The sequence below is a fragment of the Pedococcus aerophilus genome (genome assembly GCF_039532215.1).
Lineage (GTDB): Bacteria > Actinomycetota > Actinomycetes > Actinomycetales > Dermatophilaceae > Pedococcus > Pedococcus aerophilus.
In genome coordinates this window covers 614,274-671,338 of sequence record NZ_BAAARN010000001.1, presented here as the reverse complement: position 1 = coordinate 671,338, position 57,065 = coordinate 614,274, and the positions used below count along the sequence as shown (strand labels likewise).

The 57,065-nt window shown below is 71.3% G+C and carries 53 protein-coding genes (2 of these 53 cut by a window edge); 32 read left to right on the top strand and 21 right to left on the bottom strand.

The window, feature by feature from the left end:
* Positions 1-733, bottom strand: the 5' portion of a protein-coding gene (locus ABD286_RS03120; RefSeq protein WP_344190154.1) for an HAD-IIA family hydrolase. The gene continues 77 nt to the left of window position 1, outside the view; 733 of the gene's 810 nt are visible here — the first part of the coding sequence; it begins with the start codon at positions 731-733; its stop codon lies beyond the left edge, outside the window.
* Positions 734-828: 95 nt separating this feature from the next.
* Between ABD286_RS03120 and ABD286_RS03115 the strand changes: the two genes are divergently transcribed.
* Positions 829-1,218 (top strand): VOC family protein, encoded by a 390-nt coding sequence (locus ABD286_RS03115; RefSeq protein ID WP_425565350.1) that lies wholly within the window; start codon positions 829-831, stop codon positions 1,216-1,218.
* Between the two features lie 21 nt (positions 1,219-1,239).
* Here the strand turns inward: ABD286_RS03115 and ABD286_RS03110 are convergent, their stop codons facing one another.
* On the bottom strand, positions 1,240-1,923 hold the full coding sequence (locus tag ABD286_RS03110; protein ID WP_344190150.1) for a YbaK/EbsC family protein: 684 nt from the start codon (positions 1,921-1,923) through the stop codon (positions 1,240-1,242).
* A gap of 156 nt (positions 1,924-2,079) precedes the next feature.
* Between ABD286_RS03110 and ABD286_RS03105 the strand changes: the two genes are divergently transcribed.
* The 6 genes from ABD286_RS03105 (at position 2,080) to ABD286_RS03080 (ending at position 9,971) form a co-directional block, all read left to right on the top strand.
* Positions 2,080-2,622: a DUF6504 family protein gene (locus ABD286_RS03105; RefSeq protein ID WP_344190148.1), complete on the top strand. Its 543-nt coding sequence runs from the start codon at positions 2,080-2,082 to the stop codon at positions 2,620-2,622.
* A 1-nt stretch (position 2,623) separates the two neighbouring features.
* On the top strand, positions 2,624-3,088 hold the full coding sequence (locus tag ABD286_RS03100; RefSeq protein ID WP_344190146.1) for an SAV_6107 family HEPN domain-containing protein: 465 nt from the start codon (positions 2,624-2,626) through the stop codon (positions 3,086-3,088).
* Positions 3,085-7,239, top strand: coding sequence for a DNA polymerase III subunit alpha (locus ABD286_RS03095; protein WP_344190144.1), 4,155 nt, complete (start codon positions 3,085-3,087; stop codon positions 7,237-7,239). The genes ABD286_RS03100 and ABD286_RS03095 overlap by 4 nt, the downstream gene beginning before the upstream one ends.
* A 43-nt stretch (positions 7,240-7,282) precedes the next feature.
* A complete protein-coding gene (locus ABD286_RS03090) occupies positions 7,283-8,068 on the top strand; it encodes a methyltransferase domain-containing protein (protein ID WP_344190142.1) in 786 nt (261 codons plus the stop codon).
* Complete coding sequence (gene dinB / locus ABD286_RS03085) at positions 8,065-9,351, top strand: DNA polymerase IV (protein ID WP_344190140.1); 1,287 nt, start codon at positions 8,065-8,067, stop codon at positions 9,349-9,351. Before ABD286_RS03090 ends, dinB begins: the two co-directional genes overlap by 4 nt.
* Positions 9,352-9,542: 191 nt before the next feature.
* Complete coding sequence (locus tag ABD286_RS03080) at positions 9,543-9,971, top strand: DUF3040 domain-containing protein (RefSeq protein WP_344190137.1); 429 nt, start codon at positions 9,543-9,545, stop codon at positions 9,969-9,971.
* Positions 9,972-9,984: 13 nt separating this feature from the next.
* Here the strand turns inward: ABD286_RS03080 and ABD286_RS03075 are convergent, their stop codons facing one another.
* Positions 9,985-10,467, bottom strand: coding sequence for a DUF456 domain-containing protein (locus ABD286_RS03075; protein ID WP_344190135.1), 483 nt, complete (start codon positions 10,465-10,467; stop codon positions 9,985-9,987).
* A 22-nt stretch (positions 10,468-10,489) separates the two neighbouring features.
* Entirely contained in the window at positions 10,490-10,711 is a 222-nt protein-coding gene (locus ABD286_RS03070; RefSeq protein ID WP_344190133.1) for a DUF7455 domain-containing protein, read from the bottom strand.
* 347 nt (positions 10,712-11,058) lie between these two features.
* Here ABD286_RS03070 and ABD286_RS03065 point away from each other — a divergent pair, with 347 nt between their 5' ends.
* Positions 11,059-13,206: a DNA gyrase/topoisomerase IV subunit B gene (locus ABD286_RS03065; protein WP_344190131.1), complete on the top strand. Its 2,148-nt coding sequence runs from the start codon at positions 11,059-11,061 to the stop codon at positions 13,204-13,206.
* Positions 13,207-13,357: 151 nt separating this feature from the next.
* Complete coding sequence (locus ABD286_RS03060) at positions 13,358-14,797, top strand: APC family permease (protein ID WP_344190129.1); 1,440 nt, start codon at positions 13,358-13,360, stop codon at positions 14,795-14,797.
* Between the two features lie 22 nt (positions 14,798-14,819).
* Here ABD286_RS03060 and ABD286_RS03055 read toward each other — a convergent pair whose 3' ends face one another.
* The 8 genes from ABD286_RS03055 to ABD286_RS03020 form a co-directional block, all read right to left on the bottom strand.
* A complete protein-coding gene (locus ABD286_RS03055; protein ID WP_344190128.1) occupies positions 14,820-15,920 on the bottom strand; it encodes a LacI family DNA-binding transcriptional regulator in 1,101 nt (366 codons plus the stop codon).
* Between the two features lie 17 nt (positions 15,921-15,937).
* Positions 15,938-16,162 carry a hypothetical protein gene (locus ABD286_RS03050; protein WP_344190127.1) on the bottom strand — a complete coding sequence of 75 codons (225 nt, stop codon included), beginning with the start codon at positions 16,160-16,162 and terminating at the stop codon, positions 15,938-15,940.
* A gap of 25 nt (positions 16,163-16,187) precedes the next feature.
* Positions 16,188-17,093: a carbohydrate ABC transporter permease gene (locus tag ABD286_RS03045; protein ID WP_344190126.1), complete on the bottom strand. Its 906-nt coding sequence runs from the start codon at positions 17,091-17,093 to the stop codon at positions 16,188-16,190.
* A gap of 1 nt (position 17,094) precedes the next feature.
* Positions 17,095-18,168, bottom strand: coding sequence for a carbohydrate ABC transporter permease (locus ABD286_RS03040; protein ID WP_344190124.1), 1,074 nt, complete (start codon positions 18,166-18,168; stop codon positions 17,095-17,097).
* 204 nt (positions 18,169-18,372) lie between these two features.
* Positions 18,373-19,656 (bottom strand): ABC transporter substrate-binding protein, encoded by a 1,284-nt coding sequence (locus tag ABD286_RS03035; RefSeq protein ID WP_344190122.1) that lies wholly within the window; start codon positions 19,654-19,656, stop codon positions 18,373-18,375.
* Between the two features lie 163 nt (positions 19,657-19,819).
* Positions 19,820-20,830, bottom strand: coding sequence for a ferredoxin family protein (locus ABD286_RS03030; protein ID WP_344190120.1), 1,011 nt, complete (start codon positions 20,828-20,830; stop codon positions 19,820-19,822).
* An 8-nt stretch (positions 20,831-20,838) separates the two neighbouring features.
* Positions 20,839-23,283 carry a DNA gyrase/topoisomerase IV subunit A gene (locus ABD286_RS03025; protein WP_344190118.1) on the bottom strand — a complete coding sequence of 815 codons (2,445 nt, stop codon included), beginning with the start codon at positions 23,281-23,283 and terminating at the stop codon, positions 20,839-20,841.
* A gap of 65 nt (positions 23,284-23,348) precedes the next feature.
* Positions 23,349-23,996, bottom strand: a complete 648-nt coding sequence (locus tag ABD286_RS03020) for a nitroreductase family protein (RefSeq protein ID WP_344190116.1) — start codon at positions 23,994-23,996, stop codon at positions 23,349-23,351.
* A gap of 82 nt (positions 23,997-24,078) precedes the next feature.
* Here ABD286_RS03020 and ABD286_RS03015 point away from each other — a divergent pair, with 82 nt between their 5' ends.
* From ABD286_RS03015 to ABD286_RS02985, 7 genes are all read left to right on the top strand, one after another.
* Positions 24,079-24,618, top strand: a complete 540-nt coding sequence (locus ABD286_RS03015) for an RNA polymerase sigma factor (RefSeq protein ID WP_344190113.1) — start codon at positions 24,079-24,081, stop codon at positions 24,616-24,618.
* Entirely contained in the window at positions 24,615-26,060 is a 1,446-nt protein-coding gene (locus ABD286_RS03010; RefSeq protein ID WP_344190111.1) for a beta propeller repeat protein, read from the top strand. The genes ABD286_RS03015 and ABD286_RS03010 overlap by 4 nt, the downstream gene beginning before the upstream one ends.
* 68 nt (positions 26,061-26,128) lie before the next feature.
* A complete protein-coding gene (locus ABD286_RS03005) occupies positions 26,129-28,795 on the top strand; it encodes a bifunctional acetate--CoA ligase family protein/GNAT family N-acetyltransferase (protein ID WP_344190109.1) in 2,667 nt (888 codons plus the stop codon).
* A gap of 118 nt (positions 28,796-28,913) precedes the next feature.
* Positions 28,914-29,525: a DUF5998 family protein gene (locus ABD286_RS03000; RefSeq protein WP_425565307.1), complete on the top strand. Its 612-nt coding sequence runs from the start codon at positions 28,914-28,916 to the stop codon at positions 29,523-29,525.
* 83 nt (positions 29,526-29,608) lie between these two features.
* Positions 29,609-30,829 (top strand): alkaline phosphatase family protein, encoded by a 1,221-nt coding sequence (locus ABD286_RS02995; RefSeq protein WP_344190105.1) that lies wholly within the window; start codon positions 29,609-29,611, stop codon positions 30,827-30,829.
* Between the two features lie 11 nt (positions 30,830-30,840).
* Positions 30,841-31,515, top strand: a complete 675-nt coding sequence (locus tag ABD286_RS02990) for a thymidine kinase (protein WP_344190103.1) — start codon at positions 30,841-30,843, stop codon at positions 31,513-31,515.
* Positions 31,516-31,518: 3 nt separating this feature from the next.
* Complete coding sequence (locus tag ABD286_RS02985; protein WP_344190101.1) at positions 31,519-31,641, top strand: hypothetical protein; 123 nt, start codon at positions 31,519-31,521, stop codon at positions 31,639-31,641.
* Between the two features lie 36 nt (positions 31,642-31,677).
* Here the strand turns inward: ABD286_RS02985 and sepH are convergent, their stop codons facing one another.
* Entirely contained in the window at positions 31,678-33,075 is a 1,398-nt protein-coding gene (sepH, locus tag ABD286_RS02980) for a septation protein SepH (RefSeq protein ID WP_344190099.1), read from the bottom strand.
* A gap of 94 nt (positions 33,076-33,169) precedes the next feature.
* Here sepH and ABD286_RS02975 point away from each other — a divergent pair, with 94 nt between their 5' ends.
* From ABD286_RS02975 to ABD286_RS02965, 3 genes are read left to right on the top strand one after another with little or no spacing between them, the layout of a single operon-like run.
* Positions 33,170-33,805: a trimeric intracellular cation channel family protein gene (locus ABD286_RS02975; RefSeq protein WP_344190097.1), complete on the top strand. Its 636-nt coding sequence runs from the start codon at positions 33,170-33,172 to the stop codon at positions 33,803-33,805.
* On the top strand, positions 33,802-34,953 hold the full coding sequence (locus tag ABD286_RS02970) for a ferrochelatase (protein ID WP_344190095.1): 1,152 nt from the start codon (positions 33,802-33,804) through the stop codon (positions 34,951-34,953). The genes ABD286_RS02975 and ABD286_RS02970 overlap by 4 nt, the downstream gene beginning before the upstream one ends.
* A gap of 1 nt (position 34,954) precedes the next feature.
* Positions 34,955-35,815, top strand: a complete 861-nt coding sequence (locus ABD286_RS02965; protein WP_344190093.1) for an inositol monophosphatase family protein — start codon at positions 34,955-34,957, stop codon at positions 35,813-35,815.
* Positions 35,816-35,927: 112 nt separating this feature from the next.
* Here the strand turns inward: ABD286_RS02965 and ABD286_RS02960 are convergent, their stop codons facing one another.
* Complete coding sequence (locus ABD286_RS02960; protein ID WP_344190091.1) at positions 35,928-36,113, bottom strand: hypothetical protein; 186 nt, start codon at positions 36,111-36,113, stop codon at positions 35,928-35,930.
* Between the two features lie 369 nt (positions 36,114-36,482).
* Here ABD286_RS02960 and ABD286_RS02955 point away from each other — a divergent pair, with 369 nt between their 5' ends.
* Genes ABD286_RS02955 through ABD286_RS02935 form a run of 5 tightly spaced genes read left to right on the top strand, consistent with a single transcriptional unit; the run spans position 36,483 to position 39,447 of the window.
* The gene (locus ABD286_RS02955; RefSeq protein WP_056883993.1) at positions 36,483-36,782 is read left to right on the top strand and encodes a DUF4193 domain-containing protein; all 300 of its coding nucleotides are present in this window, start codon (positions 36,483-36,485) and stop codon (positions 36,780-36,782) included.
* 32 nt (positions 36,783-36,814) lie between these two features.
* Positions 36,815-37,294, top strand: a complete 480-nt coding sequence (gene dut, locus ABD286_RS02950; protein WP_344190087.1) for a dUTP diphosphatase — start codon at positions 36,815-36,817, stop codon at positions 37,292-37,294.
* An 8-nt stretch (positions 37,295-37,302) separates the two neighbouring features.
* The gene (locus ABD286_RS02945; protein ID WP_344190085.1) at positions 37,303-38,187 is read left to right on the top strand and encodes a DUF3710 domain-containing protein; all 885 of its coding nucleotides are present in this window, start codon (positions 37,303-37,305) and stop codon (positions 38,185-38,187) included.
* Positions 38,188-38,192: 5 nt separating this feature from the next.
* A complete protein-coding gene (locus ABD286_RS02940; RefSeq protein WP_425565306.1) occupies positions 38,193-38,621 on the top strand; it encodes an OB-fold nucleic acid binding domain-containing protein in 429 nt (142 codons plus the stop codon).
* Positions 38,611-39,447, top strand: coding sequence for a DUF3159 domain-containing protein (locus ABD286_RS02935; RefSeq protein ID WP_344190083.1), 837 nt, complete (start codon positions 38,611-38,613; stop codon positions 39,445-39,447). The genes ABD286_RS02940 and ABD286_RS02935 overlap by 11 nt, the downstream gene beginning before the upstream one ends.
* Positions 39,448-39,449: 2 nt before the next feature.
* Here ABD286_RS02935 and ABD286_RS02930 read toward each other — a convergent pair whose 3' ends face one another.
* Positions 39,450-40,133, bottom strand: a complete 684-nt coding sequence (locus tag ABD286_RS02930; RefSeq protein WP_344190081.1) for a potassium channel family protein — start codon at positions 40,131-40,133, stop codon at positions 39,450-39,452.
* Between the two features lie 14 nt (positions 40,134-40,147).
* Positions 40,148-40,816 carry a potassium channel family protein gene (locus ABD286_RS02925; RefSeq protein ID WP_344190078.1) on the bottom strand — a complete coding sequence of 223 codons (669 nt, stop codon included), beginning with the start codon at positions 40,814-40,816 and terminating at the stop codon, positions 40,148-40,150.
* A 103-nt stretch (positions 40,817-40,919) separates the two neighbouring features.
* Between ABD286_RS02925 and ABD286_RS02920 the strand changes: the two genes are divergently transcribed.
* From ABD286_RS02920 to acnA, 5 genes are all read left to right on the top strand, one after another.
* A complete protein-coding gene (locus ABD286_RS02920; protein WP_425565305.1) occupies positions 40,920-42,926 on the top strand; it encodes an APC family permease in 2,007 nt (668 codons plus the stop codon).
* Positions 42,923-44,218, top strand: coding sequence for a class I SAM-dependent RNA methyltransferase (locus ABD286_RS02915; RefSeq protein WP_344190076.1), 1,296 nt, complete (start codon positions 42,923-42,925; stop codon positions 44,216-44,218). Before ABD286_RS02920 ends, ABD286_RS02915 begins: the two co-directional genes overlap by 4 nt.
* Positions 44,215-45,384, top strand: coding sequence for an MFS transporter (locus tag ABD286_RS02910; RefSeq protein ID WP_344190074.1), 1,170 nt, complete (start codon positions 44,215-44,217; stop codon positions 45,382-45,384). Before ABD286_RS02915 ends, ABD286_RS02910 begins: the two co-directional genes overlap by 4 nt.
* A gap of 104 nt (positions 45,385-45,488) precedes the next feature.
* Positions 45,489-45,935 (top strand): acyl-CoA thioesterase, encoded by a 447-nt coding sequence (locus ABD286_RS02905; protein WP_344190072.1) that lies wholly within the window; start codon positions 45,489-45,491, stop codon positions 45,933-45,935.
* A gap of 96 nt (positions 45,936-46,031) precedes the next feature.
* Positions 46,032-48,824, top strand: coding sequence for an aconitate hydratase AcnA (gene acnA / locus ABD286_RS02900; RefSeq protein WP_344190070.1), 2,793 nt, complete (start codon positions 46,032-46,034; stop codon positions 48,822-48,824).
* Positions 48,825-48,983: 159 nt separating this feature from the next.
* Here acnA and ABD286_RS02895 read toward each other — a convergent pair whose 3' ends face one another.
* From ABD286_RS02895 to ABD286_RS02885, 3 genes are all read right to left on the bottom strand, one after another.
* A complete protein-coding gene (locus tag ABD286_RS02895; protein WP_344190068.1) occupies positions 48,984-50,369 on the bottom strand; it encodes an HNH endonuclease signature motif containing protein in 1,386 nt (461 codons plus the stop codon).
* Between the two features lie 129 nt (positions 50,370-50,498).
* The gene (locus ABD286_RS02890) at positions 50,499-51,065 is read right to left on the bottom strand and encodes a DinB family protein (RefSeq protein WP_344190066.1); all 567 of its coding nucleotides are present in this window, start codon (positions 51,063-51,065) and stop codon (positions 50,499-50,501) included.
* 25 nt (positions 51,066-51,090) lie between these two features.
* Complete coding sequence (locus ABD286_RS02885) at positions 51,091-51,435, bottom strand: nucleoside triphosphate pyrophosphohydrolase (RefSeq protein WP_344190064.1); 345 nt, start codon at positions 51,433-51,435, stop codon at positions 51,091-51,093.
* 62 nt (positions 51,436-51,497) lie between these two features.
* Between ABD286_RS02885 and ABD286_RS02880 the strand changes: the two genes are divergently transcribed.
* Positions 51,498-52,454: an SDR family NAD(P)-dependent oxidoreductase gene (locus ABD286_RS02880; RefSeq protein ID WP_344190062.1), complete on the top strand. Its 957-nt coding sequence runs from the start codon at positions 51,498-51,500 to the stop codon at positions 52,452-52,454.
* Positions 52,455-52,529: 75 nt separating this feature from the next.
* Here ABD286_RS02880 and ABD286_RS02875 read toward each other — a convergent pair whose 3' ends face one another.
* Positions 52,530-54,320, bottom strand: a complete 1,791-nt coding sequence (locus tag ABD286_RS02875) for an NAD(P)-binding domain-containing protein (protein ID WP_344190060.1) — start codon at positions 54,318-54,320, stop codon at positions 52,530-52,532.
* Positions 54,321-54,435: 115 nt separating this feature from the next.
* Between ABD286_RS02875 and ABD286_RS02870 the strand changes: the two genes are divergently transcribed.
* Together ABD286_RS02870 and ABD286_RS02865 are read left to right on the top strand one after the other, a co-directional pair.
* Entirely contained in the window at positions 54,436-55,674 is a 1,239-nt protein-coding gene (locus ABD286_RS02870) for a sigma-54-dependent transcriptional regulator family protein (protein WP_344190058.1), read from the top strand.
* Between the two features lie 263 nt (positions 55,675-55,937).
* The gene (locus ABD286_RS02865; RefSeq protein ID WP_344190056.1) at positions 55,938-56,333 is read left to right on the top strand and encodes a hypothetical protein; all 396 of its coding nucleotides are present in this window, start codon (positions 55,938-55,940) and stop codon (positions 56,331-56,333) included.
* Between the two features lie 236 nt (positions 56,334-56,569).
* Here ABD286_RS02865 and ABD286_RS02860 read toward each other — a convergent pair whose 3' ends face one another.
* Positions 56,570-57,065 carry the 3' portion of an Abi family protein gene (locus tag ABD286_RS02860; protein WP_344190054.1) on the bottom strand. The gene runs 491 nt beyond the window's last position, so only the last 496 of its 987 coding nucleotides appear in the window; its start codon lies off the right edge, out of view — the gene reads right to left on this strand; its stop codon occupies positions 56,570-56,572.

The following is a 57,065-nucleotide window of genomic DNA, read 5'->3' as shown; positions in this document are numbered from 1 at the left end:
GCTGGTAGGGGAACTGGTCGACCTGGTGCGGTCGCGTCGAGCCCGTCATCACGAGGATGGTGCGCAACCCCGCCTCGAGGCCGCTGATGACGTCGGTGTCCATGCGGTCGCCGACCATCACCGTCGACTCCGAGTGCGCGTCGATCCGGTTGAGGGCGCTGCGCATCATCAACGGGTTGGGCTTGCCGATGTAGTACGGCTGACGACCCGTCGCGGCGGTGATGAGTGCCGCGACCGAGCCCGTCGCGGGCAGGGTGCCCTGCTGGCTGGGGCCGCTGACGTCGGGGTTCGTGGCGATGAAGCGCGCCCCGGCCTCGATGAGCCGGATCGCCTTGGTGATCGCCTCGAAGGAGTAGGTGCGGGTCTCGCCGAGGACGACGTAGTCGGGGTCCCGCTCGGTCATCGTGTAGCCGACCTCGTACAGCGCCGTGGTCAGGCCGGACTCGCCCACGACGAACGCGCTGCCGCGGGGCCGCTGGTCGTCGAGGAACTGCGCGGTGGCCAGCGCCGAGGTCCAGATCGACTCCTCCGGCACGTCGATCCCGCTCGCCAGCAGGCGGGCGCGCAGGTCCCGCGGCGTGAAGATCGAGTTGTTCGTCAGGACGAGGAACCGCCGCCCGTGCTCGGTGAGGGCGGCGAGGAACTCGGCGGCCCCTGGGATCGCGCTCTCCTCGTGGACGAGCACGCCGTCCATGTCGGTGAGCCAGCACTCGACGGGCCTGGGTCTGGTCATGTCGCCCATTCTGGCGCAGAGCGATCACCACTTTGGTGGATCGCCAGGGCGCGGACGGGGAGGAGGCTGGAGGGTGCCTGAAGGAGGTGCTGGTGATGTCACTGGCCATGAGTGCAGTAGCGACGATGCTCCCCGTGACGGACATCGATCGCGCGAAGGAGTTCTACTCCGACCGGCTGGGCCTGCCGTTCCAGGGGACGAACGCCGAGGGCAGTCTGATGTACGAGCTCAGCGGCGGGACGGTCCTCATGCTGCTGCCGAGGGAGGGTGGTTCACAGAACCCGAGCACCGCCCTGACCTGGGAGGTGCCGGACGTCGCCGCCGAGATCACCGAGCTCGAGGGGCGGGGTGTGGTCTTCGAGGACTACGACCTGCCGGGGTTGCAGACCGAGGGCCACATCGCGGACCTCGCGGGGGAGCGGGCCGCGTGGTTCGTCGACCCCGACGGGAACGTCCTGTGCATCCACGAGGCGCACCGGACCTGAGTCTCCGTCCCGAGTGCGCGGTCAGGCCACTTCGATGGCGTGCCCGGCAGTGACGCGCAGGAGCTCTTCGTAGGTGGTGCGGTAGACGGTGTGGCTGTGGCCTGCCGCGGCCCAGACGTGGCGGTAGCGGCTCAGTGAGACGTCGACGATGGTCCGGATCGGCTCGGGGTGGCCGACAGGGGCGACCCCGCCGATGGCGAAGCCGGTGGCGGCCCTGACGAAGTCGGCGTCGGCCCGGTCGACGTGGTCGACACCGTCGAGGAGGTCGGCGATCTTGACGAGGTCGACCTGGTGGGCGCCGGAGGTGAGGACGAGCAGCGGGGTGATCGTGCCCTGCTCGTCGTGCGCGCGGAAGATCAGGGAGTTGGCGATCTCGGCCGGGGTCACCCCGATCGCCGCAGCGGCGGCGGCAGCGGTGCGGACGGCGTCGGGCAGGCTGAGGAGCTCTGGCTCCACGCTGTGCACGGCGAGGGTGGCCAGCACGCGCTGGACGGCGGGGTGCCCGGTGAGGTCGCGACCGGGGCCGGTGGCGGGTGTGGTCGCAGAGGTCGCCGCCGGGGGTGCAGAGGTCGAAGCCGGGGTGGTCGCGGGGATGCTCGCGGAGATGCTCGCGGGTGTGGTTGCTGGTGTCGTCTCGGGCGTGATCGCAGGCATGGTCGCGGGGGTGTCCGCGGGGGTGGGAGCCACCGGCTCGAGCGGGCTCATGTCCGGAGCCTAGGGCGGGTGGCCGACAGCCACCAGCGCTGCGCCCGGTGCCGACGCGCCCGGGTGCGCCGACGCGCCGATCGGCCTTGACGCGCTGTCCGAGGCCGGGTGTACGGTTCTTCTATTCGAACATCTGTTCGAAGGTTCCATCGAAGGGTGGGGCGCAGCAGGGCGGACGACTCCCGCCACCTGCAGCCCGCGCCAAGGACCACCGTGGGGCTCTGGCCCGCAGCGGGCGCCTCGACCCCGCCCCTGCAGGGCCAGAGCCACACCATCTCATCCTGCCGTGACGAAGGAGGCCTGCTCGTGGTGCGCCAGTACGAAGAACCCATCGAGGTCCGCCAACAGGCAGTCGGTGCCGTTGGCATCGCTGCCACCCCGGGCGGTCCCGTCCAGGGCGGTGCCACCGCGGGGGATCCCGGCCAGGGTGGTCCCGCCGTCCCCGAGCCCGAGGCCTTCGTGTGGCGCGGTCGGCTCTATGTCGTGCGGGCCGTCCTCGACCGCTGGCAGGAGCGCCGACCCTGGTGGCGCGAAGCACGTGAGCAGGGCAGCGGCGACGTCCTCGCCGCCGCCCGGGAGCGCCAGGTGTGGCGGGTGGAGGCCAGTGCCGGACGCTGCGCCGCCGTCGGGGTCTACGACCTCGGCGCCGACCACCAGGACCTCGGCCTGCGCTGGCGCCTGCTGCGGGTGGCGGACTGACATGACTGCCATGACGATCACGTCCGCGGTCGGCACCACGCGCAGCGCCGGAGCGAGCCTCGACCTGCTCGACCGGTCCCGGCACTCCCTGCTCGAGGCCTGCCAGACCCAGGAGGTGTCCCAGCGCTACCTGCAGGCCCAGCTCGGTGCGCTGCGTGCTGCCGCCGCCCTGGTGGCGGCTCGGGCCACCCCCGACGGCCACTGCGGTCCGCGCTCGCTGTGGGAGCTGCTGCCGACGGTCGCTCCCGAGCTCGCGGAGTGGGCCGAGTTCTTCGAGCTCGTCGCGGCCCGCCGCAGCCTGCCCCACAGCGCCCGTGAGGCCGACGACCTGATCCGCCAGGCCGAGGTGTTCCTCGACCTGGTCTGCCGCAGCCTCGGGCTGCCCGTGCACCCCGGTGGGCACGACGAGGTGCTCGTGCCCACCGCGCTCGCCGGTGGACCCGTCCCGACCCGCGCCGCGCCATGAGCGCCGTCCCCGGTGCGGCGACGGAGTTCGTGCACCTGCACGTCGCCTCGGGGTTCTCGATGCGTTACGGCACCTCCACCCCGGAGGCCCTCGTCGAGCGCGCCGCCCAGCACCGGCAGCCGATCCTCGCACTGACCGACCGCGACGGTCTCTACGGCGCGGTCCGCTTCGTCCAGGCGGCAAGCGCGGCCGGGATCGCCCCGGTCCTCGGGGTCGACCTCGCCGTGGGGCCGGACGCCCCCGGCGACGATGACGGTGGACCTCGAGGTGGCTCCGGTGCCGTCCGGTCGCCGCGGATCCCGGCCCGGGGCGGCGCGGACCGCGATCCCCGCCACCCGCGGGTCACGGTGCTGGCCCGGGGGCGGGCGGCCGGCGTGCCGGACGGAGTCGGCTGGGCGGCGTTGTGCCGCTTGGTGACCGAGACCCACCTGCGCGGGGAGCGGGGCGTCCCGGTGACCTCGGCCGCCGTCGTCGCCGCCGGGTGCTGGCGCGGTGGCGACCGCAGGTCCAGCCGTGACCACGCCAGCCCGCTGGTCGTCCTGCTCGGACCCGACTCCGACGTGGGCCGGGCCCTGCTGGCCAAGCGCGTCGACCGCGCGCGGGTCCTGCTCGACGCCTGGCGCCGACGGCTGCCCGAGGGCGCGGTCGTCCTCGAGGTGGTCTGCCACGGCGGGCCCGAGGGCACCCCGGCCTCGCGTGGGCACGCCCGTCGGATGCTCGGCCTGGCCGACGAGCAGGGGGTGCCCGCGGTGCTCACCGCCGCGGTGCGCCACGTCGACCCGGGGGAGTCGGCCGTGGTCGACCTGCTCGACGCGGCCCGCCGCCTCGTCGCCCTCGACACCCGTCACCTCGACCGGGTCACCGATGCCGCCCACCTCGCCGCCACCCCGACGATGTACTCCATCGCGCTCGACGTCACCGGCGGCGAGCGCGGTCGCGCCGACGAGCTGCTCCGGCGCACCCTGGCGCTGGGGTTGGGCTGCGCGCAGAACGCCCGGCACGACCTGGGCATCGGTTCGGTGCAGCTCCCGGAGCCGCACACGCTGGGGATCGGGCCCGGGGAGAGCCCGCAGGCGAGGTTGGAGGAGCGCTGCCGCGCGGCTGTCGCGACCCGCTACCCGGGAGTGGGGGAGAAGGAGTTCGCTGCGGTCGAGCGCCGGCTCACCGAGGAGCTCAAGGTCATCGCCGAGCTGGGCTACCCCACCTACTTCCTCACCGTCGCCGAGGTCGTCGACCTCATCCGCGGGATGGGGGTCCGCGTCGCCGCGCGCGGGTCCGGCGCAGGGTCGCTGGTCAACTACCTGCTCGGCATCAGCGGGGTCGACCCGATCCGCTACAACCTGCTCATGGAGCGGTTCTGCTCGCCGCTGCGGGCCGAGCTGCCCGACATCGACATCGACGTGGAGTCCGCCCGTCGCACCGAGGTCTACGAACGCATCCTCGACCGGTTCGGTGGGGAGCGCGTCACCTGCGTCTCGATGATGGACACCTACAAGGTGCGCCACGCGATCCGCGACGTGGGGGCAGCCCTCGGCCTGCCGCCGAGCGAGATCGACGAGATCGCCAAGGCCTTCCCGCACATCAGGGCCAGGGACGCCCGCAGCGCCATCGCCGAGCTGCCCGAGCTGCGCTCGCGTGGGCTGGACAGCCCCCGGATGCGGGTCCTGTTCGACCTCGTCGAGCGACTCGACGGACTCCCGCGCCACATCGCGCTGCACCCGTGCGGCGTGGTGCTCTCCAACGGCCGGCTGCTCGACCGCACCCCGGTGGAGGCGAGCTGGCTGGGGTTCCCGATGAGCCAGTTCGACAAGGACGACGTCGAGGCCCTCGGCCTGCTCAAGCTCGACGTGCTGGGCATCCGCATGCAGTCGGCGATGGCGCACGCGGTACAGGAGGTGCAGCGGGTCGACGGGGTGGAGGTCGACCTCGACGACCAGCGACAGGTGCCGCTCGACGACGAGGCGACGTTCCGGCTGATCCGCACGGCCCACACCCTCGGCTGCTTCCAGATCGAGAGCCCCGGCCAGCGCGAGCTGATCGGCAAGTTCGGCCCGGAGCGCTTCGAGGACCTCGTCATCGACATCTCGCTGTTCCGGCCCGGCCCGGTCAAGTCCGACATGATCACGCCCTTCCTCGAGGCCCGGCACGGCTGGAAGGAGGTCAGCTACCTGCACCCCACGCTCATCGAGGCGCTCCGGGAGACCGAGGGGGTCGTGGTCTTCCACGAGCAGGTGCTGATGATCGTCGCCGAGACGACCGGGGTCTCGCTGGCCCAGGCCGACGAGGTCCGCCGCACCCTCGGCACCCCTCGAGGTCAGGTGGAGATCGAGGCCTGGTGGCGACCTGCCGCGCTGGCACGTGGCTACAGCCCGGCCGACGTGGACCGGATCTGGGCGGTGCTCAAGGCCTTCGCGTCGTTCGGGTTCTGCAAGGCCCACGCTGCGGCCTTCGCCCTGCCGACCTACCACTCGGCGTGGCTGAAGACCCACCACCCGGCGGCATTCCTGTCCGGGGTGCTCACCCACGACCCGGGCATGTACCCCAAGCGGCTGATCCTCGACGACGCCCGCTCGCTCGGCATCGCGGTGCTCGGGCTGGACGTCAACGCCTCGACCGGCGCCTACCGTGTCGAGCGCCTCGACGACCTCGCCACGGACCCGCAGGTGCAGGACTTCGACGAGCCGTCGTGGGGCTGGTCCGTTCCCGAGCCGGCCCACCCCGACCTCCCCGACGCCCGGGGCTACGGCATCCGGCTGTCCCTGGCCGACGTGCGGGGGATCAGCGACGCCGAGGTGGCCCGGATCGTCGCGGGCCAGCCCTACGCCGGTCTCGCCGACTTCTGGCACCGGGCGCACGTCTCGCGGCCGGTCGCCGAGCGCCTCGTGCTCGCCGGCGGGTTCGACTCCCTCTACGGCATGGGGTCGCTGGGTGGTCCGGGGGGAGCCCCGCGACCCGGAGGCAGCGGCTGGGGCACCAGACCCGGGGCGAGGTCGGGCGATGACTCCGGCGATGACTCCGGCGACGGCTCAGGCGACGGCTCGAACCATGGCTCCGGCGACCGGTCAGGCTCGGGGTCCAGCACCGGCTCCACCTCAGGGGGAGGTGTCCTGGGCTCACGGGGGATGGGCAGTGGCGGCCTCGGGCGCCGCGGCCGCACCACCCGTCGTGACCTCCTGCTGCACGTCGCCGAGCTCGACCGCTACGGCCGGGCCCTGGACCGGTCGGCCAAGCGTGCAGCGCCCCGGCGCGGCAGGGGTGGGCGCGGCATACCCGTCGGCGGACGGTCCCCGGACGCCGGCGTGAGTGACGGGTCAGGGGTGCGGGCGCTCGCGGCAGGGCAGTCGCAGGCCGCGCTGCCGGTGACGGCGGCGTCGGAGCAGCCGACCCAGCTCACCCTCGACCTCGGCGACCGGCCCGAGCTCACCTCGGGCACCGGCCTGCCGGAGCTCACCGGTCCCGAACGCGTCCGGGCCGAGCTCGACATCCTCGGCCTTGACGCCAGCGCCCACGTCGTCGACTTCTACGCCCCGCTGCTCGAGGCGCTCGGGGTGACCCGCAGCCGTGACCTGCTGCGTTCGCGCAGCCGGTCCACGGTCTGGGTCTGCGGGGTCAAGGTGGCGACCCAGACCCCGCCGATCCGTTCGGGGCGACGAGTCGTCTTCCTCACCCTCGACGACTCCACCGGTCCGGTCGACGCGACCTTCTTCGAGGACGTCCAGGGGCCCTACGCCGCCACGGTCTTCCACTCCTGGATGATGCTCGTGCGCGGGGTGGTCCGTCGCACCGGACCGCGGGGGATCTCCCTGCGGGCCACCGGGGCGTGGGAGCTCACCCCGTTGTGGGAGGCGTGGACCCGCGGCGGGATCGAGGCCGTGCACGCCGCCATGGAGGACAGCGAGCGCAGCGCCACCGAGCAGGCCGAGGCGGCCGAGGAGGTCCAGCGCGCCGCAGGTCCGGGAGGGCGCAGGGTGCTGGTGCACGCCTCGGGCTTCAAGCAGTCGCCGTACGCCGACATCAAGCCCGCCGGCGGCGACGTGCGCGGGTCGCGGGCGCTGGCCCAGGGTGCCGAGGTGCCCGACGATAGCGGCATGGGTCGGCTCGCTGCCCCCCGCAAGCTGTGGCACTCCAGCCCCGGCAGCTCCGGCCACTAGGGTGAGAGCGACGATCCAGACGGCAGCACAGGAGGTGGCCCCGGTGGCCGACGAGCAGTGGCGGACCCGACGCGGTGGCGTCGAGACAGCCTTGCGGACGTCTGCGGTCTGGACCGCGGTGACGGGTCTGCTCGCCGACAAGCAGGCGGCCCGGCCGACCGGTGACGACCGCCCGCTGCGTGTCCTCGACCTCGGTGGTGGCACCGGCGGCCTGGCCGTCCCCCTCGCCGAGCTCGGCCACGAGGTCGTCGTCGTCGACCCCAGCCCCGACGCCTTGGCATCGCTGTCCCGGCGCAGCGCCGAGCGCGGGGTGGCCGAACGGGTCACCGCCGTGCAGGGTGACGCCGACTCGCTCGCCGCCATCGTCGGCGACCGCCTCGTCGACCTCGTCTGCTGCCACGGCACCCTCGAGGTGGTCGACGACCCGCAGGCCACGCTCGTCGCCCTGGCCGGTGTCGTCGCTCCGGGCGGGCACCTGAGCATCGTCGCCGCCCAGCGCCTGGCCGTCGTCCTGGCGCGGGTGCTGGCCGGCCAGTTCACCCAGGCCAAGCAGGCGCTGGTCAGCGACGACGGCCGGTGGGGGGCAGCCGACCCGCTGCCCCGACGCTTCGACGCCAGCGCCCTCCGGGCGATGGTCGAGCAGACCGGGCTGGTGGTCGAGGACGTCCACGGGGTCCGCCTGTTCAGCGACCTCGTGCCGTCGGCCCTCATCGACTCCGACGCCGACCGCACCGCGCTGCTCGAGCTCGAGGCCGCCGCCAGCAGGCACCCCGAGTTCGCCTTCCTCGGCCAGCTCGGCGCTGCGGTCCACGTCCTCGCCCGCACGTGAGTCGTCGCCAGTTCACCCTGCCGTCACGCAGCGCGGACCGGCCACCTGACGACACCGGTTGCACGGTGCTGCATGTCGACATGGACGCCTTCTACGCCTCGGCGTCGCTGCTGAGCCGTCCCGAGCTCGTCGGCACGCCCGTGATCATCGGCGGCGGCAACCGCGGGGTGGTGCTGTCGGCGACCTACGAGGCCAGGCGGTTTGGGGTCGCCTCGGCGATGCCGATGTCCCGGGCCCGCCGGTTGTGCCCGCAGGCCACCGTGATCGCGCCCGACCACGCCCTCTACAGCCAGATCTCTGCCGGGGTGATGGCCACCTTCGACACCATCACGCCGAAGGTCGAGCCGTTGTCCCTCGACGAGGCCTTCCTCGACGTCGCCGGCTCGGTCCGCCGCCTGGGCAACCCCGCCCGCATCGGCCAGCTGATCCGCGACACCATCCACGACGAGCAGGGCATCACCTGCTCGGTCGGTGTGGCCCCCACGAAGTTCGTGGCCAAGCTGGCCTCCGGGCTGGCCAAGCCCGACGGCCTGGTGGTCGTGCCCCGGGACGAGGTGGTGAGCTTCGTCCAGCAGCTCCCGGTCGGGGCTCTGTGGGGAGTGGGCGACAAGACCGAGGAGACGCTGCTGCGGCTGGGGCTGCGCACCGTCGCCGACATCGCGCACACCCCGCTCGACACCCTTCGCCGGGCGCTGGGAGAGTCCGCCGGTCCGCACCTGCACGACCTGTCGTGGGGCCGCGACCCCCGTGGTGTCGAGCCGGTGCGCCGTGAGCGCAGCATCGGCTCGGACGAGACGTTCGAGTTCGACCTCGACGACCCGGTCCAGATCCACCGCCACCTGCTCAAGCTCAGCGACCGGACCGCCGCACGGGTCCGTTCCGCGGGGATGCTCGGGCGCACCGTCACGATCCGGGTGCGCTTCGCCGACTTCACGACGATCACGCGGAGCAAGACGCTGCGCGACCCCACCGACGTGAGCCGCGAGATCTACGAGACCGCCCGCGGCCTGTATGACGCGCTGGGCCTCCAGCGCGCCCGGATCCGCCTCGTCGGGGTGCGGATGGAAGGGCTCGTCGACAGCGAGGGCGCCCCCATCCAGGGCCTGCTCGACGAACCGGACCACGGCTGGCGCGAGGCCGACCGTGCCGTCGACCGGGCCAGTGCCCGCTTCGGCGCCGGCAGCGTCCGCCCCGCTGCGCTCATCAGCGACAAGGACCGTCACCACCGCGAGCCGGGAGGCCGTGGTCGCGATCGCGACGAACGCCCTCCGCGCGACCGCTGAGCAGGGCTTTCGTCCGTCGTCCAGATCACGGTGACGGGCTCTGGCGAACGGATGGTGCAACACCGCCCGGCGACATATCCTGAGGGAGTCAGCGCTTCGCCACTGACCGGCAAAGATGCTCCTTCGCAGGCGCAACGATTCGGCGGCGCGGCGCGTTGGAGCACATGCACGCCGAATGCCAGGAGGTCACCGTGCCGCTCTCAGAGCACGAACAGCAGCTGCTCGAGCAGATGGAGCAGGCTCTGTATGCCGAGGACCCCAAGTTCGCCTCGCAGATGCAGGGGGCCGGCGCTCGCGCGGCCGCCCGCCGCAGGGTGGCGATCGGTGTCGTCGGCGTGGTCGTGGGCCTCGCCCTCGTGCTCGTCGGGGTCAACACGACCATGTGGATCGGCGCCATCGGCTTCGCGGTGATGGTCGCCGCGGTGGCCTTCGCCCTCACCCCGCCCCGCCGCGGTGGCAAGGCCTCGCTCGGCGCGGTCCAGGCGGACGGCACGGTGCGTCGCGCCGGGTCGCGTTCGAAGGCCGGTCAGGCCAAGGGTCCCAAGCAGCGCCGCACGTCCGGGTCCTTCATGGACCGCATGGAGGAGCGCTGGGACCGCCGCAAGGACAGCGGCTACTGACCGCGTCGGCCCCTCAGCGGGTCACGAGCACGGCCACGACCCAGGTGGTCGCGATGGCCAACCCGGCCAGCAGCTCGATCCCGATCGACAGGAAGACCGCACCGAGCGCGGCCCTGGTCGAGGTCCACGCGGCATACCGGTCACGGGAGTGGCCCAGCTCGACGAGGTAGATCCCGCCGACGAAGCCCACCGCGGCCCCCACCACGGGGATCACGAAGAACCCGACCACGGCGAGCAGGACGGCGAGCAGCAGGGTGGAGCGGCGCACCCCGGCGGCGCGCATCCGTCGACCTGGCACGGCGTACTGCAGGCCCATGCCGGTGACGTAGAGGAGCGCGCAGAGGCCGAAGACCCACCAACCGGCGGACGTGCTCGTGTCGAACGCCCAGATGAACACGGCGGCGAGCACGAGCAGCAGCCCGGGCAGCACAGGAACGACGATCCCCACCAGCCCGATCAGGATCAGGACGGCGGGGACCCACAGGGTGGACTCCACGGCGGAGGGTGGAGCGGTCTGCCTACCGTTCCTCGTCCGGGACGGTCGACGGCGTCTCGTGGAGACGGTCGCTCTCGTCCTGGATGTCGGCGTGCTCGCGCAGCTTCGGCAGGTGCTCGCGTCCGTGGTGGGCGCAGAACAGCAGTTCCCCACCAGCGTGAAGGCGAGCGCGCACGTAGGCCTGGGCGCCGCAGCGGTCGCAGCGGTCGGCCGCGTTCAGAGAGGGTGCCAGTGCAGTGGTCACGTCAGCCTTCCTTCATTCGTCTGTCTCCATGAGACGTCCTCCACTGGTCCGGGGTTGTCACAGGGGTGGGACAACTTGCGGGTCCAGTGCCGGTTAGAACAGTCAAGCACGCCGCGTTCTTCCCGGCGCGTATTGGGTCACCATGTGGGTCATGTCATGTCGCAATGGGTGATTCGTAGGTCAGGTGTCCGGTGGATGGGTCTGTGGCCCCACCCGTGCTCGCGAGGGGTCCAACGCGTGCCGGGTGCCGGACGTGCCGCGTGCCTGCGCAGCGGTGTCCGGGCAGCGGGTTACCCTGCGGAGACCGGTCAGCGACCTGGCCGCCAGAGCACCGAGAAGGGAACCCCGTGGCTGAAGCCACCACCGCGAAGAAGGCCGCGACGACGAAGTCCACGTCGGACTACAGCGCCCACCACCTGCAGGTCCTCGAGGGCCTCGAGGCCGTCCGCAAGCGACCCGGCATGTACATCGGGTCGACCGACGGCCGCGGCCTCATGCACTGCCTGTGGGAGATCATCGACAACGCCGTCGACGAGGCCCTCGGTGGCCACTGCGACCGCATCGAGGTGATCCTCTACCGCGACGGGTCGGTCGAGGTCCGCGACAACGGCCGCGGCATCCCGGTCGACATCGAGCCGCGCACCGGCCTGACCGGTGTCGAGGTGGTCTTCACCAAGCTGCACGCCGGCGGCAAGTTCGGCGGCGGGTCCTACACCGCCTCCGGTGGCCTGCACGGCGTCGGCGCCTCGGTCGTCAACGCGCTGTCCGCGCGCCTCGACGTCGAGGTCGACCGCGCGAGCAAGACGTACGCGATGAGCTTCCGCCGTGGCGAGCCCGGCTACTTCCCGGACGTCGCGACCGCCGACAAGGCCCCCGACCACGAGTTCACGCCGTATGAGCGCTCCAGCGAGCTCGCGGTCGTCGGCAAGGCCAAGCGCGGCGTGACGGGCACCCGGGTGCGCTACTGGGCCGACGAGCAGATCTTCCTCAAGGACGCGGCCTTCGACTACCCGAGCCTGGTCTCGCGCGCTCGGCAGACGTCGTTCCTGGTCCCCGGTCTCACGCTGGTCATCCGCGACGAGCGCGGCCTCCCGGGCACCCCCGGCGAGCAGGGCCCGCACGAGGAGACCTTCGTCCACGACGGCGGCATCTCCGAGTTCGCCGAGTTCCTCGCCCCCGACACCGCGGTCACCGACGTGTGGCGGCTCCAGGGCACGGGCACGTTCACCGAGACGGTGCCGGTCCTGGACAGCAAGGGCCACATGACCCCCATGGCCGTGGAGCGCGAGTGCGGCGTCGACATCGCGGTCCGGTGGGGCACCGGGTACGACGCCAAGGTCAGCTCCTTCGTCAACATCATCGCGACGCCCAAGGGCGGCACCCACATCGCCGGGTTCGAGCAGGCGATGCTCAAGGTGTTCCGCAAGCAGCTCGAGGTGAACAGCCGCCGCCTCAAGGTGGGCAGCGACAAGCCCGAGAAGGACGACGTCCTCGCCGGCCTGACCGCCGTCGTGACCGTGCGCCTCGCGGAGCCGCAGTTCGAGGGCCAGACCAAGGAGGTCCTCGGCACCAACGCCGTCCGCGCCATCGTGTCCAAGGTCGTCGAGCAGGAGCTCACCGCGGCCCTGACCTCGACCAAGCGCGGCGAGAAGGCCCAGGCCGCCCTGCTGCTCGAGAAGGTCGTCTCCGAGATGAAGTCGCGCATCAGTGCGCGTCTGCACAAGGAGACCCAGCGCCGGAAGAACGCCCTGGAGTCCTCGACCCTGCCGGCCAAGCTCGCCGACTGCCGGTCGTCCGAGGTCGAGCGGTCCGAGCTGTTCATCGTCGAGGGTGACAGCGCCCTCGGCACCGCCAAGCTCGCGCGCTCCAGCGACTACCAGGCGCTGCTCCCGATCCGGGGCAAGATCCTCAACGTCCAGAAGGCCTCGGTCTCGGACATGCTCAAGAACGCCGAGTGCGCCGCGATCATCCAGGTCATCGGTGCGGGGTCGGGACGCTCGTTCGACCTCGACACCGCCCGCTACGGCAAGGTCATCATCATGACCGACGCCGATGTCGACGGCGCCCACATCCGCACGCTGCTGCTGACCCTGTTCTTCCGCTACATGCGTCCGTTGGTGGAGGCCGGGAGGGTGTATGCCGCCGTGCCCCCGCTGCACCGCATCGAGGTCGTCAACAACGGCGCCAAGAAGAACGACCTCATCTACACCTACTCCGAGAAGGAGATGCGGACGACGGTCGCCTCCCTCGGCAAGCGCGGCAAGAACATCAAGCAGCCGCTGCAGCGCTACAAGGGCCTGGGGGAGATGGACGCCGACCAGCTCGCCGAGACGACGATGGACCCCCGGCACCGCACGCTGCGCCGGGTGACCCTCGCAGACGCGGAGATGGCCGAGCACGTCTTCGACCTGCTCATGGGCAACGACGTCGGTCCCCGCAAGGACTTCATCGTCGAGTCCGCGGCCGAGCTCGACCGGGAGCGGATCGACGCCTGAGGGCGGGAGCAACACCACGCAAACGGCACGACACACGCGGTATGGCTGTGCGCCATACCGCGTGTGTCGTTGCCGCCGGTGCCGTTCTGCGCCACTGTGGGGCAGTGCAGGGGCCGCGTAGGGCGGCCTCCGCGACTGGAGGAGGAACGGCATGAGTGCGACGACTAACGTCGACACCGGGGAAGAGCAGACCGAGCTCAAGCGGGTGATGGGGCCCAAGCTGCTGCTGCTGTTCATCGTCGGTGACATCCTCGGCACCGGGGTCTACGCGCTCACCGGAGAGGTGGCCGCCGAGGTCGGCGGTGCCGCCTGGGCGCCGTTCATCGTGGCCTTCGGCATCGCCATGATCACGGCCTTCTCCTACCTCGAGCTGGTGACGAAGTACCCGCAGGCGGCAGGCGCGGCGCTCTACACGCACAAGGCATTCGGGGTGCACTTCCTCACCTTCATCGTGGCCTTCACGGTGATGTGCTCCGGGATCACCAGTGCCTCCACGGCCTCGCGTGCCTTCGCCTCGAACCTGGCCAAGGGGTTCGGTCTCGACAGCGACAACTCGAACCTGATCTTGTTCATCGCACTGGCCTTCATGGCCGTCATCGCCTTGGTGAACTTCCGGGGCGTCGGCGAGAGCGTCCGGGCCAACATCGTGCTCACCCTCGTCGAGCTGTCCGGTCTGCTGCTCGTCATCATGTGCGGCTTCTACGCCGTCACCGCAGGGAAGACCGATTTCAGCCGCACGATGATCTTCGACAGCCCCAGCGACAAGAACGCCTTCCTCGCGGTCACGGCGGCGACGTCGTTGGCGTTCTTCGCCATGGTGGGCTTCGAGGACTCGGTCAACATGGCCGAGGAGACCAAGGACCCGGTCAAGAACTTCCCGAAGATGATGATCGCGGGCATCAGCATCACCGGGGTCATCTACGTGCTCGTGGCCCTGCTGTCCGTGGCGGTCGTGCCGGTGGGCGAGCTGGCCGGGTCCGACACGCCTCTGGTGACCGTCGTCGAGCGAGCCGCCCCCGACGTGCCGATCGACACGCTGCTGCCCTTCATCTCCATGTTCGCCGTGGCCAACTCGGCACTGATCAACATGCTCATGGCGAGCCGCCTGCTCTACGGCATGGCCCGCCAGGAGGTGCTCCCGCCGTTCCTGGGCAAGGTGCACAAGACCCGCCAGACGCCGTGGGCCGCGATCATCTTCACCACGGCCATCGCCTTCGGCCTCATCACCCTGGTGACCCTCAACTCCGACGGCGAAGTGATCGGGGCCCTCGGTGGAACGACCGCCCTGCTGCTGCTCGGTGTCTTCACCATCGTCAACGTCTGCGTGCTCGTCCTGCGCAAGGACACCATCAACCGCAAGCACTTCGTCGCCCCGACGGTTCTACCGATCCTCGGCGCGATCCTGTGTGCCTACTTCGTCACGCCGCTCACCGGCCGCAAGCCGATCCAGTACGAGATCGCTGGGTGGCTGCTCGTCCTCGGCGTGGTGCTGTGGGCGATCACGTGGTTCGCCAACCGGGCGCTGCGGGCGAAGAAGACCTACATCCGCGACCCCGAGGAGCTCGGGGAGCGCGAGGGCGGCATGAACTAGCGCGGCAGCATCACGCGACTGCTCACGCGGTCGCCTGGACGGCACCGGAGGCTGAGGCCTTCGGTGCCGTTCGCGTTCGCGTCGGGCGCCCGGTCGTCTGCGAGGGACGAGCCTGCTTCTTCGGGGGAGCGGTCGAGCCACGGACCACCAGCTCCACGCCAAGGACCTCGTCGTGGCTGCTGCTGACCTCGTGGCCGTGCAGCGCGGCCAGCATGAGCGAACCAGCGTGCCGGCCCTGCGCCTCGACGTCCTGGCGGACCGTCGTGAGGTCGTGGATGCGGGAGTGGACGTGGTCGTCGATCCCGATGACCGACACATCGCCCGGCACGTCCAGGCCGTGGCGCCTCGCGGCGCTCATGACACCGAAGGCCATCTCGTCGGAGGCTGCCACGACGCAGGTCGGGCGGTCGGAGCCCGCGAACAGGCGGTCGGCGTGCTCGGCCGCACCGTCGGCGGTCCAGTCGCACCGCAGCGTCCACTCCGGTCGGTTGCGGATGCCGTGCGCGGCGAGCACCTCGTCGAAGGCGTGACGACGGTCGAAGGGCGTCTGGAGGTGGGACACCGACGACGGGACGGTGCCCGCATACGCGATGTCGCGGTGGCCCAGCCCCACGACGTACTCGACGGCCATCGACATCGCGGCCCGGTCGTCGATGCGCACCGACGGCCACCCCGGCTGGCGGTTGCCCACGGTGACGACCGGCAGGCCCATCCGGTCGAGGAGGTCGCGTTCCTGGGCGTCGGGGGGGACGTTGAGGATGATCACGCCATCGACCCGCTTCCAGAGCATGCTCTGGGTGATCGGCAGGCGGGTGTCGAAGGTGTGGCTCTCGAGGTCGCAGAGCAGGACGTGGTGCCCGTCGTCGCGCAGCGCCTTCTCGATGCCGGTGACGACGGTGGCGAAGAACCACCGGTTGAAGTACGGCGTGATGACGCCGATGCCGCGCGTGCGTCCCGACACGAGCGAGGTGGCGGCGGGGGAGGCCACGTAGTGGAGCTCGGTGGCCGCAGCGAGGACCCGCTCGCGGGTGCGCGGGCTCACACGGTCCACTCCGCGCAGCGCGCGGGAGACCGTCGCCACGGACACTCCCGCAGCCTTGGCAACGTCGCCGATGGTGGTCATGACACCTGTCCTGGAGGTCAGACTCCGGTGTTGCGCCTGGCCCGCCAGACGACGTACAGGACGCCGAGGAGGACCGCGAGGAGCGCGGCGGATGTTCCCGCCGGCTCCCCGCGAACCTCCAGGACGACCGTCTGGATCACGGCCATGAACGTGAAGAACCCGATGATGCCGAGCAGCATGTCCAGCCGTTGGGCCCTGGCCCGTTGACCGCCTGTGCCACTTCCGGGGTTGAACAGTCCCATGGGTGCTGAGGGGGAAGGCCGGGGCCTAGCCCTTCACACCTCCAGCCGTGAGGCCGGAGACGATGGCCCGCTGGAAGATGAGCACCATGATGATCAGCGGCACGGTGACGATGGTGCCGGCCGCCATGACCGCGGTGTAGGGCTCCTGGCGGGGCTGGGCGCCGGTGAACTGCGCGATGGCGACGGTCACCGTCTGCGTCTGCGGCGTCGAGAACTGGGCGGCGAGCAGGAACTCGTTCCAGCTCGCGATGAACGCCAGGATGGCCGTGGTGAACAGGCCGGGCGCTGCGAGGGGGAGCATGATCTTGCGGAACGCCTGACCCGGCGTGCAGCCGTCGATCCGTGCCGACTCCTCGAGCTCCCAGGGCATCTCCGCCAGGAACGCCGTGAGCGTGTAGATCGTCAGGGGGAGGGCGAACGAGATGTTCGGGATGATCAGCGCCTGGTAGTTGGCTCCGGTGAGCCAGCCCCAGTTGGAGAACATCTGGAACAGCGGCGACACGAGGGCGACACCGGGGAACATCGATGCGCCGAGGATGACGCCGAGGACGGCGTACTTGCCCGGGAACTGCAGGCGGGCCAGGGCGTAGGACGCGAAGACGCCGACGAGCATCGCGACGATGGTCGTGATGATGCCGATGATGATGGAGTGCACGAGGGCGTCACCGAAGTGGTTGCCTCGGGCCGTCGAGAACGCCGTGCGGAAGTTGTCCAGCGTGACGTGGGTGGGCCACGGGGTGCTGTCGAAGGTGTAGCCCACGTCGCGGAACGCCGTCACGACCATCCAGTAGAACGGGGCCAGGCCCCAGATGATGATCGCGGCGAGGCCGAAGTACATCCGCAGCTTGGCGTTGCGGTCGCTCTTGAAGTGGATCTCCTGCGCCTCGGTGCGCCCCGAGCTGGGGGGAGCCGTGGTCGTCGTAGCAGTCATCTCAGGCTCCCGTGGTGACGTTGGCGGCGACCGGGTTACCGGTGTCGGCGGACTTGGTGGGCTTGTCGTCGTCCTTCTTCTTGGCCGACTTGGGCGGACGCTGCACGACGTCGGCCCCACCGAACTTGATGAAGAGGAAGGCGGTGAACGCGACGAGGGCGAACACGATCGTCGACAGCGCAGAGGCGCTGTGGAAGCCCTGTCTGATCTGGTTGATCACGAGCATCGACAACGAGGTCGTCCCGCCGGCTCCTTGGGTGAGGATCGCCGGCAGGTCGTAGATGCGCAGCACGTCGAGGGTGCGGAACAGCACCGCCACCATGAGCGGCACCTTGACCAGGGGCAGGGTGATGCGGATGAACGTCTGGAACTTCGAGGCACCGTCGATCTGGGCGGCCTCGTAGACGTCGCCCGGGATGAGCTGGAGACCGGCGAGGATGAGCAGCGCCATGAACGGCGTCGTCTTCCAGACGTCGGCGATGACGATGGCGAACTTGGCGGCCCACGGGTCGCTGGTCCACAGCTGCGGCGAGATCCCGAAGAAGCCGAGCAGGACGTTCGCGATGCCGTCGTAGGCGAAGATGAAGAACCAGAGCTTCGCGGTGACGGCGGTGGGGATGGCCCACGGGATGAGGATGGCGGCGCGGACCAGGCCGCGGCCCTTGAAGTCGCGGTTCATGATCATCGCGAACCACATGCCGAGCAGGACCTCGATGACGACGCTGACGACGGTGAAGAACAGCGTCACCCACAGCGCGTCGTAGAACTGGGCGCCGAGCGTGCCCGGGGGGCAGTCGATGTCGCCACAGCGCTGGAGCAGCCAGTGGGTGTAGTTGGAGATGCCGGCGTTGCCACCCTCGACGAACAGGCCGGTCGCGGGGTCGAGGCCCTCGTCCTTGCCGAACGAGAGCTGGATCGCCTTGAACAGCGGGTAGATGATGATGACGGTCAGGAACGCGATCGTGGGGGCCACGAGCAGCAGCCCCTGCCGACCCTGTCCGGCGTTCAGCCCTTTTTGCTTCTTGGGCGGCGTGTTCTTCGTCGACCGCCCTGTCGACTGCGCGACTGCGCTCATACCTGCTCCTTGCCCGGAGAACGTGGTGAGAAAGCCCGTGGGGAGGGCCGAGGAGTCCGAAGCGGCTCGTCGACCCCCGGTTCCTGCTTGGGGGTGGTGCCGCGCACGTCGGGGCGTGCGGGTGGTGCGTCGTGCTGCCGGTGAGGGGGTGCGCCGTGGCGCACCCCCCACACCGACGGGACCGTCGGGTCCCGGGTGGCTGGATCAGCCGCCCGTGGAGGCCTGCATGGCGGCCTGCATGTCCTTCACGGCCTGCTCCGGGGTCTTCTGACCCTGGATCGCCGCGTAGGAGTTGTCCTGGATCGCCTTGGTCACGGCCGGGTAGAACGGGGTGACCGGGCGGGCCACGGCGTTCTGGATCGACTCGAGCAGGGTCGGCAGGTACGGGTACTTCGCGACCAGGGCCTGGTCGGTGTAGATCGACTCGATGACCGGGGCGAGCGAGCCCTTCTCCATGTTGGTCTTCTGCTCCTCGGGGCTGGTGAGGAACTTCAGGAAGTCCAGGGCCGTGGCCTTGTACTTGGAGTAGGCGCTGATCGCGGCCATGTGACCACCGAGGGTGGAGGTGCCGGGGCCACTCACACCGGGGAGCGGGGCGACCTTGAACTTGTCCTTGACCTTAGACGAGGCGTCGGTCGAGGCCAGGTTGTAGACGTAGGGCCAGTTGCGCAGGAACAGCAGCTTGCCGTTCTGGAACGCAGCGCGGCTCTGCTCCTCCTGGTAGGTGATGCCCTGCTTGGGGATGTCACCGTTCTTGTAGTGCTCGGCGAGGGCCTTGAGGCCGGCAGCGGCCTCGGGGGAGTCGACGGTGGGCTTGCCGGCCGAGTCGACGACCTTGGCGCCGTAGGCGTTCATCCACTCGGTGGCGTTGCAGGTGAGGCCCTCGTACTTGGCGAACTGGCCTGCGTAGCAGTCCATGCCGTTCTCCTTGGCGATGGAGCACATCGACCACATCTCGTCGAACGTCTTCGGAGGCGTCTTCACGAGGTCGCTGCGGTAGTACAGCATCGAGCCGTCCGAGGAGGTCGGGGCGGCGTACAGCGTGTTGTTGTACGTCGAGGCGTCGACGGTCGGCTTGAGGAAGCCCTCGGTCGGCAGCGCGAACTTGTCCTTGAGCGGCGTGAGCCAGCCCTTGGCCGCGAACTCGGCGGTCCAGACGACGTCCACGGAGACCACGTCGTAGCTCGGGTCCTTGGCCTGGAAGTGCTGCACGAGGTCGTCGTGCTGCTGGTCGGCCTGGTCCGACTGCTCCTTGATCGTGACCTTCTCGTTCGGGTGGGCAGCGTTCCAGCGCTCGGCCATCGGCCCGAGCAGACCGCTGTTGTCCTTGCCCTGGACGTAGGTGATGGGGCCGCGGGCGTCAGCCCCGGAGGCCGCGGCGTCACTGCCGCCGTCGTCGCCACCACCGCAGGCTGCTGCGACGAGCGCAACGGACACTGCACCGGCAAGCACCGAGAAGGTGCGCCGCTTGTTCATTCGGAGGGCCATGCGCCCGCCTCCATTTCTCGCGTCGTGCTGAGGCGGACGTGCCTCAGCGCTGAGGTAACGGCCCCATGTAAACGTTTGCGCTCCGCTGTGGCAATCGCTTCTGAGGTGGAAGGCGGTAACGATTCCGTAACTGCGACGCAATGCGTGCGTGGGTGATCGTTCGTCAGCGGATGAGCTGGGCGTCCCAGCTCGCGACGTGGACAGGCGCCTTGCCGCACGACTCAGGCAATTCACGTGCGGTGATACGCCTTTCGCATCGAACCGACCAGCTGCGACCGTCGCGGTGACTGACCACGAACGCTGCCGGGACCCCGTCGACGGCAGGAGTTCCCGGCGTTCCGGGCTCGTCGCGGCGGGTCATGTCCAGGGTCACGTCCGGGGTCACGTGCAGCGCCATGAGGTCCGTGACGCCCTCCACGTGGCGCACCAGGGACTCCGCGGCCTGGGCTCCGGGGGGCAGGGCGCTGCGGCCGCGGTCGTGGTCCGGCCCGAGGACCGACGGCGGCAGCTCGCCGTGGGCCGAAGCGGCCAGCACCTCGCCGGCCAGTGCGGCGTCGAGTCGGGCCAGGGTGGCTCCGTGGGGGAGCAGCACGCCGGTCGGGGCGTACCGGTGGCCACCGGTGTGCGAGGCCTCCCACACCCTTCCGGGTGCGGCCACTGCGGCGTCGAGCGCCACGGGGCGGCCACGGACCGCGCAGCACACGTCGCGCCGCCCGTTGGTGCACACGAGCAGCACGGGCGGGCACGGCGCCATACCGGGCAGGGATGCCGCGACCGCGTCGCGGTCACCGCGGGCGAGGGCGTCGAGGTCGACGTCGAGCAGGACGGCCGGGTCCGTGACCCGACCCGTGAGCAGCCACGGCTGCTCACCTGCCCAGGCGAGGTATGCCGTGTGGCCGGCCTGCGCCGCGTCGTGGGCGTCAGCGGGGTGCCGTCCGGGGCGACGGATGAGGCTGAGCCGACCTCCGCGGCGGCTGCACGCGTCGGCGAGGGCGGACCCGAGCTCCGGGGGGAGGTGCGACTCCGTGGCCGCGTCCCGACCCCACGGGCCGGGCTGCTCCAGGGCCACGAAGAAGCCCGCCTGCGCCGCTGTGCCAAAGGCGGAGACGCCCACGACGTCGAACCCGACCGAGCAGGCGTCGGGAGCAGGGACACCGTGCCCGGACGAGGGCACGGACGCACTCACTGCGGCGGCCCGGCGATCCGCGCGATGGCGGCCGGTGCAGGCATGCCGGAACCGTCTCGGCGCCCGGTGGGCTCGGGCAGCTCGAGCGCGACGCCGTTGGCGCCAGATGCCTTGGCGGGCAATGGTCCTGCCCACGCCAGGACCAGGGTGTCCTCGCCCTTGAGGAACCGGTGGCAGCGGACGCCGCCGGTGGCCCGACCCTTGGGCGGGTACTCGGAGTACGGGGTGGCCTTGATCGAACCCGGCTCGGTGCCGGGCAGGGCGCCGGAGGACCCGGACGAGGTCACCACGACCGCGTCGGCACCCTGCGGGACGGCGCCGAAGAAGGCGACGGTGGCCCCAGCAGCGAGCTTGATGCCGGCCATGCCGCCCGCGGCGCGACCCTGGGGCCGGACGACCCCGGCGCCGAAGCGCAGCAGCTGTGCGTCGGAGGTGATGAAGACGAGGTCCTCGTCGCCGGTGGCCAGGCCGACGGCGCCGACGACGTGGTCGCCGTCGCGCAGCGAGATGAGCTCGAAGTCGCTGCGGCCGGGGTAGTCGGTCGTGACGCGCTTGACGACGCCTTGGGCGGTCCCGAGGGCGATCCCGGGGGCTTCGGCGAGCAGGCTCACGATGGTCAGCGGCTCCTCGCCGCGGGGGAGGTCGACGTAGGCGGCCAGAGGGGCTCCGCCGGACAGCGACGGTGCCCCGTTCGTCGGGGGCAGCGTCGGCAGCTCGAGCGCGGAGAGCCGGATGAGGCGGCCACGGGACGTGACGAGGCCGACCTCCCCGCGGGCCGTGGTGCGCACGGCGCCGACCAGGGCGTCGTGCTTGCTCCGCGACGACTCGGTCGGGATGGGGTCGGCGCCGTTGGTGCGGGCCAGCAGTCCGGTGGAGGACAGCAGGACCCAGCACGGGTCGTCGGCCACCTCCAGCGGCGAGGCGGTCGTGGCGGGGACGCCGGCGGACTCCAGCAGGACGGTGCGCCGCGGGGTGCCGTGGCTCTTGGCGACGTCGGCCAGCTCGGTGGAGACGGTCTTGAGCAGCAGCTTCTCGTCGCCGAGGATCGCCTCGAGCTCCTCGATCTGGCGCTCCAGGTCCGACTTCTCGGTCTCGAGCTCGATGCGCGAGAACTTCGTCAGGCGACGCAGCTGGAGGTCGAGGATGTAGGTCGCCTGCGGGTCGGACAGGTCGAAGACGTCCATCAGGCGCGCCTTCGCCGTGGTGCCGTCGTCAGAGGTGCGGATGAGCTGGATGACCTCGTCGATGTCCAGGATCGCGACGAGCAGTCCCTCGACGAGGTGCAGGCGGTCCTTGCGCTTGCCGAGGCGGTACTCGGTGCGGCGGCGGACGACATCGGTGCGGAAGTCGACGTAGACCTTGAGGAGGTCCTTGAGCCCGAGGGTGCGCGGCTGCCCGCCGACCAGGGCGACGTTGTTGATGGAGAACGAGTCCTCCATCGGCGTCAGCTTGTAGAGCTGCTCCAGGACGGCGTCGGGGTTGAAGCCGTTCTTGACCTCGATGACCAGCTGGAGGCCGTGCTTGCGGTCGGTGAGGTCCTTGACGTCCGCGATGCCCTGGAGCTTCTTGGACTGGACGGCGTCCTTGATCTTCTCGATGACCTTCTCGGGCCCGACGAGGTAGGGCAGCTCGGTGACGACGATGCCCTGGCGGCGCGGCGAGGTCTTCTCGATCCGGGTGGTGGCGCGGGTCTTGAAGCTGCCGCGGCCGGTGAGGTACGCGTCACGGATCCCGTCGAGGCCGACGATGCGACCGCCGGCGGGCAGGTCGGGGCCGGGGACGAACTTCATCAGGTCGTCCAGCGAGCAGGTCGGGTTGCTGATGAGGTGGCGGGCCGCACCGATGACCTCGACGAGGTTGTGCGGCGCCATGTTGGTGGCCATGCCGACGGCGATCCCGCTGGCACCGTTGACGAGCAGGTTGGGGAACGCCGCGGGCAGGACCTCGGGCTGGAGCAGCTGGTCGTCGTAGTTGGGGACGAACTCGACGGTCTCCTCGTCGAGCCCGGTCGTCATGAGCATCGCGGCCGGGGCAGGGCGCGCCTCGGTGTACCGCGAGGCGGCCGGGCCGTCGTCGAGGGAGCCGAAGTTGCCGTGCCCGTCGACGAGGGGCAGGCGCATCGTGAACGGCTGGGCCATGCGCACGAGGGCGTCGTAGATGGCCGTGTCACCGTGCGGGTGGTACTTGCCCATGACGTCGCCCACGACGCGCGAGGACTTCACGTGGCCGCGCTCGGGACGCAGGCCCATCTCGTTCATGGAGTAGAGGATCCGTCGCTGCACCGGCTTGAGGCCGTCCCGGGCGTCGGGCAGGGCCCGGGAGTGGATGACGGAGACGGCGTACTCGAGGAACGCCCCCTGCATCTCCTCGCGGACGTCGATGTCGACGATCCGCTCGACGAAGGACTCGTCCTCGGGGGCTGACGGGGTCTTGCGGGCCATACCTGGGTGCCACTCCTAGCAGTCGTCCCGCAGGGTGCGGGGATCCACCCAATCTTGGACCACGGCTAGACGGGCTCGACGGGCGACTCGCCGGGGCCCGTCCCCGGACCGCCGTCGAAGCGGCCCCAGTGCACGACGTCCGCCTCGTCGCGACGGCCTCGCCGCAGGCTCGGGGACGTGGTCCGCTCGAGCTCGTGCCCGAGCGCCACGACCCCCACCAGCCGGCGGTCCCTCGGTATGCCGTGGGCTTCCAGCACGTCCGGGTGCCGGTCCGGGGGCACCCCGAAGAAGAGCGCACCGAGGCCCTCGTCGACCGCGGTGAGCAGCATGAGCATCGCGGCCATGCCGGTGTCGACGTCCCAGTAGGGGACCGGCCAACGGGCCGGGTCGCGGTCGGTCCAGCCCTTGTCGGGCTCGGCGTAGCGGTCGAGGTAGGCGCCCGGGTCGGACAGGCACAGCACCAGTGCCGGAGCCGCCGAGACGCCACGCAGCCAGGCGTCCGGCTGGCGCCCGCCGTCACGGGTGGCAGCCCAGAACGCCTCGGTCTGTCCACGGCCCTCGAGGACGACGAAGTCCCAGCCCTGGCTGAACCCGGCGCTGGGGGCCCGCTGCGCGGCATGCAGGATCCGCTCCAGGACCTCGCGCGGCACGGGGCGTTCGGGGTCGAAGCGGCGCACCATCCGGCGACGTCGGACCACCTGCGAGAGCTCCATGCCCCCATCCTGTCGCGAACTCCTCGTGAGCCGCTGACAGGATGGGACCAACCACGCGCGGGGGTGCGGCGTCCATCAGGGCATGACGACGATGACCGCCGTGGCACTCAGGGGAGGGGTGGCAGTGGCGACGCGGGACCGGGTCGACGTCGAGGCTGCCGTCCGCGAGGTCTACGACGTCCACTACGGCCGCCTCGCCGGCTGGACCGCGCGGCTGGTCAGCGACCCCGAGCTCGGACACGACATCGCCACCGAGGCGTTCCTCAAGCTCTTCCGGGAGTTCGCGAAGGTCGACGACCCGCGGGCCTGGCTCTACACGGTGGCCGCCAACCTCGTCCGGGACCACTGGCGCAAGCGCGGGCGCGAGGCCGCTGCCTACGAGCGCCACGAGGCGGGCCGCGACGACTTCACGCCGGCGCCCGACCTGGCCACGACGCTGACCGTGCGCGACGCGGTGCAGCAGCTGCCGGACCGGCTGCGCGTGGTCGTCCTGCTGCACTACTTCGCCGACCTCCCGGTAGCCACCGTGGCCCGACAGCTCGAGAAGTCGGAGGGCACGGTCAAGCGCGACCTGTTCGACGCCCGCCACCGCATGGCCGCGACCCTGGGAGGGACGAGATGAGCCGCGACCCCCTCGAGGACTTCTTCGCGCACGAGCGCGACGAGGTCCGCGAGCTGCCTGCCGGCGAGGAGCGCTGGGAGGCGATGCTGGCCGAGTCCAGGCGACCCCGCCGACACGGCGCCGTCGTCTGGTTGGGGGCCGCTGCTGCTGCCGCCGTGGTCGCCGCCTCGGTGGTCGTCGGGACCGGCAACGGACCTGGCCTCCAGTCGGCGTCGGACGCACCCAGCACCACGACCACCGCCAGCGCCACGACGACCGGTCCGCTGCCGACGGTCACGGTGACCCGGACCGTCCAGCCCGGTCCGCCGGCCACCGACAAGGCCACGACGACCACGCCCCCTCCCACCCGCAGCACGCCAGCGGCCGGGAGCCTCGCCGTCCCGGTCGGTTTCGGGCTGGCGTCGATGACCAACGCCGGCGGCGGCCGACTCTTCGCCCTCGGGTCGGCCGTGTGTCCCTCCGGCGAATGCACCGCTGTGGTGGGGTCCGACGACAACGGCCGGACGTGGTCGACGCGGGCCTCCTTCACCGACCTGACCACCCGCGGGCCGCTGGTGACGCCGGCCGGACCACGCCAGCTCGTCGGTGTGCGTTTCGCCAGCGCCGAGGTCGGCTACGTCTTCGGCACCGAGGTGCGCCGCACCACCGACGGTGGCCGCAGCTGGACCTCGGTCGACGTGGGTGGCCGCACCGTCCTCTCGCTCGAGACCGACGGCAGCCGGGTGTGGATGGCCACGGCCGGGACGTGCAGGCACACCGGCACCGCCTCGACGCCACGCGGTTGCTCCGACCTGCAGGTGCGCACCGGCGCCGTCACCTCGACCACCACCTCCACCGTCCCGCTCCCTGCTGCCGCGCCGGTGGTCGAGAACGCCTGGATCTCGCTGGACGGTCCGGACGCCTACCTCAACGCGACCGCCGCCGACCCCCAGCAGCCCGTACGCGCCATACGGGTCTCGGGGACCCCGACCACGCTCCCGGTGCCGGAAGGATGCGACCCCGAGCAGGGACTGACCCTCGCGGCCACCGCGAACACGAGGGGCACCCTCGTCGGCGTCTGCCCGTCCTCGGACGCGCCCGACAGCCGCTACACCGTGGTGACGTCCACGGACCGGGGCGCGACCTGGCGGCTGCGCCCCGCCCCCGGGCTGGGCACCCCCACCGCCGCAGGGGTCTGGCTCACGGCGACCGATGCCCAGCACCTCGTCGCCGTGCGGCAGGCCCTGCCGGCGAGCACGGGGGAGGTGCCGTCGCCGACCACGATGCTCGCGACCAGCACCGGAGGGGCCGCGTGGAAGGCGGTCGCCCCCGGCGGCGCGACCGACACGGCGTGGGCCGGCGCAGCCGGAGGCGGACTGGTCTACGCCTTCAGCGGCGGCGGGTCGTACTGGCAGAGCAACGACGCCGGCTCGACCTTCGAGACGGTCCCGCTGCGCCGCTGAGCCGGTCGACCCCGCGGGGTGCGGTCGTGCCATGCTTCCTCCATGAGCCGGGCCGTGAGCGAGGCCGCATGACCGAGGCCGCAGGGCGCCCCGAGGGGTACCCGGCGCAGTGGGAAGCCGATGTCGTCCTCCGTGACGGGTCGGTCGCCCACCTGCGGCCGATCACCCCGAGCGACGTCGAGGCGGTGCACCGCTTCCACGCGGGCCAGTCCGACGAGTCGATCTACATGCGGTTCTTCGCCCCGCTGCGCAAGCTCAGCGACCGCGACGTCACCCGGTTCACGAACGTCGACTACCACGACCGCGTCGCCCTGGTGGCGACCGTGCGGGGCGAGATCATCGGCATCGGCCGGTACGACAAGATCACCGCGACCAGCGCCGAGGTCGCCTTCAACATCTCCGACTCCTACCAGGGCCGGGGGATCGGCTCGGTCCTGCTCGAGCACCTTGCGGTCATCGCGTGGGAGGCCGGCGTCGAGGAGTTCACCGCAGAGGTGCTCCCGCAGAACCGCAAGATGATCTCGGTCTTCAGCGAGGCGGGCTACGAGGTCAGCCGGCGGTTCGAGGACGGCGTCGTCTCGGTGCGCTTCCAGATCCAGCCGACCGAGCGGTCCGAGGCGGTGCGGCTCTCCCGCGAGCACCGCGCCGAGTCGGTGAGCATGCACTCGGTGCTGTTCCCCGACACCATCGCCGTCGTCGGTGCGAGCCGGCGCAGCGACTCGATCGGCCACCACATCCTGGCCAACATCCAGGCCGCCGGGTTCAACGGCGCGGTCTACGCGGTCAACCGCGAGGCCATGGAGGTGCTCGGCCTGCACGCCCACGCCCGCGTCTCGGAGATCCCCGACGAGGTCGACCTCGCCGTGGTGGCGGTCCCGGCCGAGGAGGTCCTCGATGTCGTCGCGGACTGCGCGGAGGCCGGGGTCAAGACGCTGCTCGTGGTGTCCGCGGGCTTCGCCGAGGCCGGTGCGGCGGGGGAGGAGCTCCAGCGCGAGCTGCTCGCGACAGCGCGCACCGCAGGCATGCGCGTGCTCGGACCCAACTCCTTCGGCGTCATCAACAACCACCCCAGCGTGCGGCTCAACGCGTCGCTGGCGCCCGAGCTCCCGCCGACAGGTCGCCTCGGGTTGTTCGCCCAGAGCGGTGCCCTCGGCATCGCCGTCCTCGCGTCGGCCGCCCGTCGCGGCCTCGGGATCTCGGTGTTCGCGTCGGCCGGCAACCGCGTCGACGTCTCCGGCAACGACTTCATGCAGTACTGGATCGACGACGACGACACCGACGCGGTCGGCCTGTACCTGGAGTCCATGGGCAACCCGCGCAAGTTCTCCCGCATCGCGCGGCGGCTCGCGACGACCAAGCCGGTCATCGTGGTCAAGTCCGGTGTCTCGTCGTACGGCGTGCCGCCGGGTCACCGGGCACGGCCCACCCGGGTGCGCCCGGAGGCGTTCGACGCGATGCTGCGCCAGGCCGGCGTCATCCGCGTCGAGAACGTCCACCAGATGTTCGACGTGGCCCAGCTCGTCGTGCACCAGCCGCTGCCGCAGGGCAACCGGGTCGCGATCGTCGGCAACTCCGATGCCCTCGGCGCCCTCACGGCCGAGGCGTGCGTTAGCTGGGGGCTGGAGGTGGCGCACGGCCCGGTGTCGTTGCCGAGCGACGCCAAGGGGGAGCACTTCGCCCGTGCGCTCGCCGACGCGTTCGGCGACCCCGAGGTCGACAGCGTCCTCACCTGCTTCATCCCGCCGCTCGTGACCGAGGACGCCGAGGTGGCCACCGCGGTCCGCGACGCAGCCATCGCGTCCGAGAAACCTTGTCTCGCAACGTTCCTCGGCATGCGCGGAGTCCTCGAGCGGTTGTCGGACCAGGGTGGCGAGGGGCGGGTCGAGGTCGTGCCCGCCTACGCCATGCCCGAGGACGCGGTGCGCGCGCTCGCGGCGGCGACGCGCTACTCCGAGTGGCGCGCTCGCGACCGTGGCGTGCCGGTCCACCCCGTCGGGATCGACCGCGAGGCGGCCGAGGCCCTGGTCGAGCGGGTCCTGACCGACGCACCGGAGGGGCGCCGGCTCAGCCTCGCGGAGGTCACCGAGCTGCTGGCTGCGTACGGCGTCCGGCTGTGGGGGAGCGTCCCTGCCCGGACCGTCGAGGACGCCGTCGCCGCGGCTGAGTCCGTGGGGTACCCCGTGGTCATCAAGTCGGTCGCGCCGCTCATGCGCCACCAGCCCGGGCTCTCCGGGATCCGGGTCGACCTGCGCTCGGAGGCCCAGGTCCGGGAGGCCTTCGCCGGCCTCACCGAACGTCTCGCGCCGTTGTCGGCCAACTCCTTCGTCGTCCAGCGGATGGCGACCCCCGGTGTCTCGTGCGTCGTGCGCTCCGACGAGGACCCGCTCTTCGGACCCGTCGTGTCGTTCAGCATCGCGGGGCCGCCGACCGACCTGCTCGGCGACATCGGCCACCGCATCCCACCGCTCACCGACGTCGACGTCTCCGACCTCATCTCGTCGGTGAAATCCTCACCGATGCTGCACGGGCACCGCGGCTCGGCCCCGGTCCACCGCGCCGCTCTCGCCGACCTCATCGCCCGGGTGTCGGTGCTCGCCGACAACCTGCCGGAGATCGCCAGCCTCGTCCTCAACCCCGTCAACGCCCACACCTCCGGGGTGGACGTCCTCGGCGCGGAGGTCGTCGTCGCCCCGACGCCGCGGCGCAAGGACCCCGGCCGCCGCACCCTGACCTGACGCGAACCCACGCAAACCAAGGCCTTCGGACCTCGATCACCGGCTTCGTCGCAGGTCACCGTCGTCGGACTCGCGCAGGCCCGGTGCGCATCGGCGGGGGGAGCCCTACTAGGGCAAGATGGACAGCATGGGTCCAACCTCCTCCCACCCCGCGTCGACGCCACTGGCGTTGCCCGACGACCTCACCCGAGCGATCCAGCAGGCCGGCTACTACCCGGCCCTCGTGGGTGACGTCGTCCGCGCGGCACTCGGAGGGGACGAGGTCGTCTCGCACCTGGTGCACCAGGAGACGACCTTCGACCACGACGTGGTGCGCCGCCACATCACGGTCCTGGCACTCACGGCCAGCCGCCTCGTCATCGCGCACGCCGACGACCACACCGACGGTGGTCCCGGCCAGGAGGACGTCGCGACGGCCACCACCGAGAGCGTCCCGCTGAGCGCCGTCCGCGGGGTGATGGTCACCCACGTCGTGGCCCGCCCGCAGGACTACGTGCCCGGTTCGCTCGGCCGCGAGATCACCCTGACCCTGGGCTGGGGAGCGGTGAGCCGCATCGACCTCATGCCCGCGTCCTGCGCCGATCCCGACTGCGACGCCGACCACGGCTACGAGGGCAGCGTCGCCTCGGACGACATCTCGCTGCGCATCAGCGCCGACGCCGAGGGCGAGGTCGCCCTCCAGCAGGCTCTCGACTTCGCCCAGGCGCTGTCGACGAGCATCGGCACGTGACCCCGGTGCTCCCGACGTCGGTCCTGCGCCCGCCCCTGCCCCCTCCCCGGTCAGCTCCTTCCCCGACGGCGACGGCCTAGACCGTGCCGCACGAAGGTCTGCTCCACCCGCGCTACGACGCGGCCGGACTCGCGGGGGTCCTGCCCGCTGTGGCGGCGACGCTCGGGGTCGACCGGTTCGCCGCCGCGCTCGCCGGCAGCTCGCCCGAGCAGGCGGCCACCGCCCCGACCGGTCCTGACGGGATCGACCACGAGGGCAACGCAGGGCTGGCCTTCGGCCCGTCCCGACGCGCCATCGTCGTGCTCGTCGACGGACTGGGGTACGAGCTGATCCGCCGCCGCGGCGGACACGCACCGTTCCTGCGCTCGCTGCTGCCGGCTGCATACCGGATCACGGCGGGCTTCCCCTCGACCACGGCCACCTCCATGGGCACCTTCGGCACCGGCCTGCCCCCGGGCAGCCACGGCCTGCTCGGGTACGAGGTGCTCGTCCCCGGCGAGGACCGCCTCGTCAACGAGCTGTCGTGGGAGGACGGTCCCGACCCGCTCGCCTGGCAGCCGCAGGACACCGTCTTCGAGCACGCCGAGCGGGCCGGGGTCTCCGTCACCCGGGTCGGCCCCCGCTTCTTCGACGGCTCCGGGCTGACCCGGGCCGCGGTGCGCGGAGGCCGGTTCAAGGCCGCCGACACGCTCGCGAACCGGGTGGACGCCTCGATCGCCGCAGTCCGTGCGTCGAAGCGCTCGCTGGTCTACCTCTACTGGGGCGAGCTCGACAAGGTCGGGCACGTGCACGGCTGCCAGTCCTGGGAGTGGGGCGACGAGCTCGAGGCGATCGACTCCGAGCTGGCACGGCTGTGCCGGTCGGTCCCCTCCGACACCGCGGTCTACGTCACCGCCGACCACGGGATGGTCGACGCCCCGCACGCCCTGCGCATCGACCTCGCCCACGACCCCGAGCTCGCGGCCGGCGTCAGGCACGTCGGCGGGGAGCCTCGTGCCCTGCAGCTCTACTGCGAGGACGGTGCCGCGGCTGACGTCGAGCAGTGCTGGACCGAGCGGGTGGGGGAGCGTGCCTGGATCCGCTCGCGGGACGAGGCCGTGCGCGAGGGGTGGTTCGGCCCGGTCAGCGCCACCAACCTGCCCCGGATCGGCGACGTCGTCGTCGCCATGCGCGACAACTTCGCCATCGTGGACTCCCGCCGGGCGCGGCCACAGCTGCTGGCGCTCGTCGGACTGCACGGGTCACTCACCCCCGACGAGTCCGCCATACCCCTCTTCCACGTGCCGGCCCGGGACACCGCCTAGGGTGTTCCCTCGTGGCTGAGCTCGTCTTCTTCTCCGGGACCATGGACTGCGGCAAGTCGACCCTTGCCCTCCAGATGGACCACAACCACCAGGCGCGCGGCCGGTCCGGCCTGATCTACACCAAGATGGACCGTGCCGGCACGGACGTGCTGTCCTCGCGGCTGGGCCTGTCGACGGCGGCGCACGAGGTGGGCGACGACCTCGACTTCTGGGACGCCGTGGTCGAGCACGCCACCAACGGCCTGCGCGTCGACTACCTCATCTGCGACGAGGTGCAGTTCTACACTCCGCAGCAGGTCGAGCAGCTCGCCAAGCTCGTCGACGAGATGGGCGTCGACGTGTTCGCGTTCGGGATCACCGCGGACTTCCGCACCCAGCTGTTCCCCGGCTCCCGGCGGATGATCGAGCTGGCCGACAAGGTCCAGGTGCTCCAGGTTGAGGCCCTGTGCTGGTGTGGTCGTCGCGCCACGCACAACGCCCGCGTCGTCGACGGCCTCATGGTGGTCGAGGGCGAGCAGGTCGTGGTCGGCGACACGAAGCCGGGCAGCGAGGCGCTCGTGGAGTACGAGGTGCTCTGCCGCCGGCACTTCATGCGCCGGATGAACTCCGCCGCGGCACGGGCCGCCGCCGAGTCACCCGATGTGCTGCCGTTCGACCTTGATCTCTGCCCCGTCCCGCAGCAGTAGCCCGTGATCATCTGGCTCAACGGGACCCACGGCGCGGGCAAGACGACGATCGGCGCCCTGGTCGACACTACGGCCCTCACCCCGGAACAGGCGGCGCGGCGGATCGTGGCGATGGTCGGCGGCTGAGCAGCTGCGGACGATCCGCCGGCGCAGGACGGTTCGTCAGTCGCGGGACCTGGCCCCGAACATCACGTCGTCCCAGCTCGGGACGCTGCGCCGGCCGGACTTCTTCGCCGGGCGCGGTCGCTCGGGTGCCGCGATGGGCTCGTCACTCTCGGCGGCAGGGCCGACGTCCTCGTGGCGGTCGTCCGCCGCGTCGTCCTGCTCGTCCTGGACCTCGTTCGAGGCCGGAGTCGGGGCTGGGGCATGGGCAGGCGCGGGTTCGGTTGACGGGGCGACGGCGGTGAGGCGTTCGACCGTTGCGGTCGGCTCCTCGACCTCCTCCTCGGACTCCACCTCAGTCTCGACCTCCACCTCAGCCTGAGGGCGGGGCTCGGGCGGCGTGACGACGGCAGGTTCGTCGAGTGCGGCCTCGTCCCGCACGGACCCATCCCGCACGGACTCGTCAAGCACCGGCTCCTCCGCCTGCGCCTCGTCGACGACGAGCTCCTGCGCCTCGGGGCTCGGGCTCTCGTCTGTGGCCGGTGCGGGGTCGAGCGGGTGCGGCCCTCGCGCGGCGGGGGGCGGGGGCATGGTTTCGGGATCGTAGGCGAGGTCCTCGAGCGGGAGCGCGTCCTCGCGGGGAGCCTGGTCACCGGGGGTCTGGGTCGCGGACGCCTTGGCGCCGCGACGACGGGGGCGGCCGCGGTGCGACGCGCGCTCGCGCATCGCCGTCATGAGGTCGAGCGGCTCCTCGGCACGCGGCGGCGCCGTGCGGCGCGGGGTGGCCTGGACGCCGCCCTCCGCCTCGACGTCGTACACGGTCGTGGCGCGGGCCGGGGGCGTGGCCAGGTGGGGGGCAGGCAGGGGTGAGGCGCCCTGCGAGGAGTCCTCCTCGCTGAGCCAGCGCGCCTCGTCGTCGGCCGCCGTCACGGTGCGGGCGGGGACGTCGAAGTGCCAGTGCGCCTCTCGCTGACGGCCGCCGGCGGGGAAGGTCACGACGACGGTCCACTCACCGGCCTCGTTGCGGGCGGAGTCCCACAGGGCGGCAGCCGGGTCCACGCCACGACCGGAGAGCCGGGCGCTGACGCGGGCCGCGAGCGTGGGGGTGGTCGAGCCGCCACCGGCGCGGCCACGGAGGCGGACCCCGCGGGCCAGCCCGGCGACATACTCACGCTCGGCGAGGATCGGACCCTCGTAGCGGCGGACCTTCTCGACCGGCCAGCCGGAGCGGTCGGCGACGTCCTCGGCGCTCAGGCCGGCACGGATCATGGCCTGGACCTCACGTGGGCGCATGCCACCGTCGATCTCGATCTGGAGCTGGCCGAGGCGCGGGCGGTCGCGTCGGACCGCCGCTCGCAGGGGCTCGTCGAGGGGGACGCTGAACTGCTCGCCCCCGGAATCGGACAGCAGCAATCGCTGACCGTCCTCATGGACACCGATCAGCCGCAGGTCTCGCATTGCCTTCTCCCGTATCGCCACATCGTGGTCGACTCTGCCACCACGGGCCTCGCCGAGGAAGTGACCACGCCGCGAGGGTAGTTTTGACCTCGCGATGCTCACCTTCGACCCCCACCTCCAGCTGGCCCTCGACCTGGTCGGCGTCTTCGCGTTCGCGTTGTCCGGTGGACTGGTCGCGGTGAAGAAGCGGCTCGACCTCTTCGGTGTCCTCGTGCTGTCCGGCGCCGCGGCCCTGGGCGGCGGAGTCATGCGCGACGTCCTCATCGGCGACCTGCCCCCGGTCGGGATCTCCGACTGGCGGTTGCTGACGAGTGCGCTCATCGCCGGGCTCGTGACCTTCCTCTACCACCCGGGCGTTGAGCGCATCTCGCGCTTCGTCCGGGTGCTCGACGCGGCCGGTCTCGCCGTGTTCGCGATCGGTGGCTCGCTCAAGGCGCTCGGCGCCGGCATGGACCCGCTCACCTCCGTCATCGTCGGCGGCATCACCGCGGTCGGCGGCGGGATCGTCCGCGACGTCCTCGCCGGCCAGGTGCCCGAGGTCCTGCGCCGCGAGATGTATGCGTTGCCCGCCCTGCTCGGGTCCGCCCTGATCGTGACCGCCCACCACTTCGACGCCGTCAGCCCGCTCGTCATCTGGGGCTGTGTCGCCCTGGTGTTCGCGGTGAGGATGATTGCCGTCGTGCTCGATGTGCACGCCCCCAAGCCCCTGCGAACCGGAGAACTCACGTGAGCACCCCCAGCACCGACCCCACGCCCGAACCCACCGACGACGCCTCTCCGCTCGAGCCGTACGACGGCATCCTGCTGCTGTCCTTCGGTGGTCCGGAGAAGCCCGAGGACGTCCTGCCGTTCCTGCGGACGGTCACCGCCGGGAAGAACATCCCGGACGAGCGGCTGGAGGAGGTCGGCGAGCACTACTACGGATTCGGTGGACGCAGCCCGATCAACGACCAGAACCGCGCCCTGCTCGCCGCCCTGCGCTCCGAGCTGGACCGACGTGGGATCAGCACGCCGATCATCTGGGGCAACCGGAACTTCACCCCCTTCGTGCCCGAGGCGCTCCGCGAGGCCCACGACCAGGGCCTGTCCCGCCTCGTGACGGTGATGACCAGCGCCTACTCCTGCTACTCCTCCTGCCGTCAGTACCGCGAAGACCTCGCCGGGGCGCAGGCGGAGGTGGCGGAGGCCGGCATCGACATCGCCATCGACAAGATCCGCACCTACGCCAACCACCCCGGCTTCTCGCGCACGAACAGCCGCCTCGTGACGGAGTCCGTGCGCGAGGTGCTGCGCGGCGGCACCGACGCGAGCGACGTGCGCCTGCTGTTCGTCACGCACTCCATCCCCATCGCGATGGACGAGACCTCCGGCCCCGGCGACGAGGACGGCAGCGCCTACAGCCGCCAGCACATCGCGTTGGGTGCCGCGATCACCGACGAGGTCAACGCGACGCTCGACACCGACCTGTCCGGTGAGCTGGTCTTCTGCTCGCGGTCCGGTCCCCCGAGCCAGCCGTGGCTCGAGCCCGACGTCAACGACCGGCTCGAGGAGCTCGCCGCCGAGGGTGCGAAGGTCGTCGTCGTGTCGCCGATCGGGTTCGTCTCCGACCACATGGAGGTCGTGTACGACCTGGACACCGAGGCGGCCGCCACAGCGGAGAAGCTCGGCATCCGGCTGGTGCGCGTGCCCACCGTCGGCATCGACCCCGAGTTCGTCTCGGGCCTGGTCGACCTCGTCGAGGAGCGGGCCGCCGTGGCCCGCGGCGAGCAGCCGGCCCAGCCGTCGTGGCCGGGTCGGGAACCGTTGCGCTCGACCTGCGCCCCCGGCTGCTGCCCCAACCTGCGCGTCGCCAAGCCGGCGCTCTGCGGCCAGGACTGACGTGGACCAGCTCGCGGTCCCCGGCGACGACGTCCTTGCCGAGCTGGAGCGCCTGGCCGTCGAGGTCGCCCTCGAGGCCGGTCGCCTCATCGTCGACGACCGGCCCGCCGACCTCGGGGTCTCCAAGACCAAGAGCACGGCCACCGACGTGGTGACGGTCATGGACCAGCGGGCCCAGGACCTCCTGCGCTCGCGCCTGCAGGCGGCGCGGCCGGGCGACGGCTTCCTCGGCGAGGAGGAGGGCGGCACCGACCGCGAGTCCGAGATCACCTGGGTCGTCGACCCCATCGACGGCACGGTCAACTACCTCTACGGGATCCCTTCGTATGCCGTGTCCGTCGCCGCCGTCGTCGGCGACCCCACGACGCCCGGCGCGTGGCGCCCGGTGGCAGGTGCCGTGGTGAACCCGGTGACGGGGGAGCTGTTCCACGCCCACCTCGGCGCAGGGGCGTGGCTGCGTCGCGGTGACGGGCCGTCGCAGTCGCTGACCATCGGCACGGCACCCGGGCTCGGGCACGCGCTCGCCGGGACCGGGTTCGGCTACGACACCCGTCGTCGCCTGTGGCAGGCCAGGGTGCTCGTCGAGGTGCTGCCGCACCTGCGCGACATCCGCCGCATAGGCAGTGCGGCCCTGGACATCTGCGCGGTGGCCGCAGGCTCCCTGGACTGCTACTTCGAGCGTGGCCTCAACCCGTGGGACCTGGCAGCCGCCTGGCTCGTCCTCACCGAGGCCGGTGGCGAGTTCACCGGGTTGGAGGGCGCCGCCCCGGACCAGTGGATGGTCGTCGGCGCCGCACCGACGCTGCACGCCGAGCTCGAGGCGGTCGTCCGCCGGGCCGTGCAGGCCGCCGGCGACGAGTAGGTCTCCAGCGGCGAGCGGGTGAGGGCGGCGGGTGCCCCCTGCGCGCCATACGGTCCGGACACGACGACGGCGCGCCCCGCTGGTGGGGCGCGCCGTCGTGGAGCGGTGAGGGTCAGGCGGCGTTGAACCTGACGAGCTCGGGGATGCGCAGGCCGTGCTCGGTGGCGAGGCGGGCCAAGTTCTCCAGCTCGGCCTCACGGACGGAGGCGAGGTAGTCGTCGCCGGACTCCTGCGCCGTACGCAGGGACTGGACGGCGCGGCTGGCGCGCTCGGTGATCTCGGTGTGGAACTCGGTCATTCTGCACCCCTCTCTGGTCTGGTTCCGGAGCGGTCTCGCACCGGGGGATCCGGGTCAGGTGGAGACAGGACTCTAAGGGAACAGACGTTCCGGAGCCCACTTCGGGTTGCCCCGCTTGGATGAACTGTGGATGAACCCAGACCGCGTCTTGACGTCCCGGGCGGGGCGCTTGGTCCCGGTTGCCGACGGTCTGGGAGGCTGCCGCGGACGTCGTCGTGGACTCGATGGTGACGGCACCAGCCAGATAGGGCACAATCCCCGCCGGCGGTGGGCACAAAACCACGACGATCAGCGTTAACACCGGCGACTTGCCTTTCCCGATCATCGGGTGGGCACTGATGAGACTGAAGAGGGAGAGCGACAGCGACTATGGCGACTGACTACGACGCGCCGCGCAAGACCGATGACGAGCTGTCCGAGGACTCGATCGAAGAGCTGAAGTCCCGCCGGGTCGACAAGAGCGCCTCGAGCGTCGACGTCGACGAGACGGAGCAGGCCGAGGGCTTCGAGCTCCCCGGCGCCGACCTGTCCGGCGAGGAGCTGTCCGTCCGGGTCATCCCGCGGCAGTACGACGAGTTCACGTGCTCGCGCTGCTTCCTCGTGCACCACCGCAGCCAGCTGGCCAAGGAGGTCAACGGGCAGATGGTGTGCCGGGAGTGCGCGGCCTGACCGTGCAGCAACCACCGATAGGGTCAGTCCACGTGACTGGCCCTATCCGCGTCTCTCTGCCTGTCCGGCGGCTCGATCCCGACCTGCCGATGCCGTCCTACGCGCACCCCGGCGACGCCGGGGCAGACCTGCACGCGGCGAGGGACGCGACGCTGGCACCGGGGGAGCGGGTGCTCGTCCCGACCGGGATCGCCCTCGCCCTTCCCGACGGCTACGTCGGCCTCGTCCACCCGCGTTCGGGCCTCGCGGCCAGGCACGGCATCACGATCGTCAACGCGCCGGGGACCGTCGACGCGGGCTACCGCGGCGAGATCCTCGTCAACCTCGTGAACCTCGACCCACGCGAGGCGTTCACCGTCCGCCGCGGCGACCGGATCGCCCAGCTGGTCGTCCAGCAGGTGGCCGTCGCCGACTTCGTCGAGGTGGATTCGCTCGAGGACACCTCCCGGGGTGACACTGGACACGGTGCCAGTGGCGGCTTCGGCAACCACCCCCAGACAACGAAGGACTGAACACTCCAGTGGCCATCTTCCGACGCGGCAAGAAGTCCGAGCAGATCGACGAGGTCGACCCGACCCCCGACCCCACCACGGACGGGGCGTCCGACTCCGGACCCGGCTCCAGCGCGCTCGCCGACTCCGACGGTGACATCGCGGACAGCGGTGACTCCGACAGCGGAGCCCCGGACGGCACCCCGGGTGGCGACGTCTCGAAGGACGAGCAGGCGGCCAAGGCTGCCCCCGTCGACCGCGAGGCCAACGGCCCGCACGACAGCTCCGAGGTCGACGTCACCGACGACGGGCGGCTCGACCTCGGCGCCCTGCGCATCCGTGGGATCTCCGGCATGGAGCTGCGGCTCGAGGTGGACGAGGCCGCCGACCAGGTGGTCGGCGCCACGGCGGTCGTCGCCGACTCCGCCGTGCAGCTGCAGGCCTTCGCGGCCCCGCGCACGATGGGCATCTGGGACGAGATCCGCACCGAGATCGCCGAGTCGATCCTCGCCCAGGGCGGTACGGCCGACGAGGTCCAGGGTGCGCTCGGCACCGAGCTGCGCACCCGGATGCCGCAGGCCGGCCCCGACGGCCGCACCGTCTTCGCCCCGGCGCGCTTCGCCGGTGTCGACGGCCCGCGCTGGTTCCTCCGCGCGGTCTTCTCCGGCCGGGCAGCCATCGACGACGAGGCTGCGGCGCCCCTGCTCGAGGTCGTGCGCAGCGTGGTCGTCGTCCGCGGCGAGAACGCCATGGCCCCGCGCGAGATGCTCGCGCTGACCCTGCCGGTCCAGCCTGATGCCCAGGGCGAGGCCGACGCCGACGGCGAGGCCACCGACTCCGGCGACGCCGCCCCGGTCCACACCGACGACCTCAAGCCGTTCGAGCGTGGCCCCGAGATCACCGAGGTCCGCTGACCACCATGGCCACCAACGCGCAGACGGCCCCGCCCACGGGGAGCCAGGGCCCGCGGGGCCACCACAAGTCGGCCATCGCCCGTCTCGGCGAGCGCCTGACCAAGTCGGTCACCCAGATGGAGGCCGACGAGCTGCGGGAGGACGCGGCCCGGCTCGGCTGCACCCCGATGTGCGACCTGCTCGACCGGCAGCAGGCGACCGTGTCGGGCACCGTCCGAGCCGTGACCCTGCGCCCGCGCGTCAACGTGCCCGCGCTCGTCATCGACCTCTACGACGGCAGCCGCACGATCAACCTCGTATGGCTCGGTCGCCGGTCGATCGCCGGGATCGAGCCGGGCACCTACCTGCGCGCACAGGGTCGGGTCACCTACTACCGCGGCATCCCGACGATCTTCAACCCCTCCTACGAGATCGTGCCGCTGCGTGCCCACTGACCGTGTCGCCGCCGGTGCCGACGCGAGTGCCGGCACCGACCCCGCCGCCGATGCCGGGACCAGCGCGGCCGATCGCGTGGTCGGTCACGGTGCCGTGACCGACGTGACGACGCCGCCTGCCACGGTCGAGGAGGTCATCCGCCAGCGCCTGTCCAAGGCCCTCGGTGGGTGGCGCGGCTCGCTCGAGACCGCGCTGCCGACGGTGGCCTTCGTCATCGTGTGGACCGCCACCAAGGACGTGCGGACCGCGGTCATCGCCGCCGGCGGGGTCATCGTCGTCCTGGCGCTGGTGCGCATCGTGCAGCGACAGAGCCTGCAGTTCGTGCTCTCCGCCGCCCTGGCGACAGGCATCGCGGCGTTCTTCGCGCTGCGCAGCGGCCGGGCGCAGGACGCGTTCCTGCCGGGCATCCTCACCAGCGCCGGCTGGGGCGTCGCAGCCCTCGTGTCGGTCGTGAGCCGTTGGCCCCTCGTGGGTTTCATGGTCGGCGCCGGCGACCCCCGGGCGGCCGAGGACCCGTTCGCCTGGCGTCGGGACCGCGGTCTGGTGCGCGTCTGCCAGCGCCTCACCCTGGTGCTCGTCGTCATGTATGCCGTGCGCGTCGCCATCATGCTCCCGCTGTACTTCGCGGGTGAGGTGGCCTGGCTCGGCGTCGCCAAAGTGGCGCTCGGCTGGCCGTTGTGGCTGGCCGGCCTCGCCGTGATGGGGCTGATGCTCGTCCGCGGCCAGACACCGCAGGAGGTGCCGGCACCCGACGGTCACCACGTCGAGCACGGCGACAGGCACCACGACGGCCGCCAAGCCGAGCGGGAGCCCGACCCGACCTGAGGTCAGGCCTCGCCGCGGGGGTTGCGGTCGCCGGGGCTGAGCATCGCCTCGAGCTCGTCCTCGAACTCCGGCGTCGAGATGAAGAGCAGCTCGTCGTGCGGCTCGAGGGAGTCGTCGCGGCTCGGCGCGATCGGGTGGTCCTCGCGGATGATGCCGACCAGCACCGTCTCGCCGGGGAACTCGACGTCGCCGACGCGCTTGCCCGCGTAGGGGCTCTCCGGCGGCAGGGTCAGCTCGACCATCGTGGCCTTGCCCTGCTGGAACTGGAAGATGCGCACCAGGTCGCCGACGCTGACGGCCTCCTCGACGAGGGCGGTCATCAGGCGCGGCGTCGACACGGCGACGTCGACGCCCCAGGCCTCGTCGAACATCCACTCGTTCTTCGGGTTGTTCACGCGGGCCACGGTGCGCGGGACGCCGAACTCGGTCTTGGCCAGCAGCGAGACGACGAGGTTGACCTTGTCGTCACCGGTGGCGGCGACGACGACGTCGCACTCCGCCAGGCCCGCCTCGTGCAGGGCCGTGATCTCGCAGGCGTCGGCGAGCAGCCAGTTGGCCTCGGGGACGCGGCTGGACTGGATGTCCTTGCGGTCCTTGTCCATGAGCAGGACCTGGTGGCCGTTGTGCAGCAGCTCCCGGGCGATGGAGCGGCCGACGCTCCCGGCCCCGGCGATGACGACGCGCATGTGGATCCTTCTGCTCAGTGCCCGGACGGGGCGGGCGGGGCGTCGAGGGTGCGCTCTGCGGCCGCGAGCTCGGACGCGAGGGCGGCCAGGTGCAGCAGGTCACCCTCCTGGAAGACGGTCTCGGCGCCGGGGAGCATGCCGGAGCCAAGGCGCGTGAGGTACGCGGCGCGGGTCCCGGTGACGCCCTCGAGCTCGCTGACGAGCCGTCCGACCCAACCCGGGTTGACGGTGACCTCGGCGATGACGACCTTGCCGGACGGGTCGACGAGCTCGGGCACGTGGCCCTGTGGGAGCAGTCGGCGCAGCATCTGGTCGGAGGTCCACTTCACCGTGGCGACGGTGGGTATGCCGAGCCGCTGGTAGACCTCGGCGCGACCGGGGTCGTAGATGCGCGCGACGACGTGCTCGACGCCGAACGTCTCGCGCGCCACACGGGCCGCGAGGATGTTGGAGTTGTCACCACTGGACACGGCGGCGAAGGCGTAGGCGTCGGAGATGCCGGCCTCACCCAGGGTGTCGCGGTCGAAGCCGACCCCGGTGACCCGGCGCCCCTCGAACGCGGAGCCCAGGCGTCGGAACGCGGACTCCTCCTGGTCGATCACCGCGACGTCGTGGCCCTGGCTCTCGAGGCTCAGCGCGAGGGACGAGCCCACTCGGCCGCAGCCCATGATCACGAAGTGCACGACGCCGACGCTACACCGCGCCATACCTGCTCGTGCACGGTGCCGCGCAGGTCAGGGACGGGGTCTCGCGCAACGGCCACCTGCGCCGCCTAGAGTGTTCGCCGTGGCAACTCCCGGACGCGTCCTCAAGCGTGTGCTTGTCGGTCGCGCGATGCGCAGCGACCGCCTCGGCGACACCCTGCTCCCCAAGAAGCTCGCACTGCCCGTCTTCGCCAGCGACGCGCTCTCGTCCGTGGCGTACGCGCCGGACGAGATCTTCCTGACCCTCGGCCTCGCCGGCGGGGCGCTCGCGCTGACGAACTCGTGGATCATCGCGCTGTGCGTCGTCGTCGTCATGCTCGTCGTCGTCGCGTCCTACCGCCAGAACGTGCACGCCTACCCCTCCGGCGGCGGTGACTACGAGGTCGCCAGCACCAACCTGGGGCCCAAGGCCGGGCTGACGGTCGCCAGCGCCCTGCTCGTCGACTACGTCCTCACCGTCGCGGTGTCCATCTCGTCCGGTGTCCAGAACGCGGCTGCGGCCCTGCCGTTCGTGCGCGGCCACGAGGTCATCGTCGCCGTCGTCCTCATCGCCCTGCTCACCGCGATGAACCTGCGCGGCGTGCGCGAGTCGGGCTCGGCGTTCGCGATCCCGACCTACCTGTTCATGGTGAGCGTCCTCGGCATGGCGCTCGTGGGCTTCTACCGGCACTACTTCGGCGACCTGCCGCAGGCCGAGAGCGCCGGGCTCGAGCTGGCACCCGAGCCGGGGTACGAGGCCATCGGCGGCATCGCCATGGCGTTCCTGCTGCTGCGGGCGTTCTCGTCTGGCTGTGCGGCCCTGACGGGCGTCGAGGCGATCTCCAACGGTGTCCCGGCGTTCGAGAAGCCCAAGAGCCGCAACGCCGCGACGACCCTGCTCCTCATGGGGCTCATCGCCATCACGATGCTCATGTCGATGGTGACGCTGGCCCGCTGGACCGGCATCAAGTACGCCGAGGACCCCGCCCAGCAGCTCACCCGGGACGGTGTCCCGGTCGGTGACGGCTACGTGCAGGAGACGATCATGGGCCAGGTCGCCCACGCCGTCTTCGACAACTTCCCGCCCGGGGTCGTCCTGGTCTCGATCGTCACCGGCGTCATCCTCATCCTCGCGGCCAACACCGCGTTCAACGGCTTCCCGGTGCTCGGCTCGATCCTCGCCAAGGACGGCTACCTGCCGCGCCAGCTGCACACCCGCGGCGACCGCCTCGCCTTCTCCAACGGCATCCTCATCCTGGCCGGGGCGGCGATCGTGCTGATCATCATCTACGACGCCGAGGTCACCAAGCTGATCCAGCTCTACATCGTCGGGGTGTTCGTGTCCTTCACCCTGAGCCAGATCGGCATGATCCGGCACTGGAACCGCCACCTGCGCCTCGAGCGCGACGCGGCGGTGCGTTCGCAGATGATGCGCAGCCGCGTCATCAACGCCGTCGGTGCGGCGATGTCCGGCACCGTCCTGCTCGTCGTCCTGGCCACGAAGTTCCTCCACGGTGCGGGCTTCGCCATCGCCGCCATGGTCGTCCTGTTCTTCCTCATGCTCGGGATCAACAAGCACTACGAGCGGGTCCGCGCCGAGCTGCGCGTCTCCGACGACGACCTCGACGCGCAGATGCTGCCCAGCCGGGTGCACGCCATCGTGCTGGTGTCCAAGATCCACAAGCCGACGCTGCGGGCCCTGGCCTACGCGCGGGCCACCCGCCCCTCCAAGCTCGAGGCGATCACGGTCAACGTCGAGCCCGAGGAGACCAAGGCCCTCCAGGACGAGTGGGACCGCCGCGACATCCCCGTGCCGCTCAAGGCGCTCGACTCGCCCTACCGCGAGATCACCCGGCCGGTGGTCGACTACGTCAAGTCGCTGCGCTCCGGCCACCCCCGCGACGTCGTCGTGGTCTACATCCCTGAGTACGTCCTCGGAAAGTGGTACGAGCAGGTGTTGCACAACCAGAGTGCGTTGCGGCTCAAGGGCCGGCTGCTCTTCACCCCCGGTGTCATGGTCGCGAGCGTGCCCTGGCAGCTCGCCTCCTCCGAGGGCCAGGAGGAGCGGTTCGACGGACCGACCGCCGGCTCGGTCCGGCTCGGCCAGTGAGCGCCGACCGGTCCACCGAGGTGCAGGCCGACCTCCGGGTCGGCGACGAGGTCGAGGTCGAGGTCGGACCCATCGCGCACGGCGGTTTCTGCATCGCCCGCCACGAGGGACGCGTCGTCTTCGTCCGGCACGCCCTGCCCGGCGAGCGCGTCCGCGTACGGGTCACCGAGGCGCGGGAGGGCCAGCGATTCGTCCGCGCCGACTGCGTCGAGGTCCTCGAGGCCAGCGAGCACCGGGTCACCGCCCCGTGCCCGTATGCGGCGCCGGGACTGTGCGGCGGCTGCGACTTCCAGCACGTGGGCCTGCCGCACCAGCGCGAGCTCAAGGCCACCGTGGTGCGCGAGCAGTTCTCCCGCCTGGCCAGGCTCGACGTGGACGTCGCCGTGGAGCCGGTTCCCGGTGACCACGACGGCCTCGGTTGGAGGACGCGGGTCGAGTTCGCCGTCGACGAGGTGGGACGGGCCGGCCTGCGCCAGCACCGGTCGCACGACGTCGTCCCGGTCGACACCTGCCTCATCGCCGACGAGCGCATCCTCGCCACTGGTGTCCTGCGCGGCCACTGGGACGGTGAGGACGCGGTCGACGTCGTCGCCCCGTCGCAGGGCGAGGCAGTCGTCGTCCGCGTGCCGTCCGGCGAGGCCGAGGCCCCGACGGTCGTCGAGCACGTCGAGGGCAGCTCGTTCGTCGCCGACTTCGAGGTGGGTGCGCGGGGCTTCTGGCAGGTCCACCCCGGCGCGGCCGCGACGTTCGTCGACACCGTGCTCGGCATGCTCGCTCCCCGCGACGGCGAGACCGCCCTCGACCTCTACTCCGGTGTGGGCCTGTTCGCCGCGGCCCTGGGCCGGGCCGTCGGCCCGGACGGGAAGGTCGTCGCGGTCGAGTCCGACCCGGGCGCGGTCGCCGCAGCGGCAGGCAACCTCGCGAAATACCCCTCGGTCCTGGCGATCCGCGCCCGGGTCGACGACGCGTTCGGTGTGCCGCGGGCGTCGAAGTCGGGACCCAACGGCCGCCGCGCCCAACGCTCGCGCAAGCTGCGCCGGCACCCCCTGCTGCCGCTGTCGGCCGACGTCGTGGTGCTCGACCCGCCGCGCACCGGTGCCGGCAAGGACATCGTCGCCCAGCTCGTGCGGCTCTCACCGCGAGCCATCGCCTATGTCGCCTGCGACCCGGCCGCCCTCGCGCGCGACACCGCCTACCTGAAGGAGTCCGGCTACGAGCTGCGTGAGGTGCGCGCGTTCGACGCGTTCCCCATGACGCACCACGTCGAGTGCGTGGCCCTGTTCGAACGGTGAGCACGACCACTCCGGACGCCGCCACCGGGTCGGTGTGGCGGCTGCCCGGGATGCCTGCGCTGGGCCTGCTGTCCGCGTTCGGCTTCAGCGGCTACGCCGCGCTGCTGTCGGTGGCCCCGTTGTGGGCGGTCCGCGGTGGCGCCGACGAGGCAGGCTCCGGGCTGGTCAACGGGGTGCTGCTCGCGGCCACCGTGGTGACGCAGTTCGCCGTGCCCGCGCTGCTGCGCCGGTTCGGTCACGGGCCCGTGATCGCCGTCGGCGTCCTCCTCATGGGCGCGGCCTCGCCGCTCTACCTCCTGTCCGATGCCCTCGGTCCGGTGCTCGCGCTGTCCGCGGTGCGGGGGATCGGGTTCGGGATCCTCACCGTCACCGGGTCGGCCGTGGCCGCCCACCTCGTCCCGGTGCACCGCCGCGGGGCAGCCATCGGCGCCTACGGCCTCGCGGTCGCCGTGCCCAACCTCGTCCTGCTCCCCGCCTCGGTGGCCGTCGCCGAACACTGGGGCTACGGCGCCGTTTTCGCCCTCGGCGCGCTGCCCGTCCTGGCCGCGCCCTTCGCCTTCGCCGTGGCCCGCGCCCTCGGACCGGCCGACCGGGTCACCGAGCGGACCCCACGGATCGACCGGGGCAGCGCGCTCGCCGTGGCCCGTCCCACCGCGATCCTGTTCGCGGTGACGATGGCCGGTGGCGGGCTGCTCACCTTCGTGCCCCAGATCGTCGGATCGGGCACCGCCTCGGCCGTCGTCCTGCTCGTGCTCGGGATCGGGACCGCCCTGTGCCGGTGGGGTGCCGGGCACCTGTCCGACCGGTATGGCGCCGAGCGCTTTCTCGCGCCCCTGCTCCTCACCGGGGTGGCAGGCCTCGCCACCTGTGCCTGGGGTGCGAGCCGCGACGGAGACCTGGGTCTGCTGCTCCTCGGCGCAGCCCTGGCCGGTGTCGCGTACGGAGCCCTGCAGAACCTCACGCTCGTGGTCGCCTTCGCCCGCGTCGACCCGGGGCACATCCCGGTCGCCAGCGCAGGCTGGAACATCGGGTTCGACGGCGGCACCGCGGCCGGTGCCGTGGTGGTGGGCGCGATCGCGACGGCCGCCGGCTTCCCCGCGGGACTGCTGTTCCTGGCAGCGGCCTGCGCCGCGGCGTTGGTGCTCACCGTCCCGTCCCGGCGGTGACGTGCCTCGATTCCGGACGGTGGGTCCTTTCCGTCCGCGGCGGGTGACGTGCCCGAGGGGCTGCCGGGGCGCCATACGGCAGGCGTGACCTAGGCTCGCTCGTCGTGCCGACGCAGCCTGACCACGAGCCCAGCCCCGCCCCCTTCACCCACCACGTCGAGGTCCACTTCTACGAGGTCGACCAGGTAGGGGTGGTGTTCAACGCGTGGTACCTGGCGTGGTGCGACGACGCCCGGCTGGCCTACCTCGCATCGCGTGGGTACGGCCTCGAGGACGCCAAGGAGGCGGACGCGCTGCCGCTGGTGCGGCACGCGGACATCGAGTGGCTGGCGAGCCTGGCGGCGGGGGACCGGGCCGACATCGTCGTGCGACCCGTCCGCGTGGGGACGACGAGCTTCACCCTGCGGCACGAGATCCACCGGCACTCGGACCAGCTGCTGTGCGCCGTGCTGACGATCACCTACGTCGCCGCGGGTCTCGCCGAGCGGACCAAACGAGAGCTGCCACTTTCGCTGCGCACCGCATTGGACGAGGATCGTGTCCAGACCTGACCACGCACGACCGACGTGATATCTTGACGTCAAGATAAATCGAGATCGACAGCAGAGTGCAACGACGCACACAACTGAGCATCGAAGGAGCAGGCAGTGGCCAGCACGAACAGCTTCAACGCCCACGGTGAACTCACGGTCGGCGACCAGTCCTACGAGGTCTACCGCCTGTCCGCGGTCGAGGGCAGCGAGACCCTCCCGTACAGCCTCAAGGTGCTGCTGGAGAACCTCCTGCGCACCGAGGACGGTGCCAACATCACGGCCGACCACATCCGGGCCCTCGGCGGCTGGGACGCCGAGTCCGAGCCCGACACCGAGATCCAGTTCACGCCCGCGCGCGTGCTCATGCAGGACTTCACCGGTGTCCCGTGCATCGTCGACCTCGCCACCATGCGCGAGGCCGTCAGCGACCTCGGTGGCGACCCGGCGAAGATCAACCCCCTCAGCCCCGCCGAGATGGTCATCGACCACTCCGTGATCATCGACGTGTTCGGGCGCAAGGACGCCTTCGAGCGCAACGTCGAGATCGAGTACCAGCGCAACGGTGAGCGCTACCAGTTCCTGCGCTGGGGCCAGACCGCGTTCGAGGACTTCAAGGTCGTGCCCCCGGGCACCGGCATCGTCCACCAGGTCAACATCGAGCACCTCGCCCGCACCGTCATGGTCCGCGACGGCGTCGCCTACCCCGACACCTGTGTCGGCACCGACTCGCACACGACGATGGTCAACGGCCTCGGCGTGCTCGGCTGGGGCGTCGGCGGCATCGAGGCCGAGGCGGCCATGCTCGGGCAGCCCGTGTCGATGCTCATCCCGCGCGTCGTCGGCTTCAAGCTGTCCGGGTCGATCCCGTCCGGCGCCACCGCGACCGATGTCGTCCTGACGATCACCGAGCAGCTGCGCAAGCACGGTGTCGTCGGCAAGTTCGTCGAGTTCTACGGCGAGGGCGTCGCCCAGGTGCCGCTGGCCAACCGCGCCACCATCGGCAACATGAGCCCGGAGTTCGGCTCGACCTGCGCCATCTTCCCGATCGACGACGTGACGCTGGAGTACCTGCGCCTCACCGGTCGCTCGGAGGAGTCCGTCGCGCTCGTCGAGGCGTACGCCAAGGAGCAGGGCATGTGGCTGCAGGCCGGCCCGGACCAGCCCGAGGCGCGCTACTCCGAGTACCTCGAGCTCGACCTGTCCACGGTCGTGCCGTCCATCGCCGGGCCGAAGCGCCCGCAGGACCGCATCGCGCTCACCGACGCCAAGACCTCGTTCCGCAAGGTCCTGCCGACCTACGTCTCCCACGACGAGGGCGACGCCGGTGTCGCCAGCAGCTTCCCCGCCAGCGACCCGTCGCCGCAGGGCGCGACCGACGGCACCAACGGTGGCGACAAGCCGGCCGACCAGGGCGACGGCGCGGGCCGTCCGTCGCGCAAGGTCTCGGTGACCTCGGCCGAGGGCACGACCTTCGAGATCGACCACGGCATCGTGTCGATCGCCTCGATCACCTCGTGCACCAACACCTCGAACCCGTCGGTGATGATGGCCGCCGCCATGTTGGCCAAGAACGCCGTCGACCGTGGCCTCACCGTCGCGCCGTGGGTGAAGACCTCCATGGCCCCCGGCTCCAAGGTCGTCACCGACTACTACGAGAAGGCCGGCATGTGGCCCTACCTCGAGAAGCTCGGCTTCCACCTCGTCGGCTACGGCTGCACCACCTGCATCGGCAACTCCGGTCCGCTGAGCGACGAGATCTCCAAGGCCATCAACGACAACGACCTCGCCGTCGTGTCGGTGCTGTCGGGCAACCGCAACTTCGAGGGGCGCATCAACCCCGACGTGAAGATGAACTACCTCGCGTCGCCGCCCCTGGTCATCGCCTACGCGCTGGCCGGCACGATGGACTTCGACTTCGAGACCCAGGCGCTGGGCACCGACACGTCGGGCAACGAGGTGTTCCTCAAGGACATCTGGCCCACCCCGGACGACGTCGAGCGCACCATCGCCTCGTCGATCAACCAGGAGATGTTCACCTCCGACTACGCCGACGTCTTCGCCGGTGATGAGCGCTGGCAGTCGCTGCCGACTCCCGAGGGCAAGACCTTCGACTGGGACGGCGAGTCGACCTACGTCCGCAAGCCCCCGTACTTCGACGGCATGTCCATGGACACCACGCCCGTCGAGGACATCACGGGTGCGCGCGTGCTGGCCAAGCTCGGTGACTCGGTCACGACCGACCACATCAGCCCGGCCGGCTCGATCAAGGCCGACAGCCCGGCGGGCAAGTACCTCGCCGAGCACGGTGTGGACCGCAAGGACTTCAACTCCTACGGCTCGCGCCGTGGCAACCACGAGGTCATGATCCGCGGCACGTTCGCCAACATCCGCCTCAAGAACCTGCTGCTCGACGGTGTCGAGGGTGGCTTCACGCGGAACTTCCTCGCGGACGGCGAGCAGACGACGATCTTCGAGGCCTCCGCGGCCTACCAGGACGCCGGTGTCCCGCTCGTCATCCTGTCGGGCAAGGAGTACGGCTCCGGGTCGTCGCGAGACTGGGCGGCCAAGGGCACGCGCCTGCTGGGGGTCAAGGCGGTCATCGCCGAGTCGTACGAGCGCATCCACCGCTCGAACCTCATCGGCATGGGCGTCATCCCGCTGCAGTACCCGGCCGGCCAGAACGCCGACTCGCTCGGCCTCGACGGCACCGAGACGTTCTCCGTCACCGGCATCGCCGCCCTCAACGAGGGCACGACGCCGAAGACGGTCAAGGTCACCGCGGTGAAGGACGGCGGTGACCCGGTCGAGTTCGACGCGGTCGTCCGCATCGATACCCCGGGTGAGGCGGACTACTACCGCAACGGCGGCATCCTCCAGTACGTCCTGAGGTCGCTCGTCAACAGCTGAGTTCGCTTCTCCCGCACCTGATTCGAGGGGTATGCCGCGTGGTCACCACGCGGCATACCCCTCGGTCGTGGGTGGCGCGCAGGGGAGTCGGGACGAGAAACGGAGGCTCGCCCGTCCGCATGCCGGTGACCCCGCCGACGGGCGGGGTGCGGGGCGAGGTCACGTTCGACGTCGGCCCAGCGGTCCGGACCGGGCGTCGCGCCCAGCTGCGGTCAGGCGGGAGTCGTACGAGCCCGGCGTGAGGTCCCAGACCACCGCCCGGCCGTCGTCCGCGTCGACGACGTCGCCGGCAAACCTCTCCCGGTGGACGACGGTGTGGTGGGCCCGGCAGAGCAGGGCGGCGTTGTCGACGTCCGTGCGCCCGCCGTCGGCCCAGTGCACCAGGTGGTGCGCGTCGGTCCAGCGCGCGGGCCTGCTGCAGCCGGGGAACGTGCAGTGGCCCCGGTCGCGCACCCAGAGGTGCCTGATCTGGGCGGTGGTGAACAGGCGGACCGCCGTGCCCTGGTCGAGCACCTCGCCGCGGCTGCCGAGGACGACGGGGACGACCTCGGCGTCGCAGGCCATCCGGCGAACCGTGTCGGTCGTGAGCACGCCACCGGTGAGGGTGAGGCCCGCGCCCCGGGCCCGTCGCTGAAGCACCTCGAGCGGCACGGTGACGAGCATGGTGGTCTTGGTCTGCCGGGGCAGGCCGTCGGGCGCCTCCACGGCGCGGGTGACCAGGTCCAGCAGGGCATCGGCACGTCGCGCGGCGGGCGTCCGGGTGTCGAGGTCGCCGGTGTCCTCGTCGCGACGGGGGCGGGCGAGGGCGTCGACCGCGGCATCGACGACCGCCGCACCGTCGTCGTCCAGCAGCAGGGTGTAGCGGGACAGCCCCACCGGGCCCCGGGCCTTGGTGAGGGACCGGTGGGCCCGGGCCACATCGGCGTCGTGCTCGACGGCGCGGTCGGGTCGGAGGAGGTCGCCGGTGCGGCGCAGGCAGATGGCCAGGTCGCGCTCGCTCAGGCCACCGGGGCCGGTGGCACCGTCCAGGAGCGTGGTAAGGGCCTCGTCCAGGTGTCCGGGGTCTGCCAGCCCGGCCACCGACTGGTGGAACCGCACGAGCTGCGCCGCCTTGCCGACCGGCAGCAGGTCTGCGGACGCCCCGTGGTGCCCCTCGGGCGACGGCGCACCGACGGTGGCCGCCTCGACCACCCCGGACAGCCGGGGGTCGCCGGCTGCACGTGCGACCGCCTGCGCATCGGTGACCGTGCGCAGCGGCAGCAGCGGCACGAGCGACCTCACCCAGTCCACCGGGCCCCAGCCCTCACCCGTGCCGAGCCCGCGCGAGCCGGCCTCTGCGAGGACGCTCACCAGGGTGGCGTCGACCCGCGCGGAGAGCTCGCCGAGGGCGCGGACAGCCTCCCTCAGCTCGGGCTCGGACAGGGCCCACACCCGGGTCGCCTGCGCGTCGGACATCGCGTCGACCGCCACCCCCACGGCTCCCAGCACAGGGCGGAGACGGGCGTTGCCGTCCTGCCCGGCGGGCTCCTGTGGTGTGATGGCCATGAGGAAACCCTAGGTGGGACCACCGACAGTGCTCGGCCCGCGCACAGGGGTCGAAACCATTGTGGCACAACGCAATTCGTGTGACTGGTGAGGCGGAGGATCCCGTCCGGCAAGAAGGATGTGCGGCGCTCAGCCCATCGTCTTCTGGCCGTCGAGGGACTCGCGGATGATGTCGGCGTGGCCGGCGTGCTGCGAGGTCTCGGCGAGCAGGTGCAGGACGGCGCGACGGACCGACCACTGGGCGCCGGGCTCGAACCACGGCGCCTTCGGCAGGTCGTACGCCGCGTCGAGGTCGAGGGTCCGCACGAGCTCGTCGGTGTGCTGGGCGATCTCGTCGTAGCGCTCCAGCTGCCCAGCGAGTGTCTCGTCGTCCCTGAGGCGGTGCGAGTCGGCGTAGGCGGCGACCTCGGCGGGCGGGTTGCTCCAGTCGATCGACTCCCAGTCGATGTCCGGTGCCGTCCCGGCGCCCTCCTGCATGAAGGTCGCCCACTGCGCCTCGGTGTCGGCCACGTGCTTGACGAGCCCGCCGAGGGTGAGCTCGCTGACCGTGGTGCGCTGGCGCGCCTGGTCGTCGGTGAGGTCGCGGACGGCGAACCGCAGGAAGTCTCGGTGTCGGCGCAGGGCCTGCACGAGGTCGGCGCGCTCACCGGTGGCGGGCGCTGCGTCGGGACTGGTGGGCTCAGGTGTGGTGGTCATGACTCCACGGTAGGGACCCAAGCGGTCAGTTCTTGACCGCTTGGTCGCTGGAGGTGGACTCGAGCCACACCCGCTCGGAGAACCCGCCGCGGACGACGCGCTTGAATGTGGCGGCCTGCTCGACCTCGTCCATGGTGAAGCCGAGGTCGGTCACGACGGTCGTCAGCACCTCCCAGACGTCGGCGAGCTCGTCGAGCTGCTCGCGGGTCGGGGCCATCCGCAGCTCGACGCTCTCCTCGACGAGCTTGTCGAGCAGCGCGGGGGTGAACTCCGCCGGCGCGAGCACCGTGGTCCTGGCCTTCTCGCCCCTGGAGCGGATGATGGTGGGGATCCGGTCTCGGACGAGCTTTCGGTGTCGCATCTCGGGCATGACGGACACCCTAGGTCGTGCCCGGCGCGCCCCGCCCATCCGGTCACCCGTAGCGTTGACCCATGGTCACGTCACTCAGTGGTGCCCTCGACTGGGCGATGGACAAGTCCCTGGTCCTCGGCTACACCCGCCTCGGTCCCCGCCTGCGCCGGTCGTGGTGGCCCGCGGACCCGCGCCCCGCCTGCCTCGCCGGGCGCCACGTCCTGGTGACCGGTGCGAGCGGCGGTCTCGGCCTGGCCACCGCGGAGCAGCTGGCAGCCCTCGGGGCGACCGTGCACCTGTTGGGGCGCAAGGCGTCCCGTCTGGAGAAGGCGCGCGCCGACCTGCTGGCCGCGGAGCCGTCGGCCCGGGTCGAGGTCGCCGAGTGCGACCTCAGCGACCTCGACGCGGTGCGGGAGTTCTGCGCCGACTTCTCGGCCCGCGTGCCGCACCTGCACGCCCTCGTCCACAACGCCGGTGTGCTGCCGCCCGAGCGCAGCACGTCTGCCCAGGGGCACGAGCTGACCCTGGCCACGCACGTCCTCGGGCCGCACCTCATGACCGCCCTGCTCGCCGACAGCCTCGAGGGTGGCCGCGTCGTCGTCGTGTCCTCCGGCGGCGCGTACGGGCAGAAGCTCGTCGTCGACGACATCGAGTACACCGAAGGCGACTACTCCGGTGTCACCGCCTACGCACGCACCAAGCGGATGCAGCTGGTCATCACCGAGCAGTGGGCCGAGCGCCTGCGGGGCCGGGTCTCCGTTCACAGCATGCACCCGGGGTGGGCCAACACCCCCGGCGTCACCGACTCGCTCCCCGGTTTCGACAAGGTCATGGGTCCGTTGCTGCGCACCCCGGCAGAGGGCGCCGACACGGTGAGCTGGCTCGTGGCGACTGACGACCCGATCGGCACCGGCGGGTTCTGGCACGACCGTCGGCGGCGCCCGACGCACTACGCCCCGGTCCGGATCGAGACGCCGCCCGAGCGCCAGCGCTTCTGGGAGTTCGTCACCGACGCCACCGGCGAGACCTTCGCCTGATCGTTCGACACAGGTATGCAGCGGGGCTGTCCGCGCGCGCCGTGGCCAGCCCCGCTGCATACCCAGTTTCGCGCGTCAGCGCGGGTGGTGCGACTCCTGAAGTCCGTAGACGGGGGTCTCGAGGCCCTCGTAGCGGGCCTTGAGCTGGAGCGCCAGGAACTGGCTGTAGTGGCGGGACTGGTGCAGGTTGCCGCCGTGGATCCAGAGGTGGTCGACGTTGGTGGGCTTCCACATGTTCCGCAGCTCGCCCTCCCACGGGCCGGGGTCCTTCGGTGTGTCGGAGCCGAAGCCCCACACCTTGCCGACGCGGTCGGCGACCTCGGGGGAGATGAGGGTCTCGAGCCAGCCGTTCATCGACTGGTAGCCCGTCGCGTAGACGACGACGTCCGCCGGGAGCTCGGTGCCGTCGGCGAGGACGACGGAGGTCTCGGTGAGGTGGTCGACCTGGCCGTTGACGACGGGGATCCGGCCGTCGATGACGAGCTGGGAGGCGCCGACGTCGATGTAGTAGCCGGAGCCGCGCCGCAGGTACTTCATGAACAACCCGGAGCCGTCGACACCGAAGTCGAGGTCGAACCCGGCCTCGCGCAACGCGTCGTAGTAGTCCTTGTCGCGCACCTGCATCTCGTCGTACGCCGGCTTCAGGACGCCGGGCATGATCCGGTAGGGGAGCGAGGCGAAGACGAGGTCGGCCTTCTCGGTCGTGACGCCGTTGGCCACCGCCCGCTCCGAGTAGAGGTCGCCGAGGGCGAGGTCCATGAGCGACTCGCTGCGCACGATGTGGGTGCTCGACCGTTGCACCATCGTGGGTCTCGCGCCAACCTCCCACAACGAGGCGCAGATGTCGTGCGCGCTGTTGTTGGACCCGATGACGACGACGTCCTTGCCGGCATACGCGTCGCCACCGGGGTGCTGGGAGGAGTGGTGCTGCTCTCCACGGAAGGTGTCCGCACCGGGGAAGGACGGGATGAACGGGTACCCGCTCACGCCGAGCGCGATGACGAGGTGCTTGGGTCGTAGCGTGATGTCCTTGCCGTCACGGTTGACCTTGACCTCCCACTCGCCGGCGGCCTCATCCCATTGCGCCCCAAGGCATTCCGACTTGGTCCAGTAGTTGAGCTCCATGAGCGCGGTGTAGTGCTCGAGCCAGTCACCGATCTTGTCCTTGGCCGCGAAGACGGGCCAGTGGTCGGGGAACTTGAGGTAGGGGAGGTGGTCGTACCAGACCGGGTCGTGCAGGTGCAGGGACTTGTAGCGCTTGCGCCACGAGTCGCCGGCCCGGTCGTTCTTCTCCAGGATCACGGTCGGTATGCCGTGCCTCTTCAGCCGGGCGCCGAGCCCGATGCCGCCCTGGCCGCCGCCGACCACGACCACGTACGGCTGCTCGGTGTCGCCGAGCGCGGCGTCGTCGGCGGTCTTCTTCTCCAGCCAGCTCTGCCGGCCCTGGTGGATTTCGTGCTCGACGCCCTTGATGCGTCGGGCACCTCCAGGCTCCTCGAACCCCTTGAGCTCGGTCATCGTCGTGAGCAGGGTGAACGCCTTGCCGTCGACCAGGCGCAGGTGGCCGTGGCCGCGGGCGTCGGCGGTCTCGAAGTCGATCCATGCCTCGACGGTGCCGTCTGCCTCGGTCGCAGGCTCGGCGAGGGCCCAGCCCTTCGGCTGCACGCGGCCCAGGGTGGCCTCGAGCATGTCGGCGATCTGGTCGCGGCCCTCCATGGTTTTGATGTTCCAGGTGAAGGCCACGAGGTCCCGCCAGTAGCACTCGTCCGCGAACAGGTCGGTGACCGCGGCGACGTCCTGGGACTGCAGGGCCTTGTCGAACGAGGTGAGCCACGCCTCGGCGGCGTCGCTGGGTGAGGTAGCCATGGTTGCTCCTTTGCATCCGGTGGGGCCAGTTGACGGCACGGGGCGTTGCACCGGCGTTGCATCGAACTTCGGCTCGGGGCTCCCGCTAGAGGTGCTCGCGTGCGAGAGTGCAGCCATGGGCCGACGCACCGTCGCGGGGCTCCGGGAGGCGCACGACCGCGTCCTCGCGGGGGAGGACGACGCGCGCGTCAGTGCCCAGATCGCGGCGTCCTGGCGGCGGGCCGTGGCGCAGGGCATCGACCCCGAACGGCAACGCCCGCGCCGGTTCCGTGAGGTCGACGACACGGTGCGGCTGCGCACCGAGCACCCGCTCGCGCCATACATCCCCGTCGTCACGGGCCTGCTCGGTGACTCCTCGATCAGCGACGACCACCTCGTCGTCGTCACCGACGTGTCGGGGGAGGTGCTCTGGCGGATCGGCTCGGCGGACGCGCTGCGGGTGGCGGAGTCGATCGAGTTCGTCGAGGGGGCGAACTGGTCGGAGGGCGGCATCGGCACCAACGCCATCAGCCAGTGTCTCGTGACCGGCACCCCCGTGGACCTCGTCGGCGGTCAGCACCTCGTGCACTCCCACCACGGGTGGCTGTGTTCGGCTGCCCCGATCACCGACCCTGGCACCGGGGACATGGTCGCGGTGCTCGACGTGTCGGCGCCGGTCGGTCTGGAGCCGGTCGCTGCGGGGGCGTTGGTGCGCACCGCCGCCCGGCTCATCGAGGAGATGATGCGCGGGGACGCGTTGCGGCGCCGCGCCCAGTCCCAGCCGGCGCTGCGGGCGGTGGCGCAGATCGCGGTGAGCCTGCTCGGGTCGCGGCCGAACGTCCGCGTCGGCGGGGTCGTCCACGACCTCACCCCGCGCCGGGCCGACATCCTCGCCCTGCTCACCTCGCGCGAGCAGGGCTGGAGCGCCGACGAGCTGGCGGGTGCGTTGTACGGCGACCGGGGTGTGCCCTCCTCCGTCCGTGCCGAGGTGCACCGGCTGCGCGAGGTGCTCGGGCCACGGCTGGACTCCTCGCCGTACCGCCTCGGGGGCGACGGGGTGTCGGTGGACGTCTGGAGCGTGCGACGGGCGCTAGCGGCCGGGGACCTGACCCGGGCGCTGGAGCGGTACGCCGGGCCGCTGCTGCCCGGATCGGGATCGCTGGAGGTCGCGCTGCTGCGCGCCGAGCTGCACGAGACCCTGCGGGGTGCGGTGCTGCGCTCCGGTGACCCTGGGCTGCTCGCTCGCTGGGTGGACGGCGGGGGAGCGGACGACATGGCGGCGCTCGAGGCGCTCGTCGCCGTGCTGCCCGTGGGCGGCCTCGCCAGCTCCCTGTATGCCGCGCGGCTGGCCAGGCTGGACGCCACCCTGCGCTGAGGGTGGGTCTGCTCCCTTGGCTGGGTGACCCTTGGTGGCGCGGGGGCATCCCCTGTTTTGCGGCCGCACGCTCAGGCGACCCTTCGTGGCCGTGGAGCCACGAACGGTCGCGGTCCGCCCGCTCGCACAACCCTTCGTGGTCAGGGCGCCACGGATGGTGGCGAGTGGCTGTCGGCTCTCCTCAGCATGGCCTAGAATCGAACACATGTTCGAACGCGGCGACTCTACTTGCTGGTCGTCCGTCTCGGTGTCCGGAGCCGGTCGTGCCGAGTCGCGCCCGCCGGGCTGAGGTCCTCGGCGCGGTCCCGCCCGGTTGGCCGCCGCTGGTGCCGCCGCCGGAGAGCCCGGGGTGGCAGGTGCCGGCGGTGTCCTGGCTGCTCGACCACTGCCCGTCGGACTACCGCTCGTACGCGGGGTGGCGCCGCCAGCCCGTCGCCCTCGCCTGGGTCGCGACCCGCCACATCGACGCCCAGCTGGTGGCCATGCGGCAGGCGTACCGCGAGGTGCGCGTCGAGCTCGGCGACCACCTGACGAGCGAGGGGCTGACCCAGGTCCTGGCAGATCTCGAGGCCGAAGGGGTCCGGTTGCTGGCCGCTCGGCGCAGCGCAGGCTTGGTCTACGACGCCCTGCAGGGCAAGCGATACATCCCTCGCTTGTGACCGGACGTCGAGATCGCGTCAGCCTTCGGGGGCTATCACTTCACCCTCCTACTGCTCGCGCAGCCACTGACTCTCGTGGCGCGCGCATTCAACGGCAGCGGGACACCCGTATGTCCTCTCATTCCAGTGAGAAGACGTTCCACACTTCGCCGCGATAGTCATCGAGCATTTGAGCTGCCTTAAAGGAGCTGCCGTCTTACCGCCGCGTGCCGGAGTAGGGGCGCCGGAGAGCGTTTTTACGGGAGAAGCTTGCTCCAGAACTGGTCTTCGACCCACTCTTCGGGGATGCCCATGCCGCGTAGGTTCATCGAGGGCCTGGAGTCCAGTAGGTCGTGAAGGCGGCGGGCCCAGCTGCTGCGCGGCGAGACGGTGTAGAGGACAGACTGGAGCGAAATGAGGACGGGGTAGAGCCGCTTTTTCGACCGGTCCGGCAGCGAGCCGGTACCAGCGAGCCACGGCACCGTCGGCGAGGTAGGGATCGCCGGGTATACGCCCAGACCGACATTCCACAGCCGGCCATGGTGGGCGCATATATTGCGCACGCGGACATATGTAGTCAGCCACGACTCGAGGACGGGAGCATTCAGTCCGACACTACTGGCGACCGCGGTCCTGTCGGCGCGCTGCTTCAGGTTTCGATACATGCTGGCGAGCTGACCGATGGTCAGCATTTCGCCCATGAGCCACGACGGAGGAAGTTCGGGGGACCCGTAGGTAGTCAGATAGTGCTCG

Bases quoted from the DNA above. Each gene is read 5' to 3' on its own strand.
- ABD286_RS03100 (WP_344190146.1), top strand. From the start codon at position 2,624: ATGACTGCCATGACGATCACGTCCGCGGTCGGCACCACGCGCAGCGCC.
- ABD286_RS03095 (WP_344190144.1), top strand. From the start codon at position 3,085: ATGAGCGCCGTCCCCGGTGCGGCGACGGAGTTCGTGCACCTGCACGTC.
- ABD286_RS02885 (WP_344190064.1), bottom strand. From the start codon at position 51,435: ATGCCCGAGATGCGACACCGAAAGCTCGTCCGAGACCGGATCCCCACC.
- ABD286_RS02890 (WP_344190066.1), bottom strand. From the start codon at position 51,065: ATGACCACCACACCTGAGCCCACCAGTCCCGACGCAGCGCCCGCCACC.
- ABD286_RS02930 (WP_344190081.1), bottom strand. From the start codon at position 40,133: ATGCGCGTCGTCATCGCCGGGGCCGGGAGCGTCGGCCGCTCCATCGCC.
- ABD286_RS03045 (WP_344190126.1), bottom strand. From the start codon at position 17,093: ATGACTGCTACGACGACCACGGCTCCCCCCAGCTCGGGGCGCACCGAG.
- ABD286_RS03115 (WP_425565350.1), top strand. From the start codon at position 829: ATGTCACTGGCCATGAGTGCAGTAGCGACGATGCTCCCCGTGACGGAC.
- ABD286_RS02870 (WP_344190058.1), top strand. From the start codon at position 54,436: ATGGGCCGACGCACCGTCGCGGGGCTCCGGGAGGCGCACGACCGCGTC.
- ABD286_RS03020 (WP_344190116.1), bottom strand. From the start codon at position 23,996: ATGGAGCTCTCGCAGGTGGTCCGACGTCGCCGGATGGTGCGCCGCTTC.
- sepH (WP_344190099.1), bottom strand. From the start codon at position 33,075: ATGCGAGACCTGCGGCTGATCGGTGTCCATGAGGACGGTCAGCGATTG.
- ABD286_RS02975 (WP_344190097.1), top strand. From the start codon at position 33,170: ATGCTCACCTTCGACCCCCACCTCCAGCTGGCCCTCGACCTGGTCGGC.
- ABD286_RS02875 (WP_344190060.1), bottom strand. From the start codon at position 54,320: ATGGCTACCTCACCCAGCGACGCCGCCGAGGCGTGGCTCACCTCGTTC.
- ABD286_RS03000 (WP_425565307.1), top strand. From the start codon at position 28,914: ATGGACAGCATGGGTCCAACCTCCTCCCACCCCGCGTCGACGCCACTG.
- ABD286_RS02940 (WP_425565306.1), top strand. From the start codon at position 38,193: ATGGCCACCAACGCGCAGACGGCCCCGCCCACGGGGAGCCAGGGCCCG.
- ABD286_RS03050 (WP_344190127.1), bottom strand. From the start codon at position 16,162: ATGGGACTGTTCAACCCCGGAAGTGGCACAGGCGGTCAACGGGCCAGG.
- ABD286_RS02880 (WP_344190062.1), top strand. From the start codon at position 51,498: ATGGTCACGTCACTCAGTGGTGCCCTCGACTGGGCGATGGACAAGTCC.
- ABD286_RS03035 (WP_344190122.1), bottom strand. From the start codon at position 19,656: ATGGCCCTCCGAATGAACAAGCGGCGCACCTTCTCGGTGCTTGCCGGT.
- ABD286_RS03005 (WP_344190109.1), top strand. From the start codon at position 26,129: ATGACCGAGGCCGCAGGGCGCCCCGAGGGGTACCCGGCGCAGTGGGAA.
- ABD286_RS03040 (WP_344190124.1), bottom strand. From the start codon at position 18,168: ATGAGCGCAGTCGCGCAGTCGACAGGGCGGTCGACGAAGAACACGCCG.
- ABD286_RS03055 (WP_344190128.1), bottom strand. From the start codon at position 15,920: ATGACCACCATCGGCGACGTTGCCAAGGCTGCGGGAGTGTCCGTGGCG.
- ABD286_RS03015 (WP_344190113.1), top strand. From the start codon at position 24,079: ATGACGACGATGACCGCCGTGGCACTCAGGGGAGGGGTGGCAGTGGCG.
- ABD286_RS03010 (WP_344190111.1), top strand. From the start codon at position 24,615: ATGAGCCGCGACCCCCTCGAGGACTTCTTCGCGCACGAGCGCGACGAG.
- ABD286_RS02960 (WP_344190091.1), bottom strand. From the start codon at position 36,113: ATGACCGAGTTCCACACCGAGATCACCGAGCGCGCCAGCCGCGCCGTC.
- ABD286_RS02895 (WP_344190068.1), bottom strand. From the start codon at position 50,369: ATGGCCATCACACCACAGGAGCCCGCCGGGCAGGACGGCAACGCCCGT.
- ABD286_RS03025 (WP_344190118.1), bottom strand. From the start codon at position 23,283: ATGGCCCGCAAGACCCCGTCAGCCCCCGAGGACGAGTCCTTCGTCGAG.
- ABD286_RS03110 (WP_344190150.1), bottom strand. From the start codon at position 1,923: ATGAGCCCGCTCGAGCCGGTGGCTCCCACCCCCGCGGACACCCCCGCG.
- ABD286_RS02955 (WP_056883993.1), top strand. From the start codon at position 36,483: ATGGCGACTGACTACGACGCGCCGCGCAAGACCGATGACGAGCTGTCC.
- ABD286_RS03060 (WP_344190129.1), top strand. From the start codon at position 13,358: ATGAGTGCGACGACTAACGTCGACACCGGGGAAGAGCAGACCGAGCTC.